The 40709-nt window shown below is 40.0% G+C and carries 33 protein-coding genes, 3 tRNA genes and 1 riboswitch; of the genes, 3 read left to right on the top strand and 33 right to left on the bottom strand.

The features are described from left to right. Positions 1–159: 159 nt before the first annotated feature. The 30 genes from SPI61_RS03345 to SPI61_RS03200 form a co-directional block, all read right to left on the bottom strand. On the bottom strand, positions 160–3018 hold the full coding sequence (locus SPI61_RS03345) for an Ig-like domain-containing protein (RefSeq protein WP_321136706.1): 2859 nt from the start codon (positions 3016–3018) through the stop codon (positions 160–162). A gap of 795 nt (positions 3019–3813) precedes the next feature. Then, positions 3814–4344: a hypothetical protein gene (locus tag SPI61_RS03340; RefSeq protein ID WP_321136705.1), complete on the bottom strand. Its 531-nt coding sequence runs from the start codon at positions 4342–4344 to the stop codon at positions 3814–3816. A gap of 62 nt (positions 4345–4406) precedes the next feature. Continuing rightward, complete coding sequence (locus SPI61_RS03335; RefSeq protein ID WP_321136704.1) at positions 4407–5582, bottom strand: cation:proton antiporter; 1176 nt, start codon at positions 5580–5582, stop codon at positions 4407–4409. Positions 5583–5617: 35 nt separating this feature from the next. Beyond that, positions 5618–5676: riboswitch (Fluoride riboswitch) on the bottom strand. Positions 5677–5694: 18 nt separating this feature from the next. Continuing rightward, positions 5695–6606 carry a radical SAM protein gene (locus SPI61_RS03330; protein ID WP_321136703.1) on the bottom strand — a complete coding sequence of 304 codons (912 nt, stop codon included), beginning with the start codon at positions 6604–6606 and terminating at the stop codon, positions 5695–5697. Between the two features lie 55 nt (positions 6607–6661). Continuing rightward, complete coding sequence (gene rplA, locus SPI61_RS03325) at positions 6662–7360, bottom strand: 50S ribosomal protein L1 (RefSeq protein ID WP_321136702.1); 699 nt, start codon at positions 7358–7360, stop codon at positions 6662–6664. A 37-nt stretch (positions 7361–7397) separates the two neighbouring features. Continuing rightward, positions 7398–7823, bottom strand: coding sequence for a 50S ribosomal protein L11 (rplK, locus tag SPI61_RS03320; protein ID WP_034547220.1), 426 nt, complete (start codon positions 7821–7823; stop codon positions 7398–7400). Positions 7824–7883: 60 nt separating this feature from the next. Beyond that, entirely contained in the window at positions 7884–8417 is a 534-nt protein-coding gene (gene nusG, locus SPI61_RS03315; RefSeq protein WP_321136701.1) for a transcription termination/antitermination protein NusG, read from the bottom strand. A 1-nt stretch (position 8418) separates the two neighbouring features. After that, entirely contained in the window at positions 8419–8628 is a 210-nt protein-coding gene (gene secE, locus SPI61_RS03310; protein WP_321136700.1) for a preprotein translocase subunit SecE, read from the bottom strand. 14 nt (positions 8629–8642) lie between these two features. Next, on the bottom strand, positions 8643–8792 hold the full coding sequence (rpmG, locus tag SPI61_RS03305; protein ID WP_034547214.1) for a 50S ribosomal protein L33: 150 nt from the start codon (positions 8790–8792) through the stop codon (positions 8643–8645). A gap of 215 nt (positions 8793–9007) precedes the next feature. Then, positions 9008–10156 carry a serpin family protein gene (locus SPI61_RS03300; protein ID WP_321136699.1) on the bottom strand — a complete coding sequence of 383 codons (1149 nt, stop codon included), beginning with the start codon at positions 10154–10156 and terminating at the stop codon, positions 9008–9010. Between the two features lie 380 nt (positions 10157–10536). Continuing rightward, the gene (locus SPI61_RS03295) at positions 10537–11739 is read right to left on the bottom strand and encodes an FprA family A-type flavoprotein (protein ID WP_321136698.1); all 1203 of its coding nucleotides are present in this window, start codon (positions 11737–11739) and stop codon (positions 10537–10539) included. Between the two features lie 67 nt (positions 11740–11806). Further along, entirely contained in the window at positions 11807–12589 is a 783-nt protein-coding gene (locus SPI61_RS03290) for an ADP-ribosylglycohydrolase family protein (RefSeq protein WP_321136697.1), read from the bottom strand. A gap of 1 nt (position 12590) precedes the next feature. Continuing rightward, positions 12591–14231, bottom strand: a complete 1641-nt coding sequence (locus SPI61_RS03285; protein WP_321136696.1) for a putative manganese-dependent inorganic diphosphatase — start codon at positions 14229–14231, stop codon at positions 12591–12593. Between the two features lie 12 nt (positions 14232–14243). Further along, entirely contained in the window at positions 14244–14699 is a 456-nt protein-coding gene (locus tag SPI61_RS03280; RefSeq protein WP_321136695.1) for a 23S rRNA (pseudouridine(1915)-N(3))-methyltransferase RlmH, read from the bottom strand. Further along, the gene (locus SPI61_RS03275) at positions 14696–15466 is read right to left on the bottom strand and encodes an MBL fold metallo-hydrolase (RefSeq protein ID WP_321136694.1); all 771 of its coding nucleotides are present in this window, start codon (positions 15464–15466) and stop codon (positions 14696–14698) included. Before SPI61_RS03275 ends, SPI61_RS03280 begins: the two co-directional genes overlap by 4 nt. Before the next feature lie 9 nt (positions 15467–15475). Then, positions 15476–16294 carry a hypothetical protein gene (locus SPI61_RS03270; RefSeq protein WP_321136693.1) on the bottom strand — a complete coding sequence of 273 codons (819 nt, stop codon included), beginning with the start codon at positions 16292–16294 and terminating at the stop codon, positions 15476–15478. Positions 16295–16298: 4 nt separating this feature from the next. Further along, entirely contained in the window at positions 16299–17426 is a 1128-nt protein-coding gene (locus tag SPI61_RS03265) for a hypothetical protein (RefSeq protein ID WP_321136692.1), read from the bottom strand. Continuing rightward, positions 17413–19212 (bottom strand): ATP-binding protein, encoded by a 1800-nt coding sequence (locus SPI61_RS03260; RefSeq protein ID WP_321136691.1) that lies wholly within the window; start codon positions 19210–19212, stop codon positions 17413–17415. The genes SPI61_RS03265 and SPI61_RS03260 overlap by 14 nt, the downstream gene beginning before the upstream one ends. A 2-nt stretch (positions 19213–19214) precedes the next feature. Continuing rightward, positions 19215–19895: a response regulator gene (locus SPI61_RS03255; RefSeq protein ID WP_321136690.1), complete on the bottom strand. Its 681-nt coding sequence runs from the start codon at positions 19893–19895 to the stop codon at positions 19215–19217. A gap of 91 nt (positions 19896–19986) precedes the next feature. Next, positions 19987–20062, bottom strand: a tRNA-Arg gene (locus SPI61_RS03250). 38 nt (positions 20063–20100) lie between these two features. After that, positions 20101–20177 (bottom strand) — tRNA-Arg (locus SPI61_RS03245). A gap of 17 nt (positions 20178–20194) precedes the next feature. Next, the gene (locus SPI61_RS03240) at positions 20195–20815 is read right to left on the bottom strand and encodes a transporter associated domain-containing protein (RefSeq protein ID WP_321136689.1); all 621 of its coding nucleotides are present in this window, start codon (positions 20813–20815) and stop codon (positions 20195–20197) included. A 105-nt stretch (positions 20816–20920) separates the two neighbouring features. Continuing rightward, positions 20921–27406 carry a S8 family serine peptidase gene (locus SPI61_RS03235; RefSeq protein ID WP_321136688.1) on the bottom strand — a complete coding sequence of 2162 codons (6486 nt, stop codon included), beginning with the start codon at positions 27404–27406 and terminating at the stop codon, positions 20921–20923. 425 nt (positions 27407–27831) lie between these two features. After that, a complete protein-coding gene (locus SPI61_RS03230; RefSeq protein ID WP_321136687.1) occupies positions 27832–28722 on the bottom strand; it encodes a N(4)-(beta-N-acetylglucosaminyl)-L-asparaginase in 891 nt (296 codons plus the stop codon). Between the two features lie 9 nt (positions 28723–28731). Then, positions 28732–29883 carry an iron-containing alcohol dehydrogenase gene (locus tag SPI61_RS03225; RefSeq protein ID WP_321136686.1) on the bottom strand — a complete coding sequence of 384 codons (1152 nt, stop codon included), beginning with the start codon at positions 29881–29883 and terminating at the stop codon, positions 28732–28734. 54 nt (positions 29884–29937) lie between these two features. Then, on the bottom strand, positions 29938–30447 hold the full coding sequence (gene tpx / locus SPI61_RS03220) for a thiol peroxidase (RefSeq protein WP_321136685.1): 510 nt from the start codon (positions 30445–30447) through the stop codon (positions 29938–29940). Between the two features lie 718 nt (positions 30448–31165). After that, the gene (locus SPI61_RS03215; protein WP_321136684.1) at positions 31166–31987 is read right to left on the bottom strand and encodes an NAD(+)/NADH kinase; all 822 of its coding nucleotides are present in this window, start codon (positions 31985–31987) and stop codon (positions 31166–31168) included. A 1-nt stretch (position 31988) separates the two neighbouring features. Beyond that, positions 31989–32849: a lipoyl synthase gene (gene lipA / locus SPI61_RS03210; protein WP_321136683.1), complete on the bottom strand. Its 861-nt coding sequence runs from the start codon at positions 32847–32849 to the stop codon at positions 31989–31991. A gap of 2 nt (positions 32850–32851) precedes the next feature. Continuing rightward, complete coding sequence (locus SPI61_RS03205) at positions 32852–33832, bottom strand: lipoate--protein ligase (protein ID WP_321136682.1); 981 nt, start codon at positions 33830–33832, stop codon at positions 32852–32854. Between the two features lie 113 nt (positions 33833–33945). Further along, entirely contained in the window at positions 33946–35130 is a 1185-nt protein-coding gene (locus SPI61_RS03200) for an amidohydrolase (RefSeq protein ID WP_321136681.1), read from the bottom strand. A 122-nt stretch (positions 35131–35252) separates the two neighbouring features. Between SPI61_RS03200 and SPI61_RS03195 the strand changes: the two genes are divergently transcribed. Then, positions 35253–35939 (top strand): phosphoribosylaminoimidazolesuccinocarboxamide synthase, encoded by a 687-nt coding sequence (locus SPI61_RS03195; RefSeq protein ID WP_321136680.1) that lies wholly within the window; start codon positions 35253–35255, stop codon positions 35937–35939. A gap of 93 nt (positions 35940–36032) precedes the next feature. Here SPI61_RS03195 and groL read toward each other — a convergent pair whose 3' ends face one another. Further along, on the bottom strand, positions 36033–37667 hold the full coding sequence (gene groL / locus SPI61_RS03190; protein WP_321136679.1) for a chaperonin GroEL: 1635 nt from the start codon (positions 37665–37667) through the stop codon (positions 36033–36035). Positions 37668–37680: 13 nt separating this feature from the next. Further along, positions 37681–37962 carry a co-chaperone GroES gene (locus SPI61_RS03185; RefSeq protein ID WP_321136678.1) on the bottom strand — a complete coding sequence of 94 codons (282 nt, stop codon included), beginning with the start codon at positions 37960–37962 and terminating at the stop codon, positions 37681–37683. Between the two features lie 180 nt (positions 37963–38142). On the opposite strand from SPI61_RS03185, the gene SPI61_RS03180 reads away from it, so the two are divergent. Together SPI61_RS03180 and pip are read left to right on the top strand one after the other, a co-directional pair. Continuing rightward, on the top strand, positions 38143–39063 hold the full coding sequence (locus tag SPI61_RS03180; protein ID WP_321136677.1) for a TIGR01212 family radical SAM protein: 921 nt from the start codon (positions 38143–38145) through the stop codon (positions 39061–39063). Continuing rightward, positions 39053–39961, top strand: coding sequence for a prolyl aminopeptidase (gene pip / locus SPI61_RS03175; protein ID WP_321136676.1), 909 nt, complete (start codon positions 39053–39055; stop codon positions 39959–39961). Before SPI61_RS03180 ends, pip begins: the two co-directional genes overlap by 11 nt. Before the next feature lie 65 nt (positions 39962–40026). On the opposite strand, the gene SPI61_RS03170 is transcribed toward pip, so the two are convergent. Next, positions 40027–40103 (bottom strand) — tRNA-Val (locus tag SPI61_RS03170). Between the last annotated feature and the right edge of the window lie 606 nt (positions 40104–40709).

Raw genomic sequence — 40709 nt, 5'->3', positions numbered from 1 at the left:
ATATTATATTTTTTGGAAAGATAGTCTTTTCCATAGCCATCTTCGTTTTCTTTAATTATTTTTAATTTTTCTTCATATGTTATTTTATTCATTAAAATGCCCCCTTATTTCCGTGTCCGGATTTAAGGGGGCAGTACACTTTCGAGTGTTCTTTTAAGATTAATATCTGTAGTACCAGTAGTTGTATGAGCCTCTTACAGTTACTTGTAAATAAGCATATGGTCCGTCTACGCTTCTTGCATAGATGTATACGCTTCCCGGTCTTACCGCTTTGATATTGCCGTTTGCATCAACTGTCGCAATTGAGTTGTTAAGTGATGAGTATGTTACGGTTTTATCTGTTGCGTTGTTCGGTGTGAAAAGAACTGCTGCAGCTTTTGTTTCACCGACATTCAAGCTTAATTGTCTGTCTGCGAAATAAAGTCCTGTGACTTTTACAGGTTTTGCATCTCCGTAAACGTCAACATAGCATGTTGTTTGAACGCCGTTTGTGCTTGTTGCTGTAATATATGCAGAACCTCTGCCGATTGCAGTGATTACTCCGTTTTCAACTGTTGCAACGTCTTCGTTTGAAGATGTCCATGTTAATGTTTTGTCAGTTGCGTTGTATGGGTAAACTGTGAATCCGAGTTCACGTGTTTCGCCTGCATTTAATCTTAGATATCTTGTATCGAGAGTAATATTTGTTACTTTAACTTCAGCCGGTGGCTTCGGTGTTGATTTTTGTTTTACAGTAACATATGTTGAAGCATATGGTCCGTCAACTGATTTTGCATAGATATATGCAGAACCTGCTTTAACAGCTGTGATATTTCCATTTGCGTCAACTGTTGCAACACTTTCGTTTGAAGATGAGAAGTTAACTGTTTTATTTGTAGCGTTAGCCGGTGAAACTGTTGCTGTCAAAGCGTAGTTTGCGCCTTCTTCAAGTGTCAAATATCTTCTGTCAACTGAAACGCTTGTTACCTTAACATCCTTCGGTGGTTCCGGAGTAGTAGCTTTCTTTACGTTTACATAAACCGAATCATATGGTCCGTCAGCGGATTTTGCATAGATATATGCGCTTCCTTGACCGACTGCTTTAACGAGTCCGTTTGCGTCAACTGTTGCTACATTTGCATTTGTTGTTGAGTATGTGACTGTTTTATTTGTTGCGTTGTCCGGTTTTAAAGTTACATTAAGTTGAACAGTTTCACCTTGTTCTGTAAAGATTGAGCCGTTTGTAATGTCAAGATATGTGACCTTAACAGTTTCAGGAACTCCGCCGTTTCCGACCTTAACTTCACATGTGTCTGTGAATCCGCCGTCTTTTGTTGTAACTGTAATTGTTGCAACGCCGTCTTTAAGTGCGAGAACTGAGCCGTAGTTGTCAACTCTTGCAACACTTGAATCACTCGATGTCCAAACAACTTCTTTGTTGTCTGCATCTTCCGGAGTGATGGTGTATTTTAAGTTTAATCTGTTCCATTTTTTGAGTTCGGCCTTGTGTTCGCTGAGTTCAATTCCTGTTACTTTCTTTACTTCCGGTTTCGGATCGTCCGGCTTCGGATCAGGTGTACCTTCTCCGTCAAGTGTTGTGAATCCTTTGATACATACATTTGCGCTGCTATTGTAAACAGTAAGGTCTCTCCATGATTCTCCGTCTGAACTTGTGAAACTTTGTCCAGGATATGCATTTACTCTTGAAGCATATTTTCTTTCTCTTGCTTCGATAGGAATAGGATAATAAGTTTCAAGTGTTGTGTAATAAACAACAACTGCGAACTTGCTGTCCTTTTCGACCGGTTGTTTGTCGAAAGTTACAGTTGTGTATCCAGGATATTCAACAGTTCCCGATGCAACTTCAACTTTGTCGTTTTTAAGTGAATCGAGTCCCTTGTAATCCTTAACAACATAAACTTTGTAATCTGTATTTGCAGAAGGTACATAGAATCCTGCACCGTTTACATATTGTTTTTCCTTAACAGGTCCGAAAACGTTTGCACCGTATCCTTGTCCATTGTAACCGACAGTTCTTGTCATTCCATATGGGTCATATTGATAAACATAATCGCTTTCGCCCTTATCTTTTGCAAAGTAAACAGCATTATTTGTTCCGATTACTGTGTCGTAATATGATGCCCAGTAATATCCGTCGATTCCCATGCCTTTGCCCCAGCTGTTTCTGATGAGCCATGCACCGTCTTTCGGTGGAGTTTGTAGGAAGTTTTCCTTCGGATAATTGTCGTCCCAACCGATAATAGCAACTGCGTGGTTACCGTTTACTCTTTTCGGACAATAGTGTGCCCATTCAGCTTGATTTAAATATCTGTCTGAAGCATACATTGCTGTTTGAACAGCGCCATAATTCATAATTGCATCTTTAATAGCATTCATTCCGCCGTCAAAATCAACATCCATATCAGGAAGGTACATAACTTCTTTAATATCCTTTACTCTTTCAAGACCTTTTGGTGAGTAGAATTTGTAAGGATCATACGGATCGTCTTCTTCCAAAATCGGACCGCTCCAACGTGCTAAATATGCTGTCGAGATAAATCTATTTCCGCCTTTTTCCGGACCCCAGTCGAAACCGTGAGTATTTCTCATATTTGCTTCTGAGAAATCATAAATTTCACCCGGTCTTAAAGTACTTTCGAGAGAACTGTAGCATGCGAAAGTCCAACATGAACCGTTAGGACCTTGGTCTCTGATTTCACTTACTTTATTATAATCTCTTAAATCGTAAGTTGCAGGGAAACCCAATCTTTCAAATCTTTGTGCACGCGGTCTGCCGAAATAAATCTTTGCAGGTTCCGGAACAAGTCCTTCATAGTCGTCTCCATCGGCGCTTGCTACGCCATAATTGCCATAGTTTTGTTGATTTTGCCATCTTATAAATTCTTCATTTTGTCTTGCTTCGCCAAGACGCGGTGCATAAGTTGTTCTGTAACCGTATGCTTCAGCAACTGCCGGTACAAACAATGCAACTGTCATGAAAAATACTATAAATGCTGCAAGTAATTTTCTGTTTTTCATAAATCCTCCTTATAGATTTTTAGGGGCAATGCCACCTTGCCCCTTAATTTGATATAGTGATACACTCTAAAAATTTATACCACTGTTCCTATTCTAGTATTTTTCTTCATAAATGTCAAGTCTTTTTCATATAATTTTTAATTATTTTCGTATATAATTATAATTATATACAAATAGGGTTTTTTAATAGAAAATATTTAAATAATCGGTTTTTTTCTAATGTTGTGTGATTTGTGTCATATTTTTCTTTAACTTTTTGTAACTTAATAAAACGTTTTGTCAATTTACCACGATATTCTTTGTGATAAAAAATAAAATCTCTCCGTGAAAAACACAAATAAAATTAGTTTAGAAAAATCCAAAGTAAAATTTTTTTATGATTTTTAAAATAAATATTTTTTTAATATGGTTCGGTTTTTGTAAGCAAATAAAAAACACCCGTAAAACGGATGTTTGTGGATCAAGCGCCATAAGTAAACATTTCCCACACAGATAAATTCATTAAATTGTATTCGTTCGCAAGCGCATCCGTAGCGTGACGGCGTACGTTGTGACGTAGGGAACAACGATAATTCCTTTCTACGGCGTTTATTTAAATATATTTTCAAATAGTTTAAACCCGTGTGTTCATCTATATCTCATGCGTCGCAATATGATAGACCTAACCCGTGCTTTTTGATTTGACAAAATCAAAAACACGATGGTAGGTCTTCCGCAAAGAAGTCCGGCGATATTTCGACGAATAGGAGAAATAAGTCGCAGACGTCGACTGCAAGCGTGCAAATAAAACTTTCTCTACTCCAAATTACCAATTTTCATTATTTCGTATTTAAGACGCTCCCTAATATATATCGCAAATTTTCTTTTGTTCCTCAGTTTTGTATAAAAAACTCCGACCGCAATTCCAAGCACGATGATTGTTGCGCAGTAGGTAATAAATGTAGGAAGAGAAATTCCGAAGAGGTATTTAATGTTAATATCTTCGATTGAATTTATCGTAAGAAGAAGTGCGCCGAACGAGAGAAGTATCGGAAGGAGCATTCTCATCATCGGTCCCACGACCGAGCCCACTCTTATAAATCTGTATTTAAATTCGAGTCTCACACTCAGATTTCCAATTGTTTTCAAAAGGTTTTCTTCATATGAGTCGTCCCCGGATATGAATGATTCGTCGAGAACTTCTTCGAGTGCCTTTTCTTTTGCATTTTTAAATTTATTCGTGATAAATTTAAAGTGTTTCTCAAAAAAATTGTCCTCCGTGTCAAAATACAACTCTCTCACTTCTTCATTCATTTGTTGTTTAAGTTTTTCAATTTTAATATCCAACTAAAACTCCCGCCTTTAAAATATAAATCTGCTATTCATACTTATACCCATAAATCCGCTTATTACTTACTTTTTGAAAGAAGCTTTTTATGTGTCATGTCAATCAAAAATGCTCCGACAGGTGCGGTAAAAAGTATTGCAATGACCGCAGTTGTGAGAACAAGGTTTCCGCACTCAAGCCCCGCTTGAAGAGGGATGCCGCCGATTGCCGCTTGTACTGTCGCTTTCGGCATATAAGCAATCGCCGTGAAAAGTTTTTCTTTTCTGTCGAGTTCGCTTTTTAATGTTGAGACGTAGACCCCGACCGCTCTAAATAGAAGTCCGCCCAAAACTACAAGAAGAGTCAGCGCGCCGTAGCTCGTCGCATATTTTATGTCGATGATGGAACCGACCAAAACAAAAAGCAAGATTTGTGCGGCGATCCAAAGCCCCGAGTATTTTTCCGAGAGTTTTTCGGCGAGAGTCGGCTCAAAATATCCGACGGTCATTCCGCTCACCATGACCGCAATGAGTCCCGAAATCGGAAGGAGTTTCGCGTCTTCCAAAGTCACCATCAAAAAAGACAAGCTCATGAGCACCAACAGTTTTATGACCATATTGGTCTTTGCTTTTTTAAATATGAGCGTGTATATAAATCCCGCAAGAATTCCGAGAATTATTCCGAACGCAATCGATAGCGGTATGTTTAAAAATGATATATAGTTCACGGCGCCGCCCTTTTCAATCGAGAGTGCAACCGAAAACATTACAATTACAAACACGTCGTCGACGCTCGACGCTGCAAGTATCATTTGTGGAATCGATTTGTCGGTGCCATAGCCTTTGTCCATAAGCTCGATCATCTTCGGCACAACGACCGCCGGTGATACAGCCGCAAGAACGCTTCCAATCAAAAATGCTTCCTTTGTTGTAATCGGAAAAATTCTCGGCGCAATCAAAACAATTCCTATCACTTCAAAAACCGCCGGCACGAAACAGAGTAAAACTGCGCTTAGTCCCGCTCTCTTTAAATCTTCGAGATTGAGCCCGAGTCCTGCACGAGTGAGTATTATTATGAGTGCGATTTTTCGAAGCTCCCCTGAAATCAAAAGTGTTTTTTCATCTAGCAAATTTAAAACGCTCGGTCCAATTAAAATTCCCAAAAGAATCATTCCGAAGAGCGCCGGAAGTTTCACTTTTCCGCACAGATAGCTCATGATAATTCCAAAAATAAAGATAATCGATAAACTTAATAACATAATGCCTCCATAAAAAAAGCCGACTCCCCCTACAAAAATTTGTAGAAGTCATCAGCAGTTGCAATTAACGGGAAACTTCATTCCCTATTAAACTGTCTCTATTATACTTAAATTATTTTCCGGTGTCAAGTCCGCCCAAGTCAAAATCCGGAGTGTAAATGCTTTTCGTTCCGTTTTCACGCATTTTCTCGCCTTGAATAAATCCGTTTGTAAAGCCCATCTCGAGCGCATAGTTTACGAAGCGATTGTACTCTTTTGCGGTCACGTCTCGATTTATCTCCGGAAAATTCTTTGCGCCGAAAAGCGGACAATACTGATTCATAAGGCTGTATGCGATTTTGTTTCCGTATTCATTAAAAAGCTTTTTAAAAACAGCCTTTGCGTCGAGAACATGCCCCGGCAAAAGAAGAATCCTTACAATGACACCTTTTTTTATGAGCCCGTTCTCATCATAAACCGTCTCGCCGACTTGCCTAAACATTTCCCGGACCGCCTTGTCCGCATATTCGAAATAATCTTTCGTTCCGGAATATTTTTTTGAAAGCTCGGCGCTCACATATTTAAAATCCGCAAGATAAATGTCGACAAATCCATCAAGCATCGAAAGCGTTTCCACGAGTTCATACGAATTTGTGTTGTAAACGACCGGAATGTCGAGCCCCTTTTCTTTTGCAAGCTTTATCGCGAGCGGAAGTCGGTCGGCATAGTGCATCGGACTCACGAGATTTATATTATTCGCATTTTTTTCCATAAGCGAAACCATCACGTCGGAGAGTTTTTCATCGTCCATCGTTATGTAGTTTTTTTCACGCAGCTGACTGATTTCAAAGTTTTGACAAAAAACGCATTTCATATTGCAGCCTGCAAAAAATATGGTTCCCGAGCCATTTTCTCCGGAAATCGCCGGCTCTTCCCACATGTGAAGCATCGCCTTTGACACTGCATAATCATACGGAGCTCTGCAAAAGCCGAGAGTCGTCTTTCTGTCAACATTACATTTTTTCGGACATATATTGCAATTCATATAAACTCCTTAAAAAAATAGGGTCTCGGGAAAAATTCCCAAAACCCTTTAAAATCTATTCACCAAATTTTGCCGGATTCAATTTGATTCCAGGACCCATTGTTGATGTAAGAGTAACATTTCTTAAATATTTACCCTTTGCTGCAGCCGGTTTAGCTTTAACAATTGCGCTCATGAGAGCTTGCATGTTTTCAGCCAATTTTTCATTGCCGAAGCTCTTCTTTCCAATCACTGTGTGAATGATATTTGCTTTGTCAAGTCTGTATTCAACTTTACCAGCTTTAATTTCTTTAACAGCTTTTTCAACTTCCATTGTAACTGTTCCGCTCTTAGGGTTCGGCATGAGTCCCTTAGGGCCCAAAACCTTACCGAGACGACCGACAAGACCCATCATGTCCGGTGTTGCAATAAGTGTATCGAATTCAAACCAGTTATCTTTTTGAATCTTTTCGATCATATCTTCAGCACCGACGAAATCTGCGCCTGCTTCACGAGCTTCTTTTTCTTTGTCGCCCTTTGCAATTACAAGCACTCTTACTTCTTTACCTGTTCCGTACGGCAATACAATTGCACCACGGACTTGTTGGTCTGCGTGTCTTGAGTCAACTCCAAGTCTTACGTGGAGTTCGATTGTTTCGTCGAAATTTGCCTTTGCAAGTTCCAAACATTTATCTATAGCCGGTTCCATATCGAACAGCTCTTGTCTATCATAAGTTTTTACCGATTCACGGTATTTTTTGCCTCTTCTAGCCATATTTACCTCCTTGTGGTTATACGAAAAATTCTCCCACTTACTTTTCTACTTCTACGCCCATGCTTCTAGCAGTACCTGCAACGAGTCTCATTGCAGCTTCGATGTCTGCTGCATTTAAGTCCGGCATCTTTGTTTCTGCTATTTCTTTTAATTGAGCCTTAGTTAACTTACCAACTTTTTTCTTGTTTGGTTCTCCTGATGCTGAATCAAGTTTTAATGCTTTTTTAATTAAAACAGCAGCCGGCGGAGTCTTTGTAATAAAGGTAAAAGACCTGTCTTGATATACCGTTAAAACAACCGGAATAATAAGTCCTGCCTTATCAGCTGTTTTAGCGTTAAATTCTTTTGTAAATTGAACAATATTAACACCGTGAGGTCCGAGAGCGGTACCGACCGGTGGTGCAGGAGTAGCCTTTCCTGCAGGGATTTGCAACTTTACAATTGCTTGAACTTTTTTTGCCATAATTTCCTCCTTAAATATATCGTGGTACGAAGGGAGCGCTTCTTCCACCTCTTCATTAAATTAAATCTTTTCTATTTGATCGAAATCGAGTTCGGTGACTGTTTGTCTTCCGAACATTTCAACAAATACAGTTAATCTTCTAGTCTTTTCATCAACAGATTGGACTGTTGCCACTTGATCACGCATAGCGCCGCTCATAATCAAAACTCTATCTCCTGCTTTGACATCAACCGGCTTCTTTTCAATTTGGTCAACCATTCCGAGCCCTTTGAGTTCTCTGTCCGTCAGTGCGACCGGCTTTCCTCCGGGACCTACAAAACCTGTAACCCCTCTCGTGTTTCTGACCAAATACCATGAATCGTCATCAACCACCATATTTATAAGAACATAACCCGGATAACTCTTTCTTTGTTTAACTTTTCCCGGATTGTCCTTGTCGTAGTAGTTTTCCATTGGCACAACAATATCATAAATATCGTCAATATGTCCCCTGTTTTCAACCATCTTTTCCAAGGTTGCTTTGACTTTGTTTTCGTGGCCGCTGTATGTGTGAACCACATACCACTTGGCATCTTTTTTTCTGTCGTCGGTCATTTTACTTTAAAATTAGTGAATAAAGATAACCAATACCTAAATCGAGTCCGTAAATAATGAGACTGATAAGGATACTAACTGCGATAACCACTGCGGTATAGTTCGTTACCGTTTTGAATGAAGGCCAAACAACTTTCTTACTTTCAACTTTAACGCCGTTGATGTAAGTTGCCAATTTGCCCTTTTTCTCAACTTTTGTTTCTGTAGCCATGCTCTCTTCCTTTCCTATTTTGTTTCCTTGTGTACTGTGTGCTTTTTACAGAACTTGCAATACTTCTTGAGTTCGACTCTGTCAGTAGTGTTTTTCTTGTTCTTGTCTGTCACATAATTTCTTTGTTTGCACTCAGTGCATTCTAAGGTGATACTATCTCTCATTCGCTTCACCTCCCAAGCTTTTATAAATCTGAGATATAGTTTATTATACAATAATAAACACCAAAAAGTCAAGGGGTTCGCCCCTTGATTCTCAATAAATATTATATATACTTAAGAAGACTTTGTCAATAGAAAAAGATTAAGATAAAATTAAAATTTCCTTTCCAAAAATATAAAAAAATTGCACGTGATATACGTGCAATTTTTTTAAAAATCTACTTCACAACAATCGCAACAAATGTAATCACGCCGTTTGTTGTCGTGACTATAAAATGCGGACTGTCTAGGATTATTTCAAACGGTTCGTCCGCCGGAGCCATCATGGTCTCCATAGTAATTTCCGTCGCCGCTTTCGCCACGATTTTGTTCTCGTCCATCTTAAAAGACGCAGCCTGTTTTATGCCCGAAATAAAAATCGGGTCATCATTTAATCTCTCGAGATTGTCATTAGTGTCAATTACTTTCTCGAAAAGTTCTTTGTTCTCGCCCTTTTTCTCAAGCTCCAAAATATCTACATTCGTTTTGATGTCGCACTTCGGCACAGCGAGAAATACAGTTCCTCTTTCGCTCACTCCTAAACTTGTCGAAAGATTTTCCATAGACTCAATATATCCCGGAAGCTCTCTTGCAACCTCCAAAATATTTTCCGATGTCGGATTTTTCACATCCAAAAAATATGCATAGTCCCCCGGCGTTTCCATACTTTTTCTACCGATGTCTACAAGCTCATTTTGGAAAACTACATTGTCGATATTTCCTTGCATAAAATCCTTTTCGACAACATCTCCCGAAATCGTCGTGAAATTGTCCTTGTAGGTTCGATTTTTTTCGAAAGCCTCCGCCCACTTTCCTTCAAACGCCGTCGCATTTAAAACCACGAGTGCATTCTCAGGTTTGTATGAAGGTTTCAGAATAACCTCTCCCAAAACATCCTTTTGAACCTTTTTCGACTCGTCCTCTGCGCCGCCCGGAAAATCTTTTAATACAAACTCGTCAGCCTTGTTTTTAATATTGAACATATCTTTGTTCAAAATCACTTCCGTCTTCGACTTGAAATTATTTCCGTCGACATCCTTTAAAAGCTTCGCTCCGAAATAAGGACTGTCGTTAAAATCATCCGTCACAAGAGCCAAACTTTCAAGCGCCCTTCTGTACGAAAACGGCGAATAAACAAAATTGTTTTCCAAAGCGTTTTCATCATTTAGAATCGTCGCAAGATTCACTTTCAAAAATTCATTGTACGCTTCCTTGTTTTCTTCTCCGTCGATAAGCGTGACCGGCGTTTTTGGCGGCTCATCTTTTTTGCATCCGATAATAAAAATCGAAAGAAAAGCGATGGCCATAATAAAAAATCTATTTTCCATAATATCCCTCCTTCTAATTTATACCCACTTGCTTTATCTTGCTAACAATAAAATATGTAACAAAAAATATAATGCCCCATTAAATCCGGGCACGGAAATAAAGGGACATTCTAATGAATAAAAGGCTCTTTGTCAACAATTCTCCCTATTGGCAGCGGGACACAAAGTGCCATCGTTACGGACGGCGTTTGCAATTTTCTACAATTAATCTTCGCCGTTATTTGCGAGGAATTTTCGATGAGAAACGCTTAGATGAAATATTTTAGGAGTGAGGCGTACTGGCAAGTACGTCGCAGCGACTAAAATATTGAATCAAGTGTTTATCGCGAAAAGGCCCGCAAATAAAAAGAAAGGCGTCATAGCCTTTCTTTTTATACATCTTATTTCATTGATTCTGCAATAGCTTTTGCCAATTCCTTAATCTCTCCCACTTTTTCTTCATCGAGTGAAGATTTTAGAGAGATTGTTTCGCCGATTTTTTCAAGTTTTGCATTTGCCAAAATTTCTTCGGCAATTTTTTCGGCTCTTCCGCCCCAGCTCATGTTTGTGATGACTGAGACTTTTCTATTTTGGAAGCCGGTGCCGACGAGTTCTCTCAAGAATGCATCCATTCTCGGGTAGAGGTCGGTGTTGTAGTTGATTGCGGTGTATACGAAGTTTGAGAATTTGTGTGCATCGGAGATGATGTAGCTGTAATCGTATTCGGAAACGTCGTAGATGTGAATGTTTTTCACGCCGTTTTCCGAAAGTTCATATGCGAGCATGTCCGCTGCTTCTTCTGTGTTTCCATACATCGAAGAGTAGGCAATCAAGACACCGTCTTCTTCACTTTCAAATCCCGCCCAAGTTTTATATTTATCGATAAAGTATTCGATTTTTTCTTTTTGTCTGTGAATCGGTCCGTGCAAAGGTAAAATCATTTTGACTTCTTTGCCTTCGAGTTTCTTTAAAACTGCCGAAACTGAGCGACCTTGTTTTCCAACGATGTTGATGTAATATCTTCTGGCTTCGTCAATAAAAGCTCTGTCCATGTCAATCAAGTCGCTTGAGTAGTGTCCTTCAATTGCTCCGAATGTTCCGAAAGTGTCGGCGCTGAAGAGTTCTCCTTCGCTCGACAAAACAAACATTACTTCCGGCCAGTGAACCATCGGTGCAAACACAAATTCGAGTGTTCTCTTTCCGATTTCAAGCGTTTCTCCGTTTTTAACTTCCAAATATCTGTCGGTAAATTTATCGCCGAAGAATTGCTCCATAAATTGGAAAGTTTTTTTATTTCCCACAAGTTTGCAATCCGGGTGATCCTTTAAAACCATATTTATTGCTGAGCTGTGGTCCGGCTCCATGTGAGTGATTACAAGATAGTCGAGCTTGTCTTCGCCAAGCGCATGGTTTAAATTTGAATAAAAATCATTAATAAAAGATGCGTCAACAGTATCAAAAAGAACTTTCTTTTCATCCTTTATGAGATATGAATTGTAGCTTACTCCGTCCGGCATCGGGAACATATTTTCAAATCTCGCCGTGCGTCTGTCGTTCACTCCAATTCTGTACAAATCATTTTCAAGTTGTTGATAAAAAAACATATCGCTCCTCCTTATATTCTATCTAAATATTAACATATTTCGTTAAATTTATCAATTATATTTCGCTCTATAAACTCATTGTTGCGAACTCTTCGGAAAATTCTCTTACAATTTTCTTAAACTCGTCGGGCAATTTTCGAAACACTTTCTCTTTTGTCTCAATGTCAATCGGATAAATGATTTCCGCAACTCCGCCCGCAATTGCTGCAATGGTGTCCGCGTCGCCTCCGATTGAAATCGAGTTTTTCAAAACTTCCGAAAAGTTTTTCGAGTCATTTAAGATTGCAATGCTTTCGGGAACGGTGTTTTGAATTTTTTCGGAATATTCATAATTCTCTCTCAAATATTTCACATTTGTAAGATTTATTCCGTATTCATTTTTCATAAATCCCGAAATGTCAAAATCTTTGTCCGCTTTCAAATGCTCCGCAAGGCGCACAAGTGCCGTCACCCATTTTATGCTCTCTTCGTGGTTGTGGCTCACATTTGTGATTCTCTCTGCGATTTCGATTTTTTCGGCGAGAGTTTTTTTAAGATAATAGACCGGCGAAATTCTCATCGCCGCACCGTTTCCAAGCGAGCCGTATGGAGTTTTATCGAGAATCCACTTCCCAAATCTCGCACCGTAGCTCGAAGGGTATCGCCTTGCAAAGTCCGCCATCGTGTCCGTGATATTTTCAGTTGAGAAGTCGTTCGACAAGCAGATTTTCATAACCGCAACCGTTAAAATTGTGTCGTCCGTAAAAGTTGATTGCGGAGTAAAAAGCGGTGCTTCTGGATTTCTGTTGTTTCCAAACTCGTACGGTTCTCCCGCAATGTCTCCCGCAATCGCTCCCAAAATAAGATTCATTTTAATTTTCCTTCGCTTTTTTTATTGCATCCGTGACTTTCGGAACCATTTGTTTCTTTCTACTCAAAAGTCCCGGTGCAAAAAATTCGCTGTCCTCGATTTTTTCTCCAAATTCTCCCGCAATTTCGACTCCGTATTCCCCGCAAACAAACACAATTGAGCTTTCCGCAAAAATATCCGTCACGACAAATACAAATGTGTCATTGCCCTTCGCTTCTCTGATTTTTTTCATCTCCGTCAATATTTCGGATTTCAGCTCCAAGACGCTTTCTTTGTCAAGTGTAAAAATTTGAGCAATGCGAACGCTTTCGTCGATGATTGTAAATTCTTTCACGTCCATATTTAAAAGCTCCGAAATGGATTTTCCCTTGACCGAAGTGCCCGCCTTAAACATTTCATTTGCGTATTCTTCAGGTTCGATTTCGGCGTAAACCGCCATTCTTTCAAGCATTCTTCTGTCGTCGTCGGTCGTTGTCGGACTTCTGAAATAAAGCGTGTCCGAAATTATTGCGGACGAAAGAAGCCCTGCAATTTCCTTTGTCGGTCTTATGCCCTCTTCGAAAAACATTTTACTTATAATCGTCGCGGTCGAGCCCACCGGTTCATTTCTAAAAAACACCGGCGCATTTGTCGAAACCGGCTCGATTCTGTGGTGGTCGATGATTTCAATTATTTCCGCTTCGTCGATATTGTCGACCGACTGCGCTTTTTCGTTGTGGTCTACCAAAATAAGTTTTTTCGGTTTTCCTGTAATCAAATGATATCTCGAAAGATTTCCGACAATTTTCCCCTCGTCATCCAAAACCGGATATGAGCGGAATCTCGTCTTAGCAAGTTTTTCTTTCACTTCGTCGACCGTGTCGTTTATATGAACTGCGTTAAGCTCGCCACTTGTCATGACAAATTCCGCAGGAATCGAAAGCGGAAGAAGGCGTGCTGCCATAAAACTGTTCAGCTCCGTCGAAAGCACGCTTATATTTTTTTCGCGCGCAAGCTCCAAAATTTCGTCCTTCATTTTGTAGCCGCCCGAAACGATAATAAGGCTTACATCCCTTTTGATTGCATCGATTTGCGCATTGTCTCTGTCGCCCACAATCACGACGTCGCCTTTTTTAATTCTGTCCCCGAGTTCGTCCGGCTCCATCGCATAAACAACCATCTTTCCCGTGAGGTCGCGCTTCGCTTCATTTAAAACTTTCGCACTCAAAACGTCGACGATGTTGTTTAACGGAGTGTTCGAGCGATGAAGAATCATATCGTCCCAAACATTCATATACGACTTCGTCACGTCGGAGAGACTCAAAACTCCGAGGAGCTTGTGGTATTCATCCGTGATTGAAAGAAGAAGTGTTTTTTTCTCCTGTAAAAGTTCAATCGCCCTTTTTACCGGCGTGTCGCTGTAAATTATTGTCGGTTCGTCGAGCTCCAAATCGTGCACTTTCAGTTGCATCGACGTCTTCAGTCTCGGCGCCTTGACATTAAAATGCTCCAAAACAAACTTCGTCTCATTGTTTATTTCCCCGAGTCTTATCGGTTCCGCCTCGGCTCTCCCCGACTTATTCAAAAACTCCGCATATGAAATTGCGGAGCAAATTGTATCCGTGTCCGGCACTTTGTGTCCGGTTATATATACCTTTCCCATAAAAACCCCCGATTATTTATTATAATTGCTGTTTTGCGCCATCTTGAACGAGCGATAAATCGCCTCCGTCAAAATGAGCGTCGTCATATGATGAAGGAGTGTCATCCTTCCAAAACTTATCTTTTCATATGATTTTATCATATCGTGGTCAAAACCGTAGCTGCCGCCAATCACAAATGATATTGTTTCTCCAATATTTTTCGATTTTAATATTTCATTTTTAAATTCTTCGGAATCGGGATTTTTTCCGTTCGCATCCAAAAAAATAATCCTTCCGCTCGCAGCTTCAATCGCTTTTTGTGTTTCATCTCGTAGTTTCTCGCTCAAATTCGACTCGTCTTTTTTGAGTTTTATTTCTTTTAAACTCACGATTTGTACTTTCTCATACGGTCCCGTCTTTTTTATAAAGTCGTCAATCAAAGTCTGATATTCTTTTGGAATTTTTCCCGTTTCAATAATTTTTATCATATTTCTATCACCACACTCGGTCTAAATCGCGACGAAACAAAAACCGGAACGTCGAGTCCCGCCTCTGCAATCGCGTTTTCAACCGTAAGTTTCGCAAGCACTTCGTCGTTGTTAAAAAGCGAGATGTGCCCAATCATAACGGCTTGTGTCCTTTCTCCGATCGCATTTATAAGATACTCCGCACATTCAAAATTCGAGAGATGTCCAAAATCTCCTCGCACTCTTTCCTGAAGAGCCGGAGTGTACGGACCGTTTTTCAGCATAATCGGGTCGAAATTTGCCTCGACATAAATAAAATCCGAATTTTTTGTAAGCGCCATAACCTCGTCGCTTATAAAGCCCGTGTCCGTTATCACGGAAATCTTCTTCCCCTCGCACTCAATTAAATATCCCAAAGGGTCGATTGCATCGTGATATGTGCGAAACGGCGTCACTTCAATGTCCCCAATGCAAAAAGGGCCATCTATAAAGTGGAGAAGCAATTCGTCGATTCGCTTCATCTTTAAAGTAGCCATTTTAAAAGTTGCCGGATTTATATAAACGGGCGTTTTGAACTTTCTCGAAAGAATCCCCGCACCGCTCACGTGGTCGTCGTGCTCGTGCGTTATAAGAACGCCCGAAACATCCTCAATCGAAAAGCCCGCCTCGGCAAGAATATTTTTTGTTCTCACTCCGGAGAGCCCCGAATCTATAAGAATGCTCGTGTTATTCGATTGTATCAAATGCGAATTTCCATTTGAACCGCTTTGAAGTGAAAAAAACTTCAAATAAATCACCTAGTCTATCTGTATTATCGCGCCGTTGTCAAGAGTCACTCGAAGAGCGAGATTTGCAATGCCGCTTGTAATTTTGTCTATATTTTCAACGCTCGGAAGATTCGAAGGGTTGAAGTAGTAGTTGACCGAAACGTCAACAATCCTGCGCCCTTTTGCAATCGGTTCCTTTATAATCTTCAAAAGTTTTCTCTTCGGGTCCCTTATCGAAACCTTTCCGTCAAGTTTATTTATTCCCGAAAACGCCTGATATTTAAGTCCCGTCACACCGTTTTCATTCAAATAAACAATTGCAAAAGCATCTTCCAAAAAATATCCGCTGTTCGGCTCGACCTCTTCAAACTCAACTGTAAAGTTGTTGTTGGCGCTCTCCGTAAATTTTTGCACATGAAGATTGAAATCGAGGTCACGCTCTCTTAAAAATTCCTGAGCATACTTCGCCGCATCTTCACCCGTTTCAATTTTTGTCTCCGACGCTTCGGGCGCATCGGTATAAATAATCTGTTTGTTGTTTAAAAGAATGAGCGATTTGTCGCCTTCTTTAAATGTTGAAGATTCCGGAGTCGACTTCACAACCGGACTGTCGAAAAATTTGGCCATAATTTCATCGTCCGTAAACACTTTGTAGTTGAGCTCCAAAACGTCCTTTGTGACGCTTTGCGGAATCTTTGCTTCGAGTTTTATGTCGTGGTTTTCCAAAATCGGCACGATGTCAAAATTGTCGACCCTGTCCTTGTTTCTGATGTAAAGAAGCGACACGAGAAACACATTGATAAATATAAATACATAGATCATCAGAGTTTTAGCTTTTTTCCAGTCCATAAGATCACCTCAACTCCACAACATTTATATTGCCGGTGTTTTGTCCGTTGTACATAAAAAATGCATCCTCATCCTTTAAAAATGCAGCTTTATACGTACCTATTTCTGGCTTTCTCGAAACTTCCATATACGCTTTCACCGTGACTGAATTGTATTTGAAATAGGTTATACGATTATTCTTTATTTCCGCCTCATAAAACTCGCCGTCTTTTAAATAATGCGGCAGTTTTCCTTGGCAAAAAACAATTTTAAAGCCGTTGTTTTCAATATTTTCGAGAGAAAGAATTCGGTAATCCGAAAACGAAAGAAGCGAAGTCTTTATAAAGTTTTTGAATGCGACGAGTGAATCGAAGAGATTCGAGTTCATCTTCTCCGGTCCGGGGCTTCTAAGATAAACGATGTCTCCGTTTTTCTTAATCTCGATGCTTGCAGTTTCGCTCGAGTAGATATATGAATATCTTTCGTTAATCTCATATATATTTTTTGTGCCCAAAAATTTTTCCGCAAAACTTTGTCTGTCCTTTTTGCTGAAAGACGAAATCGGATTTTGCACAACCGAAAAAGCGTTCACGCCTTTTGTGGATTCGGGAACGAAAAACTCGTCGAAAAGAACTGCGTTTTTAAACTCCGTCGTGTGAAATTCGTCGTCAAATTCAGCCGACTTCACACCGATATTCGTGTTAATATAGAGTCTTTTTTCACTGTTGTCTATAAAAAATTTATCAAAAGATTCAAACGGCACATCTCCGATTCGGGAGTCCGCCGAAAGATTCAAAAGTTTTACCGGAATTTCAAAACCCGAAATCGCAAGATATCCGCGGTGCGAAAGCGGCGTATTATCTTTTGACTCTCCGAGCTTTTTAAAATCAAAAACATCTGCCCCCTCGTTTCGAAAGCTCTTTGAATTTGAAATTACGCGTGCGACAAAATTTGACAATTCGTCCGACGGAATCTCATCCAAGAGCTCTTTGTTCGGATTTGTGCTGTAAAACCGCTTGTAACTTATGACATTTTTGTCGTCAATTTTTATTGCTTCATTTTCCTTGACTTGGTCTTTGAAAAGAAGCTCATACGAAAGAAAGATTGACAACAAAACAAGCACGCCGAGTACAATGCTTTTAAGCCTCTCCATTGTCTTCCACCGCCTTGAACTTCAGTGTGAACGTCGAGCCGTTTCTGCCGTCACTTTCGACTTTGATGTCGCCGTTCATACTGTTTACCATTTCCTTCGCGATTGCGAGCCCAAGACCCGTACCGCCAAGCGCCCTCGAGCGACTCTTTTCCACACGATAGAATCTGTCGAAAATTCTCTTTTGGTCTTCAGGCTTTATGCCGACACCGTTGTCAGAAACGCTCACATAGTTGTAGCGCCCGTCAGTCGACGTCGAAACATTAATCACTCCGCCATCCGGAGTGTATTTAACGGCATTCGAAATAAGATTTATAATCACTTGAAGCAAATCCTCCTCGTCCGCAAGCACGGAGAGCGAGTCCTCATAATGCTCATAAATCGACATATTCTTTTCTTTCGCCATCAGCCTCATTCTCTCAACCGCCGAGTGCGAAAGCTCATTTATTGAAACCGGCGAAAGCCTTTTCTCTTCGGTCTTGTAGTCGAGCGTTGTAAGAATCAAAAGGTCGCGAACGATGTGCGCCATTCTGTCCGACTCGTTGTCGATGACGGTCAAAAAATTCTTTGCCGTCTCGTCGTCGACCGGATATTTCATAAGCGTTTCCGCATAACTCTTTATCGATGTGATCGGCGTTTTGAGCTCGTGGCTGACGTTTGCAACGAATTCACGCCTCATGTCCTCGAGCTTTCTTTCCTTCGTCATATCCTGATAAACCGCAATAACTCCGCCAACGTTCAAGTCCTTGTCCTCAAACGGCGCATAGAGAATCCTGTAGTTTTTATCATTTAAAACAAAATCGGATTCGCCCGCAAGAGTGAACGGATTTTGGAAATTGACCGAATTTAGCCCGAGCGTCTTTAGAGGGAGCTTGATTTCCGAAAGCGGCATATCTCCGTTTACTCCGAAAAGGTCGCGTCCCTTTTCATTTATATGAATAATATTTCCGAACTTGTCGACCGCAACTACGCCTTCGAGCATTTGGTTAAAGATCGTGTTCAGCTTTGCACGCTCAAGCTCGGTTCTTTGAATATTGTTTTTGAGCTCGACCGCCATCTGGTTGAACATACTTGAAAGTTGTCCGATTTCGTCGTCGCTCTTGACCTCAACTCGTTGGTTGAAGTCCCCTTCACTCATCTTCTTCGAAACGTCGGTGACCTGTCTTATCGGTCCCGTGATGCCCGAAGCGATGAAATAGCTGAGAATAATTGTTATTAAAAGCGCAATAAGCCCCGAGTCGAAAATGATTCTCTTCGCACTTTGAAGAGTCGTCGTCACGACGTCGAGATTTATAATCGCATAACAAAGCCCCTTAACCTTGTTGTCCACGCCCGTTATCGGCACAACCAAATGTGCAGAACGAGTGCCGGTTTCGTAATTCTCCAAAATAATGCTCTTTTCAATTCCGGCGTAACCCTCTTTTATTAAAGCTACATTTAACTCCTCGATATTATAAGCATATTGACCATCATATGTCGATAAATCAGCAGTTTTTGACGCAATAATAGTTTCAAAATCTTCGCTTGAAAGCACAAAAATATCATCGGTATCTGAAAATCGCCTTTCATTCAAAGACGCCTTTATACCTCTGATATTTTCATCTAAAAGCTCACCCGAGAAATAACTCGAGCTTGATAGGAGCGAATTTATTTGATTTTTCACGCTCATAATTCTGTCGTTTGTAAGCGTCGAATCGAGCCTTCCGATGATGGAAGTCGAAACGATGAGGAGAACTGCAAGCACAAGTAGAAAATAAATTAAAACAAATCTCCACTTAATTGAACGCATCTCTATCCTCCAAAGTAATAACCAATTCCCCTCTTGGTAATAATATATCTCGGATCTTCGCCCGGTTTTTCAATCTTTTCACGCAAACGTCTAATAGTAACGTCGACAGTTCTGATATCGCCGAAATACTCATAACCCCAAACTTCTTGAAGAAGTTGTTCACGCGTAAAAACTTGTCCTTGGCTGTCCGACAAAAACTTCAAAAGCTCGAACTCTCTCGTCGTCAAATTCACACTTTCTCCGTCAATCTGTGCTTCATATTTTCCCGAATCGATAACGAGGTCCCCAAATTTTGTGAGATCCCCTGCAGTGTTCGGCGTTTGCACACGTCTAAGATTTGCCTTGACACGCGCTATTAATTCTCTCATCGAATAAGGCTTAACGATATAATCGTCCGCGCCAAGTTCGAGACCCAAAACCTTGTCCACTTCCTCTTCCTTTGCTGTGAGCATAAGAATCGGGAAAGTGTAAGTCTTTCTCAAAGTTTTAAGCACTTCAAAACCACCGATGCCCGGCATCATAACGTCAAGAAGCATAAGGTCGCACGGCTTTTCATAAACCGCTTCAAGCGCTTCCTTTCCGTCCGGAAAAGTCTTTACCTCAAATCCTTCCTGCACGAGATTAAATTTTACTATATCCGTAATCGTTTTTTCATCGTCAACTACATAAACTAAATCGTTCAAAGGTATCCTCCCTTTTTAAAACACTTTTAATCGAGTCTCAGGCATCACCTGTTCTACTATAATTATATATTAAAATCTATAAATATGCAAATGGCGTATGTGAGAGGAATCGAACCCCCAGCCTTTCCCTCCGGAGGGGAACGCTCTATCCATTGAGCTACACATACAAATAAAATAAGGAAAGGTTTTACCCCTTCCCGAATTTTGGCGCACCTGAGAGGAGTCGAACCTCCGGCCTCCGCCTTAGGAGGGCGTTGCTCTATCCAACTGAGCTACAAGTGCAAATCGAAATGCCGAAGCTATTTCTTTGTAATTAAAATACGATCAATGACACCGTCGGTCATCTTCTTAATTGAAAAATCATAACCTCCATACGAATAAATGTCACCTTCGTTCGGCTTCTTTCCCGCCTCACCGGCAAGTCTTGCAACAAGACCTCCAAGCGTGTTTTCCGAAGCATCGATGACTATATTGTGTTCATTTTTCAAATCCTTCAAAGAAACGCTCGCCGAAAAAGTTCCGTCAAACTTCTTTATCGAATACTCTTTCATGACGATGAACTTGAGCGTTATGAAAATCAAAACAATACTTACAGTTCCAATCAAAATGTCGAGCATGCCTTCGGCATAAACGAGCATCTTTCTTGCAATAACAAATAAAACAAGCGTCAAAATGTTTTCGTTTTGGTGGCTTATAATCATATAAATAAGCTCGATTCCAACAACCAACATCAGCGCATGCTTAAGAAAATCCGAAAACGCTCTGTAGCTTATGATTGAAGACGGATTTTTCGCAAAATCCCAAATATATCTGAATAAATCGGGAAGACCTGCGACAACTGCAATCAAAATAATCACACAAATCACATACTCAAGCACATGAAGCAATTTTTCCATAATTTCATTCGGTGTGAATTTCATAACATTCGCATTCCTTTCGAAAAGATTATAATAATTATATCACATGGCGCACCTTGTGTCAATCACAAAGACAACCAATCTATGTACCCCCCGCAAGGGGGAAAACTATTTCTCAAGTTTTTTTGTAAGTTTTAAAACAAGCTCTGCAAGCTCTCCTCGTTTTAAATATCCTTTAGGGTTAAAAGTTGAATCGGCATTTCCTTGAACAATTCCGATATTTGTAAGTTCATAAACTTCTTCTTTTGCCCAATCTGAAATTTCTTTATCATCTTTATAAATAGGCTTCATAAGATTTGTCTCGAAATTATAGCCGTAAGTTCTAAATAGTCTTACGATAATCGTAGCCATCTGTTCACGTGTAAGAGTCTTATTCGGTTCAAAATGCTTTGCATCAACACCTAAAACAATCTTCTTAGATGCCGCCCAATTAATAAACGGTGCATAGAATTCATTACTGTCGACATCTTCAAATATGTTTTTGTTAAACTCCGCAGGATTTATATTCATAAGCCTTCCAAGTGCAGTCACAAATTCCGCTCTTGTTGTCGGTTTTTCCGGCATAAACACAGTCTTGTTTGCAAAGTCATTAAAGATACCTTTTGCGAAACATTCGACGATAGCATTTTTTGCCCAATGTGAATTGTAGTCCGTGTTCACATCTGCGGTTGTTTTTTTGCCTTCGTCTTTAACTACAGCAGTTTCTGTTTTCTTTTCATTTTTCTTTTCCTTAGTTACATCTTTTTTGTTATTTATTCTTCTGTGCGGTTTGAAATAATCATGTCCTTCTTCCGGAGTGTGCGGGACGAACGGAACATCCGGTTTTTTATCCGGTTTTCTCATTTCAACTTTCCAAATCGCCGTAACCGTCAAATCTCCGTCAACAACAATCGCATCTCCCGGATTTTTCTTTTCTCCCTTAACCATCCAACAGTCAAAAGATTTATCGCTCGGTGAATCAAATCCGTTTAGCGGAAGTTTAACTGTAGCTCCGACTTCAGCTTTAATATCTTCCATGCTACCACGTCCGCCGTTTCTTTCAAAGTGAATATTTACATAAACCTTTTCCTCTTTATTTTTGTATATTGCACGAACAGTTGTATCTTTGTCAACAAATATAGTTTCTCCTGCATTTCTAACCTTGCCATCAATATCCCATCCTGCAAAAACTTTTCCTTCAGGAATTTCAAAGTCTACTTCAGGTAATGCGAAGTCTTCACCTTTATTAACAATAAACTCTTCTGCCTTGTAGCCGTTATCTCTATCAACTGTAACAGTAACTTCTTCATTTGCTACTTCTTCAATTTTGTCCACAGCTGCATTCGGATCATAAATATAAGTCTTTACGCTCGCATTATACGCATAGTCAACTGCACGAACATATATAGTGTACTTGCCGTCGTTTGAAGTGTAATCCTCAAGCTTTTTGTTTGCATCATATGCTTCGCCGTTTACAAAAACTTCTTTAAGCATTATGCTTCCTTTGTCGCCGTTGTCGACCTTATCTGTAATGCTTATTCCTAGCATTGAATCCACTGTCTCTATAGTGTAGTCACCTTGAACTTCAGGCTCAATTTTAATTTCAGGCTTTTTGTTATCGATTCTTATTATATGTTGTGCCATGAAATTATCCGGTGAATTTCCCGCATAATCCTTTACATTCCAGTCCATAACATCTTTGTCCTTGCACGGGATTTCAACTCTGAACGGTCTGTGGTTGTCACTTGTTAAATCTCCATAAATAAGATACTCATCAACCATGCTTTCGTTAATTCTCATATGCCAGTTGAATCCGCCCTTGTCGCCTACAACGCCTTCAACAACAAGCGGACTCTTCTTTATATATAAAGTTCCATTTTTGTCAGGATTGAAGCTTGCAGTATTCATATCAAGTTCCGGACCGTCATCATCATAGTATAAACAGAAACCTTTTGATTCATAAATATTATTTTCATTTACTTCATTTTGTTTGTCAGCCTTAAACACTTCCATCCTAAGCATATTGAATCCCGGAAGTATTTCTATATCGATGTATTTATCCGACATATCGCTTGAATAATATTTTGCTTCTTCAATAGCTTCGAGGCCATTCTTACCAGGGTTGTAGCACACAAGCTTTATTGTATATCCATCTGCTATTTTAAATGATGTTTTTACAAAATATCTTTTCTTTTCATTATCTTCTACTACTCTTACTTTTTGATTGAATTCACCGGTTGCTGAGTCTTCTATAGGATTTAAGCCAGGTATAACCGGAGCCGTGCCTTTCTCCTTCTTAACCTCTCTCTTCGGCATTCTAATCTTAATTGTTTTCTCCTTAGAACCATTGCTTGCGGTTATATAAACTTCATCATTGTAATCTTTTGTGGAGTCGCTATCGTCGTTTACATTAGCATAGAAGTCAAATTCAAGTGTTTTGTCTTTATCATTATAGTTTAAAGTTTGAACTTTAGCTGTTCTAAAAAGCTTCTTCATTCCTTTTGACGCAAAGTATACTCTAGTCTTCTTATTAGCATTTAAAATCTTTCCGCGAATGTTGAAGCCGCCGTCTTCATTAGGTGTCATCATACCGATGTATCCACTGTTTTTAAGTTCCTCTAAAGTCTCGTCGTGATACTGCAGTGGCTCTCCGTTTTCATATTGAGTCGGTTGCCCGTTTTCGTCATAAACAGCATAAATTTCTTCTGTGATTTTTTCGTGTGTAAATGGATTTTCTCCTTCTTTTAAAAGCGGGTTCACTAGATCTCTTCTTAAATCTTTTGCTTCAAGTTCTCTATATGTGCTGCCTTTGTATATTTCAAAGTCAGGTGCAATTTGTGGAGTTTCATCATCGTCATCTTTATTATCTTCAGACGGCACTGACTCTTCTTTTTTGCCAAATTTTGATTCATCAATTTCCACTTCAGTTATAAGAATTTCTTCCTTTTCTTCATTAAAGCCGACCATTTTTCTTTCAATTCTAAATAGCTTAACTTCAACTTTTCCATCTTGAGGTTCAGCAAATTTTAAAACATATTCATCAGAAACGTTACTTGCTCCATCAAGAGCTGCTATAGTTACTTTACTTCCTATCAAATCTTTGGAAATATTTTCTATCACATAGCTACCGTCATCTTCTTTATAAACAGTTAATTTCTTAGTATCATCATAGTCTTTGTCAAGGTTTGCACCAACAAACCAAACTTTTCTTTCAACTTCTTTAAACTTTTCCGGCATTTCGACTTGGTCTGTAAGGTAGAAAGTTCTGTCTTTAAATTCTTCTTTTTGCTTGTGATAAGTGTCCTTAGCTACAATCTTAATCTTATTAGGATCTGTAACGTCGACTGACTCTATCGTTGGTTTAGTGTTGTCAATCTTAACAGGTATATATGACTTTTGCCATGGGTAGTCAGGTGTAAGTCTATACATAAACTCGTAATAATATTGACCTTCTGCAAGTGGATATTCACCGCCAATTATCTCTTCATATTCTTTTCCGCCAAATTCTTTCTTTTCTACATGGTGAGGATTATATATCCTACCGTCCCACTTTAGATCGCCCAATATCTTCAATCTACTTGGCTTAAGTCCGGATGCTGTATTTCTTTTAGAATTTAGTATGCCGCGCACAAATTGAGAAACGTTCATGACTTTAAGATCTCTAGTCTTCGTTGCATCAACAATTGAGATTTTTGCATTGCTTGCAGATCTCAAAATAAGTGGGCTCGGCGTAACATTAGGAATTGCTTCAAAATCTTTTACTACATCACTTCTACTTACGGAATTATTCAAGCTTATATTATTGTTCAAACTAAATAGTTCCGGATCTTGTTTTAGTTTCGGATTTCCATCTTTAGTGTTTTGTATCACTCCTGCCGGGTGGAAGTCATCTATGTCGTGATCTCCACCTACACCTGAGTTCAATGTTCCAGGTCTTTTCGGTTTTCCATTCTCATCATATCCGACAACTTCAGCCGACTTCGAGCCTTCTTCCCATGCCCACTTATCTATAATCGGTTCGTTGTTCCAATCGCCTGCAAAGCCCATAACCGGCATGCTTAGGCTAGGATTTGCTTCTTCATCTTTCGATTCAAATTTAATAAAGCTTTCGACGAATTTATTGTGTGCATCTCCCGTCTTCATTGTTGCGGACAAATTGAAGTTTGAGTTTGCAGGAACTGTAATTTCTTCAGTATCAAACTTTATCTCTGCTCCGTTAACAATTTCCGGGTGAATTTCTGCAACTGTCTTACCCTTATCTTCGGTGCTGTTTAATTCATCGAGTTTAAGTTTCGGCATATTGCCGTCTGTTGTTACAGGTGACGCACTTACAGTAAATTTAATATCTTTGTCAGATGTGTTTGACAATGTAATAGTAAATGTCTTTTCTCCAGTTTTAATTTCTCTCAAGCTTACAGAACCGTAGCTGTTCGTTTGTCCATCGCTTCCCAAAGCTTTTGATGAAACCACAACGTTATTCTTTGATGCTTTTAAAATGTTTATAAGTCCTGCGCCTTGTTGTCTCGGGGAGGCAAATAAATATTTTCCGTCGTTTTCTGTCGTTTCATCAAGCATCGGCGATGCTGTGTTTTGTAGCATAATCTTAGTAAGTGAGACCAAGTCTATGCCCATATCTTTTAATACTTTTGTTTCCACAAGCTCTTTAAGTCTCGGTCTTATAAGAACCGTCGAAGCCGAAACAACCGGTGTTGCCATCGATGTTCCGCTCATATATCCGTATCTCGAATCCTTCGTCGGATCATTTCCTACGACATTCAGCGTTGAATAAATATTTTTACCAGGAGCTGAAACGTCAGGTTTCAAGAGAAGGTCGTTTCTCGGTCCCCAGCTTGTTGAACCTGCCGGGACGCTTCTTTTTTCATCAAGAATTATATCGTCTACATTGAAGTCAAGTAAAAGTTTATTTTCTTGTCCTACAGTCGGCTTTAATTTATTGTACTTGTTCATATCAACACGATATTCTCTGTCAGACTTATAATCTGTATCCCCGTCGTATGATTTAATCATCGACCAAAGCTTAACCCCGTCTTCTCCTGAAATAGAAAATACTTGTACCTTAGTCTTTTCATCTTCTTCATAGCCCATAGCCGGAATTGCTTCCCAGTCGTCTCTGTTGTAGTATGAAACTGTGTTTACGACTATAACGCCAAGCGCACCTTTATCACGAACCTTCTTAAATGCATACTTCATGTCTGTAGAGAAGATTCTATCCATAACTACAATTTTGCCCTCTAAGTCTTTACCAAGTATGTCTTCGTCTTGACATTTTCCAAGATAAACAAAACTGTAATCGCCGGCTTTAAATTTATTCTTATCAAAGAATGCCCCTATTTGTGAGTACTTAAACTCCTCGTCGCCAATCTTAACAGCATTAAATCTAATTTTTGTATTTCTTGCAGAGCCTACTGCAATAGCGTCTTCATGTGCAGCCGTTCTTGTAACATTGCCTGTATCGGTCATGTTAAGAGCGTTGTTTGCATATCTGTCCCATGAAGAGTCCGATGAAGCAGTCGCATAGTTGCCTGTTGCAACACAAACCGGAATTCCTTTTTCGCGAAGAGTTCTGATTGCGCCCCAATACTTCTCGCCCTTTAAACCGGTTCCATGGAAACCTGAGCTGATAGAAATAACGTCAACATCATGTTTGATACAGTCTTCAAATGCATGAAACATCGTTTCATCTCCTGCAAAAGCGTCGCTTGTGTATGTGTAAATCTTGTAGGACAACACTTGTGCATTAGGTGCAATACCTCTTATGCCTCTGTGATTTTTCAAATCATCTTCTGTAGCATTTGCAGCCAAAATTCCACCAATGTGCATTCCGTGCGGATCATGATAAAAACTGCCGTCCGGATAATTGTCGACAGTATTCTTGCCGCCGTCCATATAATTGAATCCGTGCGGAATCTTCATCGACATACCGAACTCGGTCGGTTGTTTTATCTTTGCAACTTTTTCAGCTTCCGGATCAAGACGCATATCCTTGTGTCTTGCATCCATTCCGCTGTCGATATTTGCAATAAGCATTCCTCTTCCGTCGAATGCTCTACCGATTGAATTTTCATCCGCACCGATTTCTTTTAAATAGTCACTTGCTTCATTTACATGAGTAAGTTCTCTTGCATTTTCCATGAGTGGAATAACTTTTTCGGCTCTTTCAACACTTTTTACTCCATCAATGTGAAGAATATAGTCCAAAAATCCATCTCCGGTCTCAACAGCAAGCCCATTAAACAAAATATTATACTCGTACTTAATTTCCGTTTGCGGTAGCTTTAAAAGCGCTTCCTTAACTGCACCTCTCATCTCCTCAGAGCTGAGCTCCACAATATAAACTGTTTTCTCTCCGAAATCCTTTTCGGTTAAAGCATAGCTAACCGGCTGAACATCTACATCAGCAGAATTTCCGCTCCACTTCTCTGACACATTGTCGATCATCATTAGACCGTTTCCATGTGTCTCAACACCTGTCTCGCCCTCAAAGAGGTTGACCGTTTCCACGTTTTCACTTGCACGAACATTTGTCGTCAGTCCGACCATTGAACTGAAAATCATTGCGCCCGCAGTGAACAAACTCAATAATCTTTGTCTCATAGTTTTCTCCTTTTTATAATTTGATAATGATTTTCATTACCGTCGATAATTATATAATATATCATTTTCTTTGTCAAATTTGATTTGATAATATTCAATCTCCATTTTCTCAATTGTGTAAACTGTGTAAAATATTAAATAATTTATTGTTACGCTAAATAAACAAGTGTTGCGTAAATATTTCTCAAACTTTTTAAAACTCTGAAAATAAATATGCAACTTCTTATAAAGTCAAATAAAAATAATTGATACAAAAATTAATTTCAATATTTTCTACAATTAGTTTTGACAAAGCAGTTTCTCACAATTAAAAAAATGAAATAAGTCGACGCGATTTTTTTCAAAAATATGTACGCAAATTTTTCTATCAATTTTTTTCAAAAAATTTTTTTAAATAAAATAAAAAAAGTGGGTTTCCCCACTTTTTAAATGTCATATTGATTCTTTCTCTTTTCATAAACTTTGCCGAAATCTTTCGAAACATAATATTCGACTTCATCGCCCGTGCAAACCACAAATGGAAATTCATCTCTGTTTGAAGCGGCGCCCCATTCTCCGTCTTTGTTCACGCAAACTACGGAAAAATCTCTCGGCTTTTGATTTTTTCTTATGAAATTTTCGTGCAAATCTTTAACTGCCTTTCCCGCGGCTTCGCTCGGACTCATTCCCGACTTCATAAGATTCACAATTTGAAAAGAAAGCGTTCCCTTCATAATATCTTCGCCAACTCCGGTCGCAGTTGCTCCTCCGATTTCGCTGTCTGCATAAAGCCCCGGACCAACAAGCGGTGAGTCGCCGACTCTTCCTTTTCTCTTCATGAAAAGTCCCGACGTCGAAGTTGCAGCTACAACTCTACCGCCGCTTGCAATAACCGAGCCGACGGTGTCGTGTCCCTTGTCAAGGTCAGTCATGTCGTGAATCTTTTGCAGCCATCTTGCCTTTGCAGGTTCAGTCAAAAGTTCCTCGCTCTTAAAACCGTTTTCAAGTGCAAATTGAAGCGCACCGTCGCCCACAATGAAATTGTCATAAGGTCTACCGACAAGAAGTCTCGCAACGGAAACCGGCGTCTTTATATTTCTCATAGATGCAACTGCTCCGAAGCTCAAAGTATCGCCGTCCATAATTGCTGCGTCAAGCTCAACGTCGCCCTCTTCATTCGGCCACCCCGAATAACCCACATTGTGAAAATCTGGATTGAGCTCGATATCGTTTATGAGCCCGCAAATCGCATCTTCAACACTCTTTCCCTCTTTCAAAAGGTCGCGCGCAATCTTCACGCCCTGAAAACTTATCTCCCAAGTTGAAATAATCGTCATGTCGCGCCTCTAAAGAGCAGATTTATAAATCTTTAAAATGTCTTCGTGCTTCAAATCCGAATAGTCGACCTTGAACTCGTCCGTATTCATTGCCATTTCTTCGAGTCTCGACTCATCGATATCCATCTCGTGAAGCTTTGTCGGAGCGCCGAGTTCCTTGAAAAATTCCTGAATCTTTTCGATTGCAAGTTCCGCTGCTTCATCTTCATTCATTCCGCTTGCATCGACATCGAAAACTCTCTTTAAAAATCTCTTGAACTTTTCGCCGTGGCCCTTGTAAACATATTTCAAATAATGCGGATGCACAATCGCAAGACCGAGACCGTGCGGAATGTGATAATATGCGCTAAGAGTGTGCTCAAGCGTGTGACTTTGCCAGTCTTCGCCCTTGCCGAGCGCCAATAGACCGTTTATTGCAAGGCTTGCAATCCACATTAAATTGCTTCTTGCGCCGTAGTTCTCCTGATTTTTAATTGCAACGCGCGCATTTCGTATAACCGCCGCCATCAAACTTTCGCTCAAATTGTCCGAAATATTGTCGTCGTCCGGCAAACTGAAATAAACTTCCATAATGTGGCTGAACATATCGACAATTCCCGAAACCATTTGAACTTTCGGAACAGTGTATGTGAAAGTCGGGTCGAGAAGTGAGAACACCGGATAGAGAAGCGGATTTCCGTATGAGCATTTAATCTTTACATCCGGATTTGTAATAACGCCGCCCGAATTCATTTCGGAGCCCGTGCCGACCATTGTAAGCACAGAGCCCAACGGAATCGCATCCGTAATATCGCTCTTCTTCATAAAAAGTTCATCCCAAAAATCGCCGTCAAGCTTTGCCCCCGCGGCAATCGCTTTTGCGGAGTCGATGACCGAGCCTCCGCCGACCGCTAAAATAAAATCTATGTCATTTTTTCGACAGAGCTCGATTCCTTCGTACACCTTTGTTGTTTCAGGATTTGGAATAATCCCCGAAAGTTCAGTTACAGACTTTCCTTCGAGCCCCTTCATAACCTTGTCGTAAATTCCGGTCTTTTTTATACTGCCGCCGCCGTAAACGAGAAGAATGCGTTTGTATGGTTTAATCTCTTCCTTCAAATGTTCGACTGCGCCTTCCTTGAAAATAATCTTAACCGGATTTCTAAAAATAAAACCGTCCATAAAAACCTCCTTAAGTACAGAAAAACCCGCACGTAAAAACGGCGGGCTATTAAACTATAAACTCTTTAAAGCTTCAAGAGCCTTGTCAAAATCAGGCAAATTCGTTGCTTCAGGAACATATTCTACATACTTCACAACGCCTTCCTTGTCGATGATAACGACACCTCTTGCAAGAAGCATGAGTTCCTTAATCAAAAAGCCGTACTTCGTTCCGAAATCGTGTGCCTTGTAATCTGACAACATAATTAAATTGTCAATACCCTTTGCAGCGCAGAAATTTGCTTGTGCAAACGGCAAATCGCAGCTGATTGTAAGAATAACAACATCCTTCAAATCAGAAGCTTCTTTGTTGAAAATCTTGGTTTGTTCTTCGCAAACCGGCGTATCGATTGAAGGAACAACGCTGATAACAACAGTCTTTCCCTTTAGTTCACATAGACAAAAATCGCTTAAATCCTTCTTTGTTGCTTCAAAATCTTGAGCCTTATCGCCAACCTTTACTTCCGGTCCGATCAAAGTCATCGGATCCTTCATAAATGTGATAGCACCTTTTCTTTCTTCCATATTAATACCTCCTTAAATAAATTAAAAACTGTGCAAACTATTCGCACAACATTTTTAACCCTTCACAAATATTATTACCCAACACACAACGAAAATAACGAATGATATAATTTGAAAATAAAAAAATCGAGAAAATATTTTGAAAAATGAATGAAAAGTTTAAATTATTGACTTGTCTTCATTCGCAAGCACGGCGTAGCGTGACGAAATACGTTACAACGTAAGGAAGAGCGGTGTCATTGCACCGGTTTTGTCGTTTGATTTTTGATGAAATAAAAAACCCCAAACAATTCTCCATTATAGCGGCGATACGCTTTTCTCTGCACTCAATTACAAAATCAAAGATTTCTATTTCGTGCGTCGAAAAACCGGTCGCCGTTACGGATGGCGTTTGTAATTTTATACAATTTATACACACTGTTATTTGCGTGGAATTTTCGATGAGAAACGCTTAGATGAAATATTTTAGGAGTGAGACTTTTTTGCGGGAGGACACACAGTGCCGTCCCGCTACGTCCTGCGTTTGCAACATAATACATTCTCAAATCCTTATTGCGAAAAGTCCCGCAAATATCTCACATCCAAATTTGCGAGGATATTTTGATGAGAAACGGCTAGATTGAGGGTTTTAGGAGTGAGGCATATTGGTAAATATGCCGCAACGACTAAAACACGAGATCAGTCGTTTATCGCAAAATAGACCGCAAATCGAACTCGACTAAATGAATTTGTCTTTGAGGTTCTTCCAGTATATATCCTTATCCAAATGCAGTCTGTTCACGAAAGTGTTGCTGATTGTGGTTTCAATTTTTCGAATGTTTCTGACAAAGTTTTCAACGCCGTCTTCGACAATCAAGACGGATTTTTCGTATTTCGTTTCAGGGTAGATGTCGATGGTGTAATTTCCCGGCATGACGATCGGATTTAGAAGCGAACGATATGCCGCACTTGAAATCGGTGCGAGCGGACTCATTTGCATTGTTTCGATGCTCGGGTGCACAATCGCACCGCCGACCGAGAAGTTGTACGCGGTCGAGCCGACGGATGTCGAGATGATGATGCCGTCTCCTGAAAATTTTTGCAGGAAATTTCTTTCGACATAGACGTCCATGTGGATGACTTTCGAATTTATTCCCTTTATAAGAATTTCATTTATCGCATAAAACGAGAGTTCGCTGCCGTCACTTGTGGTTGCGACGGATTTTATGAGTTTCATTTCGTCGGTAATAAATTCTTCTTTTTTCAGCATATGCACAAGCGTCGGAATTTCGTCAACGCCGATTTCCTGGAAAAATCCAAGTCCGCCGGTGTTTATTCCGATAAACGGCGCCGAATGAAATTCGCTCAGTCTCACCGATTGCAAAAATGTACCGTCGCCCCCGACAACAATGTTTACGTCAAAATCTCCGCCCTTGTTGTCGAGCGATTTTATATAGACCTTTTCTGCCTCAACACCGAGCGAGCGAAAGCGCTCCTCGAGTTCGTTTGCAACTTCGATTGACGACGGGTATTCATTCAAAAAAATTCTAACTCTTTTCATTTTATCCTTCCAACATTTGCGCGTGATAGCTGCTTCGAACAAAAGGTCCGCTCGAAACGCTCTTAAATCCGAGTTCAAGTCCGAGCTCTTTGTATCTTTCAAATTGCTCCGGCGTTACATATTCCACAACGTCGGCGTGTTTTCTCGAAGGTTGGAGATATTGCCCGATTGTGAGCATGTCGCAGTCCACGCTTCGAAGCATTTTCATAAGATTTACAACCATCTCTTCAGTTTCACCGAATCCGACCATCATGCCGGATTTCGTGATGAACCCCTTTTCCTTTGCATATCTCAAAACTTCGAGACTCCAGTCCATATTTGACTGCGGACAAATTTCCTCAAAAAACTCCGGCACAACTTCAACATTGTGGTTTATGATGTCCGGCTTTGCGCTGAAAATAGTGTCCAAATGTTCGTGCACCCCGTGCATATCCGGAATCAAAAGCTCGACTGTCGTGCCCGGATTTACTTTTTTTATCTCCTCGCACACGCGCTTGAAATGCTCCGCGCCGTAATCCTCCAAATCGTCTCTGTCGACACTCGTCACGACCGCATGTTTAAGTCCGAGTTTCTGTACCGCAAAAGCAACTTCCTGCGGTTCAAACTTGTTCACCGGCTCCGGCTTTTTTGTCGTGACATTGCAAAATCTGCAATTTCTCGTACAATTTTTCCCGAGAATCATAAATGTCGCAGTTCTCGCAGCGTAGCACTCCATCTTGTTCGGACAATTCGCCTCCGAGCAAACAGTGTTCAAATTATAATTTAAAAGTGTATGTTCAACCGTGTTGGAATTTTGGTTGCCCTGAAGTTTGACCTTAATCCACTCCGGCTTTTTTAAATGCTTAGTTTTTTTCTCACTCATAACTATTCTCCTCTATATAAATGCTTCAAATCGGAAATAAAATCGTCATTTGTCATGCCGATTATAAAATCTCCGATATCAAATTTGAGCTCGTCTTCAATCGACTCTATATCTATACCCCGAATCGAACTCAAAAACGGCTCCAATTCATTATTCAAAAAGAAGTCTCCCATAATCTTCAGTTTTTTTATCTTTCCGTCCTCGTCATCGAGCCCGTACTCAACAAGTCCGAACGGATATTTCTTCGCCATATATTTTCTCGAATGCTCTTTGTCGTAGCCCGTCTTATTAAAATCCAGAAAGTCCGACAAATACTTCTTCAAACCCTCGAGCTCATCATTTGACGGCTCGCGAATTTCAGAAATATTATGATAATCCACAATATTTTTTGCAATATAATCTATAAATTCATGCACATCCATGTCCACGTAATTTTTTATAAGACCCACATGCGCACGATGCGAATGAACATTTTTATCTATAAATTTTATTTCGCGCGCCTTCATCGAACCCGACAAAAGCTCCATATCCGCATCAAAAAGAAGAGTTCCGTGGTGAATGATTCTGTCCTTGTAGCGGTACTGAGCATTCCCGGAAACTTTTTTGTCGCCAATCATTATGTCATTTCTACCCGTAAAATCCGCATCGAGCCCCAATTTTTTTAGAGCCAAAACAACCGGGTGCGCAAAACTTTTGAAAAGATTTTCATCCTTGTCGTCGCGATTTGTGATAAAAGTGTATTGACAGTTGTTCAAATCGCAATAAACCGTGCCGCCGCCCGAAAGCCTTCGAACAACGTGCATATCATGTGCTTTTGTAAAATCTGTATTTATCTCAAGCTCCAAATTCTGATTTCTCCCGATCAAAACCGTCGGCTCATTTTGCCAAATCATAAAAACCGACTCGCGAGTATCTTTTAAAAAATATTCTTCAAGCGCGTGATTAAAAGAAGGATCAACGCTCTTGTTTATAACATAAATCATATAAATTCCTCCTCTTCTATTTTATATTAAAACGGTGTTTTTTTCAAACACAGGTCTCTCGAGTTGAAAAATAAGTGTCGAAAAAAATCTCACAAAAAAAGCGGCATAACCGCTTAATTTTTGAGCATGGATTCATATGTTAAAAGTGTTGCATTGAAATATTTTTCGAGATTCTCGTCGTCGAAGTCAAATGTCGAGCTGTGGTGACTCCCCGCAAGGTCGGCGCCAAAAAGAAGGTGAATTGCATTTCCGCCGTTTTCTTTCACATCCAAAATATATTTCGTCACGTCTTCACTTGCGCCGAAATTCGGATTAAGCGTCGTTTTAAATCCCGCATCTCTTAAATTTTTCGACAATTTTTCGGTGAGTTCTCCGTCTTCCTCAACATACCCCCTAGCTTCCCCGATAATCTCAACAGTCGAGCTTCCACCGACAGCCTCGGAAATATTTCTCGAAGTTTTCAAAATCGTTTCGTACATTTCGTCCAGCACATCGTTGTCGATCGCGCGAAGGTCGATGCCGAGAGTTATTTCATCCATTATGATGTTTAGCGCATTTCCTCCGTGAATCATCCCGATATTCATCACGCGCTTTTTCTTTGAATCTTCAATCAAAGTACGATTTAAATTTATAAATGCGAGCGCCATATTGAGTGCTGAAATTCCATTTTCCGGATTGTTCGCAGCGTGTGCGGCTTTTCCGAAAAATTTTACGAGAAGTTTTTTGACTCCTAGAAAATTCGTGCTTCCGACTCCTATAAACCCTTCCGGCTCGCCGAGTCCGATGTGGTATCCGATCATATTGTCAACGTCTTTTGTCACAAACTCCGGAATTTTCGCAGCACCTTGCACTCCCTCTTCCGCAGGTTGAAATAAAATTCTTACGCCCCTTCCCGAATAAAGATTTGGCTCTTCGTTGAATTTTTCTGCAAGTTTTAAAGCGATTGAAATGTGTCCGTCGTGACCGCAGGCGTGCATATTTCCATCGATTTCCGAGCGAAATCCTAAATTTTTCGGAACGTGTTCATCACTCGTCGATTCCAAAACCGGAAGAGCATCGATGTCCGAGCGAAACATAAAAAACGGTGCATGTCCGAACTCTATCAAAGCTCCGGTGTAACCCTCGTCAATGTCCGCATCGCTTGAAACTTCGGATTTGTCGTAAAGCCTTTTTCCGAAAATAAGTTTTCCGTTTTCAAAATTTTTTAAATAAGAAATAATTTTTCTTGTAGTTTTATATTCTTTAAAGCCTGTTTCAGGGATTTTGTGAAACTCGCGGCGCAATTCTTTTATATCCATTTCTCTCTCCTTTTTAATTTAATTATACCACAAATTTTACATATATTCGAAAATATATCTTGAATCACTTGACAACACGCGCCGCTTAGGTATAAAATAATGAGTGGATTGGGGGGTTTACTTTGAAAAAATTATACCAAGGAAAAACAAAAGACGTTTATGAATTAAACGACAAAGAAGTTTTACTCAAGTTTAAAGACGATGTAACCGGAAAGGACGGAGTTTTCGACCCGGGTCAAAATCATGTCGGACTCACTATGGAAGGCGCAGGACACTCAGCTTGCATGCTTACAAAATTCTTCTATGAAAAACTTAACGAAAAGGGCTTAAACACACACTTCGTTTCAGCAGACACTGAAAAAAATGAAGCTGTTGTAAAGAAGGCAAAAGTTTTCGGAAACGGCGTTGAAGTTATTGTAAGATACAGAGCTGTCGGCTCATTCATCAGACGTTACGGACAATATGCCGAATCGGGAATGAAGCTTCCTTCATATGTTGAAATCACTCTAAAGGATGACGACAGAGACGATCCTCTAATCACAAAGGACGCTCTTGAAATGCTCGGAATTATGACAGGCGACGAATACGAAGAACTTGTTGATCTTGCAAAACACATCGGCGAATTTGTTAAAGAAGAACTCGATAAAAAGGGTCTCGAACTTTACGATATTAAATTCGAATTTGGAATGATCGACGGCAAAGTCGCACTCATCGACGAAATTTCAGGCGGAAACATGCGTGCATACAAAGGTGACGAATATATCGAACCATTGAAACTCGAAAAAATCCTTTTGGAAGACGTAAAATAGTATGTAATATAAACGTGCAAATTGCAAAATCTGCACGTTTTTTTGTTGCAATAAAAAAAGTGCAGCACGTGGTATGCTGCACATTTTATTTTATTACATCATTCCGCCCATCGGCATTCCGCCGCCTGCCATTTGCGGATTCATTTCGTCATCTTTAGGAAGATCTGTCACTGTTGCTTCGGTTGTAAGAACCATTGCTGCAACGCTTGCTGCATTTTGAAGTGCGCTTCTTGTAACCTTTGTCGGGTCTACAATTCCTTCCTTGATCATGTCTACATATTTATCGTGAAGAGCGTCATATCCCATGCCCTTTTCTTTTTCAAACACTGCTGAAACAATTACGCTTCCTTCTTTTCCTGCGTTTTCAGCGATTTGTCTTAGAGGTTCTTCAAGAGCTCTCAAGATAATCATGACGCCTGTCTTTTCGTCGCCTTCAGTTTCGTCGAGAAGCGGTTTTACATCTTCGATTGTGTCGATAAGAGCAACTCCGCCGCCTGCGATAATTCCTTCTTCAACAGCTGCGCGTGTTGCGTTAAGAGCATCTTCGATTCTAAGTTTCTTTTCTTTGAGCTCAGTTTCTGTTGCCGCACCTACTTGAACAACTGCAACGCCGCCTGAAAGTTTTGCGAGTCTTTCTTGAAGTTTTTCTCTATCGAAATCGGACTCACTTTCTTCGTATTGAGTGCGAAGTTGTTTTACTCTTTCCTTAATCTTTTCATCGTCGCCTGCGCCCTTAACAATCACAGTATTTTCCTTTTCAACTTTAACTTTTTGTGCACTTCCGAGCATATCTATAGTCGTGTCTTTGAGTTCATATCCTAGGTCGGATGAAACAACTGTACCGCCTGTTAAAATTGCGATATCTTCAAGCATTGCCTTTCTTCTGTCGCCAAAGCCCGGAGCTTTAACAGCAACACAGTTAAATGTTCCTCTTAATTTATTAACAACAAGTGTTGCCATTGCTTCGCCTTCGATGTCTTCAGCGATAATTAAAAGAGCTTTTCCCGATTGAACAATTTGTTCAAGAACCGGCAAAATGTCTTGAATATTTGTGATTTTCTTGTCAGTAATTAAAATATAAGGATTGTCAAGTTCAGCAATCATCTTTTCCGTATCGGTTACCATATAACTTGAAACATATCCTCTGTCAAATTGCATACCTTCGACAACTTCGAGAGTTGTGCCCATGCTCTTTGATTCTTCAACAGTTATAACACCGTCGTTTCCAACTTTTTCCATTGCTTCGGAAATGAGTTTTCCGATTTCTTCGTCGCCGGCTGAAACGCTTGCAACATTTGCAATCTTTTCTTTGGATTCAATCTTTACAGATTGTTTCTTTAGCGATTCAATAGTTTTAGCGACAGCTTTTTTGATTCCCTTTTGTAGAATCATCGGGTTTGAGCCTGCTGCCAAATTCTTTAAGCCCGCCTTTATAATTGCTTGTGCAAGAAGAGTTGCCGTTGTCGTTCCGTCACCTGCGACGTCATTTGTCTTTGTTGCAACTTCTCTTAAAAGTTGTGCCCCCATATTTTCCGCTTTATCTTCAAGTTCGATTTCTCTTGCAATTGTAACACCGTCGTTTGTAATGAGCGGTGAACCGTATGCTCTTTCAAGAACTACATTTCTTCCCTTAGGTCCAAGCGTTACCTTTACTGTGTCGGCAAGCTTGTTTATGCCCGTTTCCATCTTTGAACGAGCGTCACTTCCATATAATATATCTTTAGCCATAATTATCTCCCCCTTATTTTACAACTGCCAAAATGTCAGGCCATTTAACTATCAAATATATTTTGCCTTCATTTTTTACTTCAGTGCCTGAAAATTTACTAAATATAACTTTGTCACCAACGTGAAGTAAATCCTTTTTCTTTTCATCGTTTTGAATTTCTTCACTTATTGCAATAACATTTGCAATTGACGGTTGTTCTTGTGCACTTGTCGGAAGAACAATTCCGCCGGCTGTCTTTTCTTCAGCTTCAACCTTTTCAATTAAAATTCTGTCACCAAGTGGTTTAATTTGCATAATAACTACCTCCATATCATAGATAAACTCTAATTTCAGTAATTAGAGTTTCATTATTAGCAATCTCTATCGGTGAGTGCTAACTATTTATATTATACCCCCATTTCCTAAAAAATAACAGCTATTTATAAAAATTTATTCGAATTATGAATATTTAAAACTTTGTAGTATAATTTAAATATGGAAAGATATTATTCACTAAGCAGTTATTTAAAAAATAAATTTGGAGTTAAAATCGGAAAAGTTTGCCTCGACGGCGGATTTACATGTCCAAACAGAGACGGAACTTTGAGCAACTTGGGATGCATCTACTGCTCCGAAAGAGGGAGCGGTGAATTTGCAGGTTGCATTGGCGCAAAAACTATTTCTGAGCAAATCGCGCACCAAAAAACTATGTACGGCGGAAAGTGGAAAGTCGAAAAATACATCGCGTATTTTCAAAACTTCACAAACACATATAAACCGGTTTCCGAGCTTCGAAAAATCTACGACGAAGCGCTTTCGGACAAAGACATCGTGGGACTCGACATCGCTACGAGAGCGGACTGTATGGACCTTGAAAGAATCGAACTTCTAAAAGAGTATGACGAAAAAACGGAAACTTGGATTGAGCTCGGCATGCAATCCATCCACGAAAAAACTTTGGATTTTATAAATCGCGGATACAGCCACGAATACTTTGACAAAAAAGCGCGCGAGCTGATTGACGACGGATTTAAAATCATCGTACACATGATTTTGGGACTTCCGACCGAAACGAGGGAGGACATGCTTGAAACATTTGAATATGTAAAAGAGCTTCATCCGTTCGGCGTGAAAATTCACAGTCTTTACGTCGACAAACACTCGAGACTCGGAAAACTTTACACCGAAAAACCGTTTCCCGTGCTCACCGAAGAGGAATATGTAAATCTTGTTTGTGACGGAATGGAAATTTTGCCGCGCGACATAGTTTACCACCGAATCACCGGCGACCCGGTTCGGGAAAATCTCATCGTGCCTGACTGGACAAAGCACAAATGTGCAGTCATAAGCTCGATTCAAAAGGAACTCAAAAGAAGAAATATAGATTTTGTTGACGGAGGGAGAAATGAGAATTAATGAAAAAATAAAACTTAAAGTTGATGAAACGCACACTCTAAACATACTTGATTGCGGAAACAAAAATGGCGCACCCGTAATTTTTTTGCACGGCGGGCCGGGAGGATCGGTCGGCGAAAAATCGCTCGAATTTTTTAACGATAATCACCACGTCATACTTTTCGACCAAACGGGAACCGGCGAATCTACACCGTTTCTTGAAACAAAAAATGTCACCCCGTTTCACACTGTTGAGGACATGGAAAAAATTAGAGAACATTTCGGCATAGAAAAATGGACAGTTTTCGGCGGAAGCTACGGCTCAACGCTTGCCCTTCTCTATGCAATCGCGCACCCCGAAAGAGTGGAAAATCTGGTTTTAAGAGGAATATTTTTGGGGAGAGAGGAAGATGTTAATTGGCTCTATGAGGAAGGCGCAAGCTACTACTTCCCGGAACTTTTCGAAGAATACAAAAACTTTCTTCCGGAAAACAAAAGGGATAAAATCGTGGACTCCTACTACGAAATATTTATGTCCGACGACGAAGAAAAAAAGAAAGCCGCCGCAATAAAATGGGCAAATTGGGAAGACGGACTTGTGACACTCCTTCCCGAAGAAATGAACAACGAATATACCGACCAAAAAATGAGCCTTGCATTTTACGAATGCTTCTACTTTAAAAACAAAAACTTCTTCCCGACGGACAACTACATCTTGGAAAACGCCGACAAAATAAAAGATATAAAAACATATATCGTGCACGGAAGATACGACATCGACTGTCGCCCGATTGGCGCATATTGCCTCGCAAAAAAACTTGAAAATGTCGAGCTCTATATAACCGACGCTGCCGGTCACAGCCCCTATGAGGAAAACAATTTGAAAAAACTTATAGAAATAATGAACGAAATAAAATAAATATGCAAATAAAAAGGCGGTTCTTCCGCCTTACATAAAAAAAGCGCTCCAACCGGAACGCAAATTGGTGGACTGTACAGGACTCGAACTTGTGACCCCTGCAATGTGAATGCAATGCTCTAACCAACTGAGCTAACAGTCCATATCTTATAAACATATTATATGCCCATGTTTTTTGTTTGTCAACATGGGGTTTTTATATGAAATTCATTCGAAAGCACGACACACCGCCCATTTTTGTGTTTCGTTGTTATTACAACATACAACCACCGATGTGTTTATTAAATATCTCCCCAAAACCTTCTCCCAACATTCTCCCTCTTGGCGGCGATACACCTTTTTATCTCATCTCCGGGCGAAATTAAAAATTTCTGCTTGATGAATAAAAAAACTGGTCGCCGTTACAGACGGCGTTTATTTGAATCTATTTTTAAATTGTTTATACGCGTGTGTTTATCTATATCTCATGCGTCGAGACGTAGCCCGACGCTACAAACAACGTAATCACATCCAACAATAATTCATTCACAGTAATTTATTCTAACCTTAAAATTTTATCTTCGCGTATAACTTTTACGACATATGATTCTACACATCATTGTGTGCTTCCCAGAACGTAACGGCGCATGCACAATCGACGTCAACGACTCATTTCTCCTGTTCGTCGAAATGTCGTCGGACGTCTTTGTATAAGTCCTACCATCGTGTTTTTGATTTTGTCAAATCAAAAAGCACGGGTTAGGGCTAT

The sequence above is a fragment of the Ezakiella sp. genome (genome assembly GCF_034180565.1).
GTDB lineage: Bacteria > Bacillota > Clostridia > Tissierellales > Peptoniphilaceae > Ezakiella.
Note: the sequence above shows the minus strand (reverse complement) of the source record. Positions and strands in the feature narration are given on the sequence as shown.

Coding starts and splice junctions, on each gene's coding strand:
- SPI61_RS03290 (WP_321136697.1), bottom strand. CDS start 12,589: ATGAATCTTATTTTGGGAGCGATTGCGGGAGACATTGCGGGAGAACCG.
- SPI61_RS03265 (WP_321136692.1), bottom strand. CDS start 17,426: ATGGAGAGGCTTAAAAGCATTGTACTCGGCGTGCTTGTTTTGTTGTCA.
- SPI61_RS03300 (WP_321136699.1), bottom strand. CDS start 10,156: ATGGAAAATAGATTTTTTATTATGGCCATCGCTTTTCTTTCGATTTTT.
- SPI61_RS03215 (WP_321136684.1), bottom strand. CDS start 31,987: ATGAAAAGAGTTAGAATTTTTTTGAATGAATACCCGTCGTCAATCGAA.
- SPI61_RS03200 (WP_321136681.1), bottom strand. CDS start 35,130: ATGGATATAAAAGAATTGCGCCGCGAGTTTCACAAAATCCCTGAAACA.
- SPI61_RS03260 (WP_321136691.1), bottom strand. CDS start 19,212: ATGCGTTCAATTAAGTGGAGATTTGTTTTAATTTATTTTCTACTTGTG.
- SPI61_RS03240 (WP_321136689.1), bottom strand. CDS start 20,815: ATGAAATTCACACCGAATGAAATTATGGAAAAATTGCTTCATGTGCTT.
- rpmG (WP_034547214.1), bottom strand. CDS start 8,792: ATGAGAGATAGTATCACCTTAGAATGCACTGAGTGCAAACAAAGAAAT.
- secE (WP_321136700.1), bottom strand. CDS start 8,628: ATGGCTACAGAAACAAAAGTTGAGAAAAAGGGCAAATTGGCAACTTAC.
- SPI61_RS03185 (WP_321136678.1), bottom strand. CDS start 37,962: ATGCAAATTAAACCACTTGGTGACAGAATTTTAATTGAAAAGGTTGAA.
- SPI61_RS03295 (WP_321136698.1), bottom strand. CDS start 11,739: ATGTTTTTTTATCAACAACTTGAAAATGATTTGTACAGAATTGGAGTG.
- SPI61_RS03280 (WP_321136695.1), bottom strand. CDS start 14,699: ATGATAAAAATTATTGAAACGGGAAAAATTCCAAAAGAATATCAGACT.
- SPI61_RS03335 (WP_321136704.1), bottom strand. CDS start 5,582: ATGTTATTAAGTTTATCGATTATCTTTATTTTTGGAATTATCATGAGC.
- lipA (WP_321136683.1), bottom strand. CDS start 32,849: ATGAGTGAGAAAAAAACTAAGCATTTAAAAAAGCCGGAGTGGATTAAG.
- SPI61_RS03270 (WP_321136693.1), bottom strand. CDS start 16,294: ATGGACTGGAAAAAAGCTAAAACTCTGATGATCTATGTATTTATATTT.
- SPI61_RS03180 (WP_321136677.1), top strand. CDS start 38,143: ATGGAAAGATATTATTCACTAAGCAGTTATTTAAAAAATAAATTTGGA.
- SPI61_RS03235 (WP_321136688.1), bottom strand. CDS start 27,406: ATGAGACAAAGATTATTGAGTTTGTTCACTGCGGGCGCAATGATTTTC.
- nusG (WP_321136701.1), bottom strand. CDS start 8,417: ATGACCGACGACAGAAAAAAAGATGCCAAGTGGTATGTGGTTCACACA.
- SPI61_RS03285 (WP_321136696.1), bottom strand. CDS start 14,231: ATGGGAAAGGTATATATAACCGGACACAAAGTGCCGGACACGGATACA.
- rplA (WP_321136702.1), bottom strand. CDS start 7,360: ATGGCTAGAAGAGGCAAAAAATACCGTGAATCGGTAAAAACTTATGAT.
- pip (WP_321136676.1), top strand. CDS start 39,053: ATGAGAATTAATGAAAAAATAAAACTTAAAGTTGATGAAACGCACACT.
- tpx (WP_321136685.1), bottom strand. CDS start 30,447: ATGGAAGAAAGAAAAGGTGCTATCACATTTATGAAGGATCCGATGACT.
- SPI61_RS03225 (WP_321136686.1), bottom strand. CDS start 29,883: ATGGACGGTTTTATTTTTAGAAATCCGGTTAAGATTATTTTCAAGGAA.
- SPI61_RS03205 (WP_321136682.1), bottom strand. CDS start 33,832: ATGATTTATGTTATAAACAAGAGCGTTGATCCTTCTTTTAATCACGCG.
- groL (WP_321136679.1), bottom strand. CDS start 37,667: ATGGCTAAAGATATATTATATGGAAGTGACGCTCGTTCAAAGATGGAA.
- SPI61_RS03345 (WP_321136706.1), bottom strand. CDS start 3,018: ATGAAAAACAGAAAATTACTTGCAGCATTTATAGTATTTTTCATGACA.
- SPI61_RS03230 (WP_321136687.1), bottom strand. CDS start 28,722: ATGACGATTATTTCAACTTGGGAGATAAGTTTTCAGGGCGTGAAGATT.
- SPI61_RS03330 (WP_321136703.1), bottom strand. CDS start 6,606: ATGAATTGCAATATATGTCCGAAAAAATGTAATGTTGACAGAAAGACG.
- rplK (WP_034547220.1), bottom strand. CDS start 7,823: ATGGCAAAAAAAGTTCAAGCAATTGTAAAGTTGCAAATCCCTGCAGGA.